The sequence below is a fragment of the Haemophilus haemolyticus genome (assembly GCF_003490935.1).
GTDB classification, from domain to species: domain Bacteria; phylum Pseudomonadota; class Gammaproteobacteria; order Enterobacterales; family Pasteurellaceae; genus Haemophilus; species Haemophilus haemolyticus_M.
Genome location: NZ_QQGD01000007.1, coordinates 1 through 57,671, shown reverse-complemented (window position 1 = coordinate 57,671; position 57,671 = coordinate 1). Strand labels below are relative to the sequence as shown.

General features: G+C 39.0%; 63 protein-coding genes and 1 tRNA gene (1 of these 64 running past the window's edge). 46 read left to right on the top strand and 18 right to left on the bottom strand.

The genetic code is table 11. The annotated features are described in order from the left end of the window. A protein-coding gene (gene selA, locus DV417_RS08320) for an L-seryl-tRNA(Sec) selenium transferase (protein ID WP_118879354.1) crosses the window boundary here: on the bottom strand, nt 1-804 show its 5' portion. The gene continues 582 nt to the left of window position 1, outside the view; the window shows 804 of its 1,386 coding nt (coding positions 1-804); the start codon lies at nt 802-804; the stop codon falls past the left edge of the window. A 70-nt stretch (nt 805-874) separates the two neighbouring features. Here selA and DV417_RS08315 point away from each other — a divergent pair. From DV417_RS08315 to DV417_RS08215, 21 genes are all read left to right on the top strand, one after another. Next, nucleotides 875-969 (top strand) — tRNA-Sec (locus DV417_RS08315). 291 nt (nt 970-1,260) lie between these two features. Then, nucleotides 1,261-2,508, top strand: a complete 1,248-nt coding sequence (locus tag DV417_RS08310; protein ID WP_118879353.1) for a tyrosine-type recombinase/integrase — start codon at nt 1,261-1,263, stop codon at nt 2,506-2,508. A gap of 513 nt (nt 2,509-3,021) precedes the next feature. Then, complete coding sequence (locus DV417_RS08305) at nt 3,022-3,885, top strand: hypothetical protein (RefSeq protein ID WP_118879352.1); 864 nt, start codon at nt 3,022-3,024, stop codon at nt 3,883-3,885. A gap of 193 nt (nt 3,886-4,078) precedes the next feature. Next, a complete protein-coding gene (locus tag DV417_RS08300) occupies nt 4,079-4,282 on the top strand; it encodes a helix-turn-helix transcriptional regulator (protein WP_005642577.1) in 204 nt (67 codons plus the stop codon). Nucleotides 4,283-4,291: 9 nt separating this feature from the next. Beyond that, complete coding sequence (locus DV417_RS08295; RefSeq protein ID WP_046939356.1) at nt 4,292-4,552, top strand: helix-turn-helix domain-containing protein; 261 nt, start codon at nt 4,292-4,294, stop codon at nt 4,550-4,552. Nucleotides 4,553-4,565: 13 nt separating this feature from the next. Further along, entirely contained in the window at nt 4,566-5,018 is a 453-nt protein-coding gene (locus DV417_RS08290; protein WP_118879351.1) for a hypothetical protein, read from the top strand. Between the two features lie 23 nt (nt 5,019-5,041). Continuing rightward, the gene (locus DV417_RS08285) at nt 5,042-5,353 is read left to right on the top strand and encodes a hypothetical protein (protein ID WP_118879350.1); all 312 of its coding nucleotides are present in this window, start codon (nt 5,042-5,044) and stop codon (nt 5,351-5,353) included. A 77-nt stretch (nt 5,354-5,430) separates the two neighbouring features. Next, entirely contained in the window at nt 5,431-5,817 is a 387-nt protein-coding gene (locus DV417_RS08280) for a terminase (RefSeq protein ID WP_118879349.1), read from the top strand. Between the two features lie 41 nt (nt 5,818-5,858). Continuing rightward, on the top strand, nt 5,859-6,161 hold the full coding sequence (locus tag DV417_RS08275) for a hypothetical protein (protein ID WP_118879348.1): 303 nt from the start codon (nt 5,859-5,861) through the stop codon (nt 6,159-6,161). Next, on the top strand, nt 6,151-6,900 hold the full coding sequence (locus DV417_RS08270; protein ID WP_239990493.1) for a Rha family transcriptional regulator: 750 nt from the start codon (nt 6,151-6,153) through the stop codon (nt 6,898-6,900). Before DV417_RS08275 ends, DV417_RS08270 begins: the two co-directional genes overlap by 11 nt. 261 nt (nt 6,901-7,161) lie before the next feature. Next, nucleotides 7,162-7,515 carry a DUF669 domain-containing protein gene (locus DV417_RS08265; protein ID WP_070047057.1) on the top strand — a complete coding sequence of 118 codons (354 nt, stop codon included), beginning with the start codon at nt 7,162-7,164 and terminating at the stop codon, nt 7,513-7,515. Nucleotides 7,516-7,554: 39 nt separating this feature from the next. Then, complete coding sequence (locus DV417_RS08260; protein ID WP_118879347.1) at nt 7,555-8,655, top strand: hypothetical protein; 1,101 nt, start codon at nt 7,555-7,557, stop codon at nt 8,653-8,655. 855 nt (nt 8,656-9,510) lie between these two features. After that, nucleotides 9,511-10,596 carry a host cell division inhibitor Icd-like protein gene (locus tag DV417_RS09450; RefSeq protein WP_239990492.1) on the top strand — a complete coding sequence of 362 codons (1,086 nt, stop codon included), beginning with the start codon at nt 9,511-9,513 and terminating at the stop codon, nt 10,594-10,596. Then, nucleotides 10,589-10,834: a hypothetical protein gene (locus DV417_RS08250; RefSeq protein WP_118879345.1), complete on the top strand. Its 246-nt coding sequence runs from the start codon at nt 10,589-10,591 to the stop codon at nt 10,832-10,834. The genes DV417_RS09450 and DV417_RS08250 overlap by 8 nt, the downstream gene beginning before the upstream one ends. Beyond that, the gene (locus DV417_RS08245; protein WP_118879344.1) at nt 10,831-11,037 is read left to right on the top strand and encodes a hypothetical protein; all 207 of its coding nucleotides are present in this window, start codon (nt 10,831-10,833) and stop codon (nt 11,035-11,037) included. The genes DV417_RS08250 and DV417_RS08245 overlap by 4 nt, the downstream gene beginning before the upstream one ends. Beyond that, a complete protein-coding gene (locus DV417_RS08240; protein WP_118879343.1) occupies nt 11,024-11,683 on the top strand; it encodes a hypothetical protein in 660 nt (219 codons plus the stop codon). Before DV417_RS08245 ends, DV417_RS08240 begins: the two co-directional genes overlap by 14 nt. After that, nucleotides 11,676-12,047 (top strand): hypothetical protein, encoded by a 372-nt coding sequence (locus DV417_RS08235; protein WP_118879342.1) that lies wholly within the window; start codon nt 11,676-11,678, stop codon nt 12,045-12,047. The genes DV417_RS08240 and DV417_RS08235 overlap by 8 nt, the downstream gene beginning before the upstream one ends. Beyond that, nucleotides 12,035-13,837, top strand: coding sequence for a DNA primase family protein (locus tag DV417_RS08230; RefSeq protein ID WP_118879341.1), 1,803 nt, complete (start codon nt 12,035-12,037; stop codon nt 13,835-13,837). The genes DV417_RS08235 and DV417_RS08230 overlap by 13 nt, the downstream gene beginning before the upstream one ends. Before the next feature lie 157 nt (nt 13,838-13,994). Next, nucleotides 13,995-14,342 carry a type II toxin-antitoxin system RelE/ParE family toxin gene (locus DV417_RS08225; RefSeq protein ID WP_118879340.1) on the top strand — a complete coding sequence of 116 codons (348 nt, stop codon included), beginning with the start codon at nt 13,995-13,997 and terminating at the stop codon, nt 14,340-14,342. Next, nucleotides 14,339-14,647: a helix-turn-helix domain-containing protein gene (locus tag DV417_RS08220; RefSeq protein WP_048953974.1), complete on the top strand. Its 309-nt coding sequence runs from the start codon at nt 14,339-14,341 to the stop codon at nt 14,645-14,647. Before DV417_RS08225 ends, DV417_RS08220 begins: the two co-directional genes overlap by 4 nt. Nucleotides 14,648-14,805: 158 nt before the next feature. Next, nucleotides 14,806-14,997 carry a hypothetical protein gene (locus DV417_RS08215; protein WP_118879339.1) on the top strand — a complete coding sequence of 64 codons (192 nt, stop codon included), beginning with the start codon at nt 14,806-14,808 and terminating at the stop codon, nt 14,995-14,997. A 664-nt stretch (nt 14,998-15,661) separates the two neighbouring features. Here the strand turns inward: DV417_RS08215 and pepD are convergent. Beyond that, a complete protein-coding gene (pepD, locus tag DV417_RS08210) occupies nt 15,662-17,116 on the bottom strand; it encodes an aminoacyl-histidine dipeptidase (protein ID WP_118879338.1) in 1,455 nt (484 codons plus the stop codon). Nucleotides 17,117-17,222: 106 nt separating this feature from the next. On the opposite strand from pepD, the gene gpt reads away from it, so the two are divergent. Beyond that, nucleotides 17,223-17,690, top strand: coding sequence for a xanthine phosphoribosyltransferase (gene gpt, locus DV417_RS08205; RefSeq protein ID WP_118879337.1), 468 nt, complete (start codon nt 17,223-17,225; stop codon nt 17,688-17,690). 82 nt (nt 17,691-17,772) lie between these two features. Here the strand turns inward: gpt and glpK are convergent, their stop codons facing one another. The 4 genes from glpK to glpT form a co-directional block, all read right to left on the bottom strand. Continuing rightward, nucleotides 17,773-19,284, bottom strand: coding sequence for a glycerol kinase GlpK (gene glpK / locus DV417_RS08200; RefSeq protein ID WP_118879336.1), 1,512 nt, complete (start codon nt 19,282-19,284; stop codon nt 17,773-17,775). 20 nt (nt 19,285-19,304) lie between these two features. Further along, the gene (locus tag DV417_RS08195) at nt 19,305-20,099 is read right to left on the bottom strand and encodes an MIP/aquaporin family protein (RefSeq protein WP_009499676.1); all 795 of its coding nucleotides are present in this window, start codon (nt 20,097-20,099) and stop codon (nt 19,305-19,307) included. Nucleotides 20,100-20,329: 230 nt separating this feature from the next. After that, on the bottom strand, nt 20,330-21,424 hold the full coding sequence (glpQ, locus tag DV417_RS08190; RefSeq protein ID WP_005626929.1) for a glycerophosphodiester phosphodiesterase: 1,095 nt from the start codon (nt 21,422-21,424) through the stop codon (nt 20,330-20,332). 93 nt (nt 21,425-21,517) lie between these two features. Continuing rightward, nucleotides 21,518-22,960, bottom strand: a complete 1,443-nt coding sequence (gene glpT / locus DV417_RS08185) for a glycerol-3-phosphate transporter (protein ID WP_009499681.1) — start codon at nt 22,958-22,960, stop codon at nt 21,518-21,520. A 293-nt stretch (nt 22,961-23,253) separates the two neighbouring features. On the opposite strand from glpT, the gene glpA reads away from it, so the two are divergent. From glpA to glpC, 3 genes are read left to right on the top strand one after another with little or no spacing between them, the layout of a single operon-like run. Beyond that, entirely contained in the window at nt 23,254-24,945 is a 1,692-nt protein-coding gene (gene glpA, locus DV417_RS08180) for an anaerobic glycerol-3-phosphate dehydrogenase subunit A (RefSeq protein ID WP_005629395.1), read from the top strand. Beyond that, nucleotides 24,935-26,233: a glycerol-3-phosphate dehydrogenase subunit GlpB gene (glpB, locus tag DV417_RS08175; RefSeq protein ID WP_046939926.1), complete on the top strand. Its 1,299-nt coding sequence runs from the start codon at nt 24,935-24,937 to the stop codon at nt 26,231-26,233. The genes glpA and glpB overlap by 11 nt, the downstream gene beginning before the upstream one ends. 11 nt (nt 26,234-26,244) lie before the next feature. Beyond that, the gene (gene glpC, locus DV417_RS08170; protein ID WP_046939928.1) at nt 26,245-27,525 is read left to right on the top strand and encodes an anaerobic glycerol-3-phosphate dehydrogenase subunit GlpC; all 1,281 of its coding nucleotides are present in this window, start codon (nt 26,245-26,247) and stop codon (nt 27,523-27,525) included. A gap of 363 nt (nt 27,526-27,888) precedes the next feature. Here the strand turns inward: glpC and asnA are convergent, their stop codons facing one another. Then, entirely contained in the window at nt 27,889-28,881 is a 993-nt protein-coding gene (gene asnA, locus DV417_RS08165; RefSeq protein WP_118796036.1) for an aspartate--ammonia ligase, read from the bottom strand. A gap of 153 nt (nt 28,882-29,034) precedes the next feature. Here asnA and asnC point away from each other — a divergent pair, with 153 nt between their 5' ends. Next, nucleotides 29,035-29,487, top strand: coding sequence for a transcriptional regulator AsnC (gene asnC / locus DV417_RS08160; protein ID WP_005635654.1), 453 nt, complete (start codon nt 29,035-29,037; stop codon nt 29,485-29,487). 25 nt (nt 29,488-29,512) lie between these two features. On the opposite strand, the gene hslR is transcribed toward asnC, so the two are convergent. Next, nucleotides 29,513-29,908, bottom strand: a complete 396-nt coding sequence (gene hslR, locus DV417_RS08155) for a ribosome-associated heat shock protein Hsp15 (protein WP_118879335.1) — start codon at nt 29,906-29,908, stop codon at nt 29,513-29,515. Between the two features lie 70 nt (nt 29,909-29,978). Between hslR and nudE the strand changes: the two genes are divergently transcribed. The 9 genes from nudE to gnd all read left to right on the top strand — a co-directional run bounded on the left by nudE (nt 29,979) and on the right by gnd (nt 39,275). Further along, nucleotides 29,979-30,548, top strand: a complete 570-nt coding sequence (gene nudE, locus DV417_RS08150; RefSeq protein ID WP_118879334.1) for an ADP compounds hydrolase NudE — start codon at nt 29,979-29,981, stop codon at nt 30,546-30,548. Nucleotides 30,549-30,780: 232 nt separating this feature from the next. After that, on the top strand, nt 30,781-32,769 hold the full coding sequence (locus tag DV417_RS08145) for an OPT family oligopeptide transporter (protein WP_118879333.1): 1,989 nt from the start codon (nt 30,781-30,783) through the stop codon (nt 32,767-32,769). 53 nt (nt 32,770-32,822) lie between these two features. After that, nucleotides 32,823-33,239 (top strand): hypothetical protein, encoded by a 417-nt coding sequence (locus DV417_RS08140; protein WP_118879332.1) that lies wholly within the window; start codon nt 32,823-32,825, stop codon nt 33,237-33,239. 4 nt (nt 33,240-33,243) lie between these two features. Further along, nucleotides 33,244-34,053: a 3'(2'),5'-bisphosphate nucleotidase CysQ gene (gene cysQ / locus DV417_RS08135; protein ID WP_118879331.1), complete on the top strand. Its 810-nt coding sequence runs from the start codon at nt 33,244-33,246 to the stop codon at nt 34,051-34,053. Between the two features lie 75 nt (nt 34,054-34,128). Beyond that, complete coding sequence (zwf, locus tag DV417_RS08130) at nt 34,129-35,613, top strand: glucose-6-phosphate dehydrogenase (RefSeq protein WP_118879330.1); 1,485 nt, start codon at nt 34,129-34,131, stop codon at nt 35,611-35,613. A gap of 87 nt (nt 35,614-35,700) precedes the next feature. After that, entirely contained in the window at nt 35,701-36,399 is a 699-nt protein-coding gene (gene pgl, locus DV417_RS08125; RefSeq protein WP_118879329.1) for a 6-phosphogluconolactonase, read from the top strand. Nucleotides 36,400-36,425: 26 nt separating this feature from the next. After that, nucleotides 36,426-36,818: a GNAT family N-acetyltransferase gene (locus tag DV417_RS08120; RefSeq protein ID WP_118879328.1), complete on the top strand. Its 393-nt coding sequence runs from the start codon at nt 36,426-36,428 to the stop codon at nt 36,816-36,818. 57 nt (nt 36,819-36,875) lie between these two features. Continuing rightward, nucleotides 36,876-37,745, top strand: a complete 870-nt coding sequence (locus tag DV417_RS08115) for an LbetaH domain-containing protein (protein WP_118879327.1) — start codon at nt 36,876-36,878, stop codon at nt 37,743-37,745. Between the two features lie 75 nt (nt 37,746-37,820). Further along, on the top strand, nt 37,821-39,275 hold the full coding sequence (gene gnd, locus DV417_RS08110) for a decarboxylating NADP(+)-dependent phosphogluconate dehydrogenase (protein ID WP_118879326.1): 1,455 nt from the start codon (nt 37,821-37,823) through the stop codon (nt 39,273-39,275). Nucleotides 39,276-39,407: 132 nt separating this feature from the next. Here gnd and DV417_RS08105 read toward each other — a convergent pair whose 3' ends face one another. Next, complete coding sequence (locus DV417_RS08105; protein WP_065246409.1) at nt 39,408-40,730, bottom strand: anaerobic C4-dicarboxylate transporter; 1,323 nt, start codon at nt 40,728-40,730, stop codon at nt 39,408-39,410. Nucleotides 40,731-40,978: 248 nt separating this feature from the next. Between DV417_RS08105 and DV417_RS08100 the strand changes: the two genes are divergently transcribed. Both DV417_RS08100 and secB read left to right on the top strand, forming a co-directional pair. Continuing rightward, on the top strand, nt 40,979-41,425 hold the full coding sequence (locus DV417_RS08100; protein ID WP_118817380.1) for a rhodanese-like domain-containing protein: 447 nt from the start codon (nt 40,979-40,981) through the stop codon (nt 41,423-41,425). Between the two features lie 13 nt (nt 41,426-41,438). Beyond that, nucleotides 41,439-41,948, top strand: a complete 510-nt coding sequence (gene secB, locus DV417_RS08095) for a protein-export chaperone SecB (RefSeq protein WP_046939952.1) — start codon at nt 41,439-41,441, stop codon at nt 41,946-41,948. A 68-nt stretch (nt 41,949-42,016) separates the two neighbouring features. Here the strand turns inward: secB and aphA are convergent, their stop codons facing one another. Then, a complete protein-coding gene (gene aphA, locus DV417_RS08090; RefSeq protein ID WP_118879325.1) occupies nt 42,017-42,724 on the bottom strand; it encodes an acid phosphatase AphA in 708 nt (235 codons plus the stop codon). A gap of 217 nt (nt 42,725-42,941) precedes the next feature. Between aphA and hslV the strand changes: the two genes are divergently transcribed. Next, the gene (hslV, locus tag DV417_RS08085) at nt 42,942-43,469 is read left to right on the top strand and encodes an ATP-dependent protease subunit HslV (RefSeq protein ID WP_005629407.1); all 528 of its coding nucleotides are present in this window, start codon (nt 42,942-42,944) and stop codon (nt 43,467-43,469) included. Nucleotides 43,470-43,478: 9 nt separating this feature from the next. Then, nucleotides 43,479-44,813 carry an HslU--HslV peptidase ATPase subunit gene (gene hslU / locus DV417_RS08080; protein WP_046939954.1) on the top strand — a complete coding sequence of 445 codons (1,335 nt, stop codon included), beginning with the start codon at nt 43,479-43,481 and terminating at the stop codon, nt 44,811-44,813. Between the two features lie 317 nt (nt 44,814-45,130). On the opposite strand, the gene DV417_RS08075 is transcribed toward hslU, so the two are convergent. The 4 genes from DV417_RS08075 to DV417_RS08060 all read right to left on the bottom strand — a co-directional run bounded on the left by DV417_RS08075 (nt 45,131) and on the right by DV417_RS08060 (nt 51,530). After that, nucleotides 45,131-45,805, bottom strand: a complete 675-nt coding sequence (locus tag DV417_RS08075; protein ID WP_118879324.1) for a phosphoglycolate phosphatase — start codon at nt 45,803-45,805, stop codon at nt 45,131-45,133. A 45-nt stretch (nt 45,806-45,850) separates the two neighbouring features. Further along, nucleotides 45,851-46,525 (bottom strand): ribulose-phosphate 3-epimerase, encoded by a 675-nt coding sequence (rpe, locus tag DV417_RS08070; protein ID WP_118879323.1) that lies wholly within the window; start codon nt 46,523-46,525, stop codon nt 45,851-45,853. A 146-nt stretch (nt 46,526-46,671) separates the two neighbouring features. Next, a complete protein-coding gene (gyrB, locus tag DV417_RS08065; protein WP_118879322.1) occupies nt 46,672-49,092 on the bottom strand; it encodes a DNA topoisomerase (ATP-hydrolyzing) subunit B in 2,421 nt (806 codons plus the stop codon). Between the two features lie 125 nt (nt 49,093-49,217). Further along, on the bottom strand, nt 49,218-51,530 hold the full coding sequence (locus DV417_RS08060) for a Tex family protein (RefSeq protein WP_118879321.1): 2,313 nt from the start codon (nt 51,528-51,530) through the stop codon (nt 49,218-49,220). 107 nt (nt 51,531-51,637) lie between these two features. Here DV417_RS08060 and greB point away from each other — a divergent pair, with 107 nt between their 5' ends. Beyond that, complete coding sequence (gene greB, locus DV417_RS08055; RefSeq protein ID WP_118879320.1) at nt 51,638-52,114, top strand: transcription elongation factor GreB; 477 nt, start codon at nt 51,638-51,640, stop codon at nt 52,112-52,114. Between the two features lie 69 nt (nt 52,115-52,183). Here greB and fabR read toward each other — a convergent pair whose 3' ends face one another. Together fabR and oxyR are read right to left on the bottom strand one after the other, a co-directional pair. Continuing rightward, complete coding sequence (gene fabR, locus DV417_RS08050) at nt 52,184-52,801, bottom strand: HTH-type transcriptional repressor FabR (RefSeq protein WP_005629669.1); 618 nt, start codon at nt 52,799-52,801, stop codon at nt 52,184-52,186. Continuing rightward, a complete protein-coding gene (gene oxyR, locus DV417_RS08045; protein WP_118879319.1) occupies nt 52,801-53,706 on the bottom strand; it encodes a DNA-binding transcriptional regulator OxyR in 906 nt (301 codons plus the stop codon). The genes fabR and oxyR overlap by 1 nt, the downstream gene beginning before the upstream one ends. Nucleotides 53,707-53,829: 123 nt before the next feature. Here oxyR and pgdx point away from each other — a divergent pair, with 123 nt between their 5' ends. Beyond that, nucleotides 53,830-54,555, top strand: coding sequence for a hybrid peroxiredoxin PGdx (pgdx, locus tag DV417_RS08040; protein WP_009499556.1), 726 nt, complete (start codon nt 53,830-53,832; stop codon nt 54,553-54,555). A 91-nt stretch (nt 54,556-54,646) separates the two neighbouring features. Here pgdx and DV417_RS08035 read toward each other — a convergent pair whose 3' ends face one another. Beyond that, entirely contained in the window at nt 54,647-54,868 is a 222-nt protein-coding gene (locus tag DV417_RS08035) for a SlyX family protein (protein WP_005630530.1), read from the bottom strand. A 97-nt stretch (nt 54,869-54,965) separates the two neighbouring features. On the opposite strand from DV417_RS08035, the gene fkpA reads away from it, so the two are divergent. From fkpA to DV417_RS08010, 5 genes are all read left to right on the top strand, one after another. Next, the gene (gene fkpA / locus DV417_RS08030; RefSeq protein WP_005636126.1) at nt 54,966-55,691 is read left to right on the top strand and encodes an FKBP-type peptidyl-prolyl cis-trans isomerase; all 726 of its coding nucleotides are present in this window, start codon (nt 54,966-54,968) and stop codon (nt 55,689-55,691) included. An 89-nt stretch (nt 55,692-55,780) separates the two neighbouring features. Continuing rightward, the gene (locus DV417_RS08025) at nt 55,781-56,446 is read left to right on the top strand and encodes a helix-turn-helix transcriptional regulator (RefSeq protein WP_118813340.1); all 666 of its coding nucleotides are present in this window, start codon (nt 55,781-55,783) and stop codon (nt 56,444-56,446) included. Next, nucleotides 56,446-56,826 (top strand): sulfurtransferase complex subunit TusD, encoded by a 381-nt coding sequence (gene tusD, locus DV417_RS08020; protein ID WP_118879318.1) that lies wholly within the window; start codon nt 56,446-56,448, stop codon nt 56,824-56,826. The genes DV417_RS08025 and tusD overlap by 1 nt, the downstream gene beginning before the upstream one ends. Further along, nucleotides 56,823-57,182: a sulfurtransferase complex subunit TusC gene (tusC, locus tag DV417_RS08015; protein WP_118879317.1), complete on the top strand. Its 360-nt coding sequence runs from the start codon at nt 56,823-56,825 to the stop codon at nt 57,180-57,182. Before tusD ends, tusC begins: the two co-directional genes overlap by 4 nt. A gap of 8 nt (nt 57,183-57,190) precedes the next feature. Continuing rightward, complete coding sequence (locus DV417_RS08010; protein ID WP_118879316.1) at nt 57,191-57,478, top strand: DsrH/TusB family sulfur relay protein; 288 nt, start codon at nt 57,191-57,193, stop codon at nt 57,476-57,478. Nucleotides 57,479-57,604: 126 nt separating this feature from the next. Here the strand turns inward: DV417_RS08010 and DV417_RS08005 are convergent. Further along, nucleotides 57,605-57,671: EF-Tu C-terminal domain-related protein (locus DV417_RS08005; protein ID WP_080265453.1), on the bottom strand; the 67-nt coding region annotated here is incomplete at its 5' end.

Here is a 57,671-nt window from a genome sequence, read left to right as displayed (position 1 = left end):
TTGGCTTAAATCAACTAATGCGCCGCTGCCTAAATCGGTTACTACGGGTACCTTCATTTCTTGACCTAGTTCCGCAAGCTCTTCTTCTGAAACTGAAGAGGTAAAACCACAAATTTGATAATTGCTACTATGCACTTTCATTAAAAAAGCCGTATTTTCAGTGATAGCATTACGATAATCTTTCAGATGGGTACGATTAGTGGTGCCCACTTCCACTAAATGGCATCCAGCTTGTTCCATAATATCTGGAATACGAAATGCGCCGCCGATTTCAATTAATTCGCCACGAGAAATAATTACTTCTTTACCTTGAGCAAAGGTTGCCAGCATTAACAATACCGCAGCGGCGTTGTTATTCACTATGCAGGCTGCTTCAGCACCGGTGAGTTTGCATAATAATTCACTGATGTAATTATCGCGATGACTACGCTTACCTTCATCTAAATCATATTCAAGCGAAACATTTTTTTGCATCGCAGAAAGCGCAGCCTGTTGTGCTGCTTCAGACCAAAGTGCCCGCCCAAGATTTGTGTGTAACACTGTGCCAGTCAGATTATGCACCGCTTTGATTTGTACTTGGTTTTGTTTTTGTAGGGAAGAATGAATTTCTACAAAAGTGCGGTCAGAATTAGAAAAATATTCAGGTAGTTGATTATTTTTTTGAATAAATTGACGAGCTTGCGTTAATAATTCTCGACATATTGCCACGACAGCAGTGTGACCAAATTCAGTAATAAGTTGTAAGCCTTGAGGTGTTTTGAGAATTTTGTCAACGGAAGGAAGTTGTTGAAAAAGTGCGGTCATTTTTGAATCCGTTTAAAATAACGTTGAATTGCCGATTAATTTACGCTAAAGTAACTGCAATTTCAACCACGGAGGGGCGTCATCTCCGGTGAGGTGGCAGGATTTCAAATCCTGTTGAGGACGCCAGCGTTCTTGGGTGGGTTCGACTCCCATTCCCCTCCGCCAATCCATATAAGCCTGCATAAATCCACGTAAATAATCTACCAGCAAAACCCAGTTAGAATAAGGCTTTATTGTAATTTGGCGTAATCGAACGTAAACTACCAGCAACGATTTTTAGTAACATTTTTTGTACTATGTTTTGGCGATAGTACTATTTTTTTTGGATTTACTCCCAAATCTGGCTTAAATCTTCAAAAAATGATAGTACAAAAACTGAAATTCGCCTAAGTAAATCAATGTTTTAGAAATCGGTAAATAACAGCTATTCACTGTTTTTTGATGGTACTAAAATTTATGGCACGCATAATTCAACCCTTAACCGATACGAAGATTCGCACTGCTAAAGCAGACGATTTCCCCCTAAGAGATGGTAACGGCTTATCATTAGAACTTACAAATGCTGGCTCTAAGATATGGCGATTTAACTATCAAAAACCTTTCACTAAAAAACGCACCAACATTAGCATTGGCAACTTAAAAGAAATGGGTCTTGCAGAGGCACACATTAAGCGTGAGGAATATCGCGCCTTATTGCTTAAAGATATTGACCCTAAGGAATATGCAGACAATCAACAACAAGAGGTTAACGATAAATTAAACCGCACTTTTGAAAAGATGGCTCACTTATGGTTTGAGGATAGAAAACTAAAAGCTAACTTTACCGAGCGTACAGCGAAAGATACGTGGGCTTTATTTGAACGCCACATTTTGAAAGCGTTAGGGGCTTATCCAATCGACAGAATCACACCTTTAATTGCTATTAACGCATTTAAGCCATTAGAGCGAGAGGGGAAGTTAGAGACGGTGAGAAAAATCATTAATAACGTGAATTTTGTAATGCGTTACTCCTTGCATCGTGGACTGATTGAAACTAACAACCTTGCAAATATTGGCAATGAATTTGATAAGCCTATCACCAAAGGAATGAGCACTATACCACCTGAAGAATTACGTAGCTTTCTCGTTAAGTTTTATGAGGCAAGGGATAATAAGCGATTTTCGCCAATATCCTTTTATGCTGTGATGCTGACACTACTCACAGGCAGCCGACCAAGCGAAATCGCTAAAGCCAAATGGGGCGATATTGATTTTGATACAGGCATTTGGAGTTATTTAGTACAGAAAGGCAATAAGAATCGACCAGAGGGGCGATTACATACGGTTACACTTTCTCGTCAAGCTATCGCAATCCTTAACAAAATGAAGATGATTAATGATGCGTTAGGGTTTAATACGCCTTTTGTTTTTCCTAGCGCACAAGCTAAGGACGGACACCTTACTATTGAGGCAATAAGGCAAGCTATCGTTAAATCATATGGCGTAGGCAATCTAACCACGCACGGAGTAAGGCATTTACTTAGCACTGCATTAAATGAGCGAGACTATAACGCAGACTGGATAGAAAAGGCTTTATCGCATAGCGGTAAAAATGTAATTAGGCAGACTTACAATAAGGCGAAGTATTTACAGCAAAGGGCGCAGATGTTGCAAGATTGGGCAGATTTTGTAGAGAGCCAAGCACCTGCAAAAATAGTAGATTAAGCCACCACCGATAGCCGATAACAAGTAACGTTATCGGTTATTTTTTTGTCTATTTTTTTATATACCCCTTGTGATTTTTTTTATAAATCTTAATCACTTATTCACTTATTCACTTCTATTATTTATATCTTTTTGATTTTAAAGAAGAAAATAGAGTAAAAAGAGAAGTGATACACAAGTGATAAAGTGATTACCGAAATAGGAAAGGTTATTTTTTAACCAAAAAACAGGGAAATAAGGCTAATTGGAGAGTGAAGAATAGAGATGAAATTTCAAATGCTGGTGGCAGGTAAGGAAAGCGAAGATTTTTTATACTTGAACTGTACAAAATAGCAGGTAAAATAGTAAACACACAGCAACCGATAGAAACAGGCGTAAACCTAATAAGCGGTTGAGTATATAAAATTAAGTGCGACTAGGTGAGGACTAATTACCCACACCGAAAGAATAAAACCCTATTTTTATTTTGCCGCACTTCCTTTCATAAATAGGGGCAACGCATAGGGGCGTTTTATGATTGATATTCAAGGCGATCTATTACAGATAAAACAGCAACGAGAACAAACATATATTTCAATCGTTGAGTTATTGGATTTTCTAAAAAAACAAAGCCCAAATTCTTCATTTAAAGATATAGCAAAATGGTTACTTGTAAAACTAGAATTTAATGATAGTAGAAATGTTGATCTATTTAGTTGTAATGACCATGAGAATTGGGAGTATGAGTATGAAATCCCTAACTTTTGCGTACCGTTGGAAATAGAAGATAAACCCGTAGAATTACCCTCATCTTCTTTCTTTGATGCCTTAAGAGAAATTGGTGATGTTCCTTTGTTTGGGCGAGGAATCTCCTCTTATGATTATCTACCTATAGATAAGTCCGATATTTTCCTTGAGCGATCCAGAATAGAGAAGTTTTTAGGATTTAGCACTATTAATAATGCGTCTAACGAAATATTTATTGAGAAGAATTGCGCAATAGAAAAAGCCCAAAACACACAGCTACAAGCTGAAAATGAACGCTTAAAGGCAGAATTAAAAGCACAACAAGATAGAATGGCAGAGCTTGAACAAAAGCTACAACAAAGTGCGGTAGATTCTGAATCAGTTTTAGAAAATGGCAAGGCAACACGAATTAGTAAAATTCAGAGAGATATTTTTACCTTGCTTATATTGAAAAACTATCAAGGAATGGAAAGTAGAAATGCGCTTTTTGATGTAATCAATGCAGATCTAAAAGAGCAAGGAATCAACAATAAGGGCGCAAGCTATCAAACCTTTGATAATCTAATTGATGAAAATATCCGTTTAACTAAAATAGGTTTAGATGGAAAGCAAATATCACACAGCCCGTTTCCTAGCAAAATTACAAAGTAACTTTTAAATTAAGCCCTTTAATGTTTTAAATTAAGGGCTTTTTTATTGCTATTCTTTTAAATTAAGCCTTAATTTAAAACCACTTTCTTAATAACAAACCAACAAATAGAACCCGCCTAAATAATTCCACACAATACCCCCGAACCGCATAGAACAAGCGGATTATTTCAGTTTATAAACACAAGGGGGATAAATGGAAAACCTATCACAAGCAGATCAAAACCGTCTCATTGCGATGTCAGAAATTCGCACGCTATCGGGCGGACTTTCTCATACCTACATTTACAAGCAAGTTAAAGCAGGTGCATTACCACCACCGGTAAAAATCGGTCGTTCTTCACGTTGGCGTTATGCAGATGTGATGACGTGGCTTAGTAGTTTTAAACCTGCAGCATAAGGCGGAACTATGGCAATCAATACGACTAGCGTTTATGAGCAACAGAAATACATTTTACAGCGCTTATATGTGCGCCCGCATAGTACCAACGAACTACGAGAGCTAGGAATTTACTTTCCACCCGCACGCATTAAGGAACTCAGAGATAAAGGGTTTCATATTGATACCTTTTACCGCAAAGAAACCGATTCAAGCGGATTAGCGCACCGTGTGGGTGTGTATGTACTGCACCAAAATGAAGTAAGCCAAAATCATCAATATAACGACTAAGGAAAAATTAAAAATGACCGATTGCAAAGACTGCACAACAGAACAAGGGCGTAAAGATTTAATTAATACCCCGATTTCAATTACTTATTCAAAGGCGCAATTTCCGCATTTAACGGCTACTTCTGAAGATTGGGGGGTAAATACCGTTTTATGGCTTGATGTGGGCGATTTTCTACCCTTAGGCATTGATGCTGACACGATGCAAGAGGCGTTGATCATGATTGCTTTTCTTCAACAAAGCACAAAAGCCACGTTACTGATTGATGAGGAAATGCAACAAGAACTTACCGCACTTTCTGAAAATGGCATGGCATTTAACCCGATGAAAAAAGCAAATGGCGCACTTATTCCACTTGCTGAAATCCTCTCCACTGATACCAAACAAGAAACCATGCGACACCTTGAACAACAATTTTGCCAAGATGAAAAACTGACATTTACCGAAATGGGCGGAATGTTGAATTAAACGAGCAAAGAGCGACTGAAAAAATGACTGATACAAATCAACAGACCAACACCGAAAAACGCGAGTATGCAACGCTATGGAGTATTTACCGAGCTATTGAGGAAACTTACGAAATAGCAGATGCAACATTAGATGGCAAAATTACCAAAACAGCCACCGCCGAAGATGGGGAGAAAGTACAAATCCCATTCACTCACAAAGACGGCTTAGAGTTTGTTTTAGATAGATTAAGTGTAGTGCTATCGGATATTGACGACTTAAAACGGCAAATCGAAGTACTGGCTATTCATCAAGAACACAAAGCCGATGCGAATTATTTACCGCGGGTGGATTAACAAGAGTTTTCGGAGCAGTACGCGCGCGCGAGGGTGCGCCCAAATTTAGGCATACCCAAAGATAAGAGGTTAAAAAAATGAGTTACGGAAAAGAGATACAAAGCGAGTTTGCCAAAGCCTATGCCCGAATGGGTAACGCTAAGCACGCTTTATTGGCGGTTTTAGGTGATGAGCGAGCTAATCGAATGAAACCGCACACACTACGAGCAAGAGCCAGTGACCTACTGAATCATTGCCGAGTATGGGAACAAATCGAGCAGGAAAAAGCAGAGATGCAACAACGTGGGGAGACTTTACCGCATTACAGAGGGAGAACATGGCGGGCGGATTTAATTAGTGATGAAGTCTATGAGCCGATAAAGATACCGCCCCGCCCTTTTGTTATTCCTCGTGGAATGAAAGGGTTGTTTAAAGAGATGGGGCGGTTAAAAAGATCCACTATGAAAACCCTGACATTTTTTTAATTGGGAACAAAAAGATCCGCTAATAAAAGGGTAAGTATTTAATGAAATGCACCATAGCAAAAAACAATCTTTTTCTACTTAAAGAAGCCATTCAACACTATAGAAAATCGCATCAAATCTTCACGTTTATGAGCCTATACAGCGATAACGAGCCATACCCGATAGATGAGGTCATTCAAGTGTTAGAACAGCGCCTTGTAGCGATTCAGTGCGAAATAGACAACTTCACGAAGATGACAGCAGGGCTACGGAAGAATGAGCAATTAGAAACGAGTTTTTACACCACGAAAAAACACTTAGAGATGATGAGAAAAAGAAAACAGGAGTTAGGCAATGAAATGTAATGCAACTGCAGAGCCATTAATGCAAGAAATATCAATAGAGCAAATTTTTAACTTAGATTTACCCATTACGAATGAAAAAGACGGTGCAGTGTTTGCGCATAAGTTTAAAGGGGATTTAGTGGCAATGACAACCTCTCTTATTGTGGCGAAGTACTTTGACAAACGACACGACAACGTTATTCAAGCAATCAAAAATTTAGACTGTTCAGACGAATTTAACGCCCTTAATTTTCAGGCGGTTAAATATGTTGATGAAAAGGGCGAAAAGCGACCGATGTACCGAATGACCCGAGACGGCTTTATGTTTTTGGTGATGGGATTTACTGGCAAAAAGGCGGCGAAGTTTAAAGAGCGGTTTATCTCGTTATTCAACAAGATGCATAGTTGGATTAATCAACGTGTGAAATTATCCAGTAACCAGCACTTACTCAATGATGCGATTCAATTTGTAGAACTGCAACGAGGTGAAAAGGATGAGCATAGCCACGCCCGAGAAAACACGCTGATTTATATGATTGCTTTAGGCTCAAGCAAAAAGAAATGGCTAAGGGTAAATGGTTATGCGCCTGATGATGATATTCGCGCCCACCTCTCAGAATCACAGCTTGAACTATTGGATTTATTGATGAGTGAAAACGCAGTGATGTTCAAATTAGGCTTGAGTTATCTAGAGCGTGAAAGCCGATTAAAAGATACCGCACTTTTCTTTTGGGCCAAACAACAGCGCAAAGCGGCATAAGGAAAAACACAATGAATGACTTTACCGAAATTCTTCAATTTCTAATCTTTATCGCCTTATTGCTGGTGGCTTTTAGCCTTGCATCAACCCTATAAAACAAAACGCCATAGGGAAATAACTAACCCTAAGGCGTAACTAAGGAATTATTTTATGCAACCAATTAAACTAGGAATTAATATGAAGTTAATTCACAAGCATTATAGCAAAACATTGTGATTTATAAAATCATTACTATATCAGTATCAGAACACAGGAGAAATTATGATCGTAAAAGACAATTCAAAAAGACTTGTTAAAAGCGGACAATATTCTGCTCTGTTGGTTGAGATAAAGCCTATAAAGTCAGGCTATGGCGAACGGTTGGGCTTTCTATTTGAAATCAATGAAGGATTTTACAAGGGGCGAAAATTAATGCGAACTTGTACGCCTATTTTTAAATCAGGCTCAAACCTTGCAGAAATAGTCGAGAGTTTAAACCGCGCTACATTAACTGCTAAACAGGTTGAACAAGGTATTGACCTTGAGCAGTTTAAAAATAAACCCTACCAAATCACGGTAACAAAACGAATCGGAAAAAATGGCTTTCCATATAGCCACATTGAAAAAATTAACTGATTCTATCCAGTTCATTACCAAAAAGCGGAGCTAAAAGGGATGACAAAAAAACACTCAAAAGCGGGGCAATATTTCCAAGCTGATTTTGATTTAATTCAACAGGCTAGCCAATTAGGCAGTTTTAGGTTACTTGCCTCTCTTCTCGTATTAATGCGCTATACAAACGGCAAGCCCAACACCCCACAAGAAAAACCATTCACTCAAACTTATGCGGGCGCAGACGCTATTCGAAAAACCTTACAATGCCGATGGCAAGACGGCAGGTCGCTACTCGTTACACTAAGCCAAAATAACTTTATTTCTCGGCACATACATCAAGGCAAAACAGCTTATACCGTTCATAACCACCAGCTAAATATAGATTTACCTATAGCGATAGTTGATGGGGCTAATAATGCCGATTCTGCACTAATGCGAATAAATGGCGATAAAACGCTCACAGAGCAAGAAAAGCTAGATACCCTAATAATCTTACTAACTATCTACAAAAATCTCTCTATGGCTCGTTTTGGTGGGTTTAATGACATATTTCAGGAGTGGGATATAACCAGCTATGAAAATTTAGATGATTTACCACTTTGCGGAATCAGTGCACGGAATTATAAAAATGGCGATACCGCTCAAATTACCCCTTTTTCTACTTACTGCAAATTTATCAATGAATCGTTAGGCTTGCCAATAAACGAAGAGATGACACTTGAAACAAGCAGGCGGTTTTGGAATGGGGTTGGAAAATTAAAAGCACTGAGGCTAATTTATGGCGTGATTGTGCTGATGAAAACCAACACCGCAAACAAGCAAGAATTTATGTTCACAATTAGAGTAAACGACTATCACGCAGACAAAGGGGCTGATCTCTCTTTTATTGAGCTTGTCTCTGATGGGGAGGTTGCTTTTTACGGCACTAGTGCGCCCATAGAGGAAGAGATTGAATATGCTGATTTCAATGATACGGAAAAGGAAGATAAAGTGATTCGCTTAACCTTGCCTAAATTACCCAATAAGGAAGAGTATCAAATATTTTCTTTTTGCCGTCCAAGATTTAGAACGTCTAATACTGATACTGGCGAATGGATGACGAAAGAAAGAGAAAATTTAGAGGCAACCATAAAAGAAATTGAAAAGGCTCTGTGGGGATAAACGAAGAAATGAACTAATTAAAATCTCTCTCTGCAGAAACACGCCGAAGGCGTAGCGATGTGAATGTTCAGATGAATCAAAATAGACAAGTAAAATGCTTGTCTTTTTTTGTGTTTTTTCATTTTGCATTTTTGCTCTGTTTTTTTTCGTTTTTTTGACGTACGTTCTACTTATATGTATTATTCGTTCTACTTATACATATTACGTTCTAGATATATATTTACGTTCTACATATATGTCTATCCGATAAAAATTGAACAAAAAACAAACAGCAAAAATGGGGAAAAAACAAGGGCAAATTTGTCTATTTTTAGGTGTGAAATGGCAATCCCGAAAAAGTAGGGAGTTCCCGAAATAATAGGGAGTGATGCTTATTATCAAATGATGAAACTCTAAAAGAAAAAGAAGCCATAAACTCACATAGTGCTTGGTTCACAACTGGCACCTGCTTAACGTCCGTAACGTGCTATGCCCTATCGTTTATGGCTTGCGGATATTCTAATTATTCTTCCTGTTCTGTCAAACCTCTTTACAACCTCATCACAAGATGGCATTATTTCCCTGCAGTCGAAAAAAACGATTGCCGAGCCTGGAAACTCGACTTATTTACAATTGGCGCAGAGCACGCCCAAAGCGTGTTTTTTTATGCGTAACATTCGCACACCTCAAAATAAATTGCGGATTTTGTTTCAACATTTATCAACAATTTATTCTTCAATGGTAGCGTGTAGCGGTAAAGGTTCGCCCTTTGCTGTGTTCCAATTGTCGCAGTTTTCCAGACCGTTACACGTTACCGCCAAAGCCTGGAAACTTTCCGCGGTAACTCTCAAGTGTTTACAATTGGAGTTACGCAAAATGTATCAATTCATTTTCGCGCTTATTCGCGCACCTCAAATCAAAATCAGACTTCTTGCCGATAATGAACAACAAGCACGCTCACGTTTTACCGATGGTGACACCTTGTTATTTGTTGGCCGAATTAATCAAAACCCACTCAAAAATAACCGCACTTTTTCAACTAATGGAAAAAATCACAGCTTGCCAGTAGTGCATAAAGTCGCTATGATTTCCCCGCAATCAGAAAAAGTGATTGCCAGCCGTGAGAAGCTGAACTATTTACCAGAGGCGAACGATAGCACGCCATTAAACCGTGCTTTTTTTGTTCGTAACATTCGCACACCTAAAGAATATGCGGATTTTGTTTTCAATCTAAATCCGATCATTCTCTCAATGGTAGAGCGTAATGGGCCGTCTTTGACGGGCTGTCTTCCTTTGGTGGCAGTTTCTCACCCTGTTATGCTCTACCGCCCGACCGTGAGAAGTCTAGCGGTAGTTCTTATAAATCAACCAAAGGACACCGCAGAAATGATCTACAAATTTCTTTGCGTCAATCGCACACAATCGCATTTTAACTTATGCGTCATATCCCTTAATTCTACCACCGAAGAACAGGCACGTTTGAGCCTATCTGCTGATTATCGTTTTATTGCGGTGGTGGCGAGAATCAATCCTCAAAATGACCGCACTTTGGCCGCGTGCTCTCCTATTTCTGTAAATAATCACAGCTTGCCGAAATGTGAAGATGTAGGTAGTATTGAAAGCACTACTACTATCGAGGGCAACCGCAACCCTTATCAATGCGGTATTTTTTTACCTAAAATTCATTCCTTGCACGTTCCTAAAAAATTAGGTGCGTTGTCTTATATCGAATTTGCGGTACAGATGATAAGCCGAAATAAGGCGGAGTTTATCCGCACGAATAAGGCTAGCCGTTCGATAGCGGTAGTTGAGTCTGTATCGCACCCAATTCAGGGCAATACTCTTACATTAACTAAATCTATCGGAAATCCAACAATGAAAATCTACCCCAAAAATAACCGCACTTTAGCGGCACTTCCTACCCTTTCTGTATCTGCTGAAATGGAGGTGGCACATGGCTAATCAAATTCCTACACATTGCGCTATTCCAGTGGCAGAGACGGGCAAAATTCAGAGTTCAATCCGTAAAGCAAAAGCGATTTTGGAATTAATTCGGAACGATGGCGGCGATATGGATTTAGACGGCTTTTTTACAAGCGAAGAAATTATCCAAACCGCCTTGTCTGCGATTAATGATTATTTAGAGCAAGCAGAACAATCCTCAACAGTAGATTTTTATTTCACGAAAGGGGGCAAATGATGATTAAACAAGTGAACCTACCCTATCAATTAATCTTTGTCTATGACGATGGCGACCAATTTATAGCGGGCAAATATGGCACGCTTAGAGAGGCGTTACAGGCAAAAATCAGATGTAAGCACGAAATAGGACAAACCGATATTTGCGGCCGAGTGTTAGAAGTGATCACGGTTTTGAAAGGGGGAGACAATGAAACTAACTAATGCAATGGCACAGCTTGAGCAATGGAAAGCTAACCACCAGCAAGGAAAAATAAATCAGTTCGTGAACGAAATGAACCAAACCCATTTAGAGGCGGTTAAAAACTGCGAAAGTGCGAAACAATTTACGAAAAACTTAATTTCTCCACAAACCCTTGTAAATACTGGCGTTGTGAATGAAAACTGCGAAAGCAAACTGCGAAACTCTGAAGCAATTTGCGAAAAGAGCAAAGCGGTTAAAAATACGCAAGGAAACGCACGTAGCGAGGTTAAAAGCAAATATCAAGGGAAACTATATGCTAACCCTTTAGCCTTTCAATTTGCCCAGCTGACGCGCCAATTTAAGCTAATTTTAGACAGTAACCGTAAGTGCTTAGAGGTTTACCCCGATGATTTTCATCATAAGCTAAAAATGCGTGATGAAATGATGGACTTAATCGACCGATTAAAAGCTGGTGGCAAGCTCTTTAATGCGCTGGCTAAATCTCAAGGGATAACATTTTGCCGAGACAATCAAGCCGCCCTAAAAGACTTTAATCAAGCTAACGGCTATTTGATTCATAAGTTTGAAGAAGTGATCACACAAATAAACCGCCTTAATATTGAACGAGTTAAGAGTGAGAAATTACAGGGGGTGAGCAATGAGTAAAACCGCCTTTATTTTAACTGCTGGCTATCACGTTTTTGAGGATGCTTTTATGCCGATTGTTGTCGCAATGCGAGAAACCAAAGGGGATATTTTAAGTCTTCATCACATCTATGCTAAACAAGGGAAACTCACAAATATCAGAGCCATTAATTTAAACCATTACACACCACGCGCGCCTATTATTCACGCAGAAGGGAAAAGAAGTCGTGCAGATGCTGAGGAGGCGATTGCACCTTTCAAAACACTCTACCCTACTGCACAAATTAGAGTGATTCAGTTCAAGGACGCATTTTTATTTAAGCAATGTGCAGGAATTGGATTAGAGATTGATGCAGAGCAAGGGGGCAAGAAATGGCTAAATTAATCAATGCCCCTTACGCTAAACAGCAAGACCCCACAGGGCAAAGCATTGTTACTATCTGCATAGGCACGCAAGCACAAGCCATTGCAAAGCATTTTAATGAAATGGGTAAAAGTGCGGTAGAGATTGAGCTAGAAAACACATTAGGCGAGCAAGGGAAATCATTCCCTTGCGTGGTGATTGATAGTGAGATTTTAGAGCATATAGAACGCTATCGCATTGTGCCCAAAAATACCCAGTCTATCCGCTTAATACAGGCTAATAATGGCGTAGTACTCTCAAATGAAACGCTTGAGCGCATTTATTTAAATATCGTGCAGACCACCAGCGCAGAGAATGTGATTTATTGCAATGAGGCGGGCGAAATACTGGAAGATGTAAGCCGATATATTCAACGGTTACGCAATGGGGAAACCTATCACGGCAACATTAAAGAAGTTGATGAGTGTTACGCCAAAATGTTCGACCATTTAAGCGATAATCTCAAAGTGAGGGATTTTTTAGCGTGGACAGGCGAAACTTTAAAGGTTGATAGTGTTAATACACTGGCTTATTTATGGACTGGCAAAAAGTGGCAATTCCTCACGGATAAAAAATTAGGGCGAGAAGTAAAAAGATTCTTTGAGGAGAAAGAGATTGGTTACAGCAAGCGCAAAATAGAAAATATGGTAGGGCTTATGCTGGATTATTATCTTGAGCCAATGGGCGAGCGCAGAAAGAATTTGTTGGCATTTTCTAACGGTGTACTTGATACGAAAACAGGGGAATTTTTACCGCACTCACCTGATTATTATCTTACTTCCTATATCGATATTGATTACAGCGAAACGCCAATCTTTACGCCTAATTTTGACAAATGGCTTGATTGGGTAAGTGGTAACGATGAACGCAAGGCTAAGCGCATTTTAGCGGCACTCTACATGGTGCTAACCAATCGCTACGACTGGCAATTATTTTTAGAGATTACAGGCGTGGGAGGTAGCGGTAAAAGTATTTTTAATGAGCTGGCTAAGATGTTGGTTGGTGCGGATAATACTGCCTCAATTACCCTCAAAGAATTAGAAAATATTAACCATAGAGCGAAACTCATTGATAAAACATTAATCTATTCAAGCGATCAAGAAAACTATATAGGCGATGGCGCAGAATTAAGGGCGATAACAGGGGGCGATACTATTAGCGTAAGATTGCTTTATCGAGACCCTTTCGATACGACTATCAATGCGGTGTATATGATGACAAACAACAAGAGCGCAACATTCAAGGAGCATAATGGGGGTATTGCTCGTAGACGCGTAATCTATCATTTCAACAAGGCAGTACCTGAATCAATGATTGATACAAAGCTGGTGGATAAACTGCTTTCAGAATCGGCTGGCATTGTGCGCTTGTTATTAGATACATTCAAAGACCCGAAAGAGGCAAGGGCATTACTACTTGAGCAGAGGGAATCAATGGAAGCCTTAGAAGTGAAACAGAAAGCCGACCATATTCTAGATTTCTGCCGACACTTTACCGCACGAGAAGAAATGAACGGCTTGTATATGGGCAATGCAAGGGCGCAAATTAAAAACGCTGAACGGCAATATCTTTACGCATCATATCTTTTCTATTGTGATTGCATGGGCATCAATAAACCACTAGGGCGCAGTCGTTTTCTTGATTCGTTTAGACAGGCAACTAAAGAAAGCAAATACCCCCACGAGTTCAAAAAGCGATTAAAGGACGGTAAGAACGTTACCAATATTTACTACATAAACATAGGTCAAACTATGGCAGAGTGGCAAGAGTAACCGCAGATGGATAATTAAAAGGCTTAGTGCAGTGCATTGAGCCTTTTTTATTGAGTTTCGGGATCAGTACGCGCGCGCGAGGAAATGAGCAATAAAACATTTACTTCATACCCTTAAAGCGTATAATTAGCAACAAATAACATTTACCCTATTTATCGTGAAACTATCGTTTATTGAATTACCACCCTTTGAGCGTTACAGAAAAGTGCATTTATCTGATGATGAATATCGGACTTTTCAGAATGAGCTATTAGAAAATCCCGAAAAAGGCGATGTGATACAAAATACAGGCGGATTGAGAAAAATTAGGATTGCAGATAATGAGAGAAATAAAGGTAAACGTGGTGGCGCAAGGGTGATTTATTACTACTTTTTAGACGGTGCGCAAATATGGCTTTTTAGTGCTTACGGAAAAGGAGAAAAAGCAGACTTAAACGAAAGCGAGAAACGCGCATTTAAAGTGGTATTAGAGAATTTAAAGGCAATGGCAAGGGGGAAAGAATGAGCCGTTTATTTGACGATTTAATGGAAGGCGCGCAAGCTCTTGAGCAACATTTACAAGGTAAAATCACACTACGCACAGAAACGCGTGAACGAATTGAGCCAGCAAGCATTACGGCAGAGGAAGTGAAAGCAATTAGAGAGAAATTAAACCTTTCTCAAGCTGTCTTTGCGCAGAAGTTACGAACCAGTGTAAGAACCTATCAAGGCTGGGAGCAAGGTAAAACCAAACCTAGCGCACACGCCTCTTTATTGCTGCGCATGGTGGATAAAGCCCCGCAAACCTTTGAGCTTATCGCTGGGATATAATAAACAATCATCAACGCTATTAATGATAGAACGCCTACTTTAGGCGTTTTTTTATTGAGTTTTTTGACCAGTACGCGCGCACGCGCGCGAGAACTATAGACAACCTTGAAAAAAATGCGTTAACTAACGCAATATTTAAAAATTGCGTTCCTTGAGTTATGAAAGTATCTAAACCCAAACCACTTGTAGAGTTATTAAAAACAGAGCTTACACAGGCTGGTAAAATCAATCACTATTCTTTTACTTATGATTTAGAGAGAATAACGCAACGCGTAAATGATGATTTTGACACAATACCAAATTTAGCTAGTGCGGAGGATATAGAACAATGGCTAAATCAGCAGGGATAGGATAAATTTTTATACATTAAGCGTATAATTATACATAGAGAGTATAAAATAATATAAAGAGGCTAAAATAACGCCACTTTATTCCTTCCCTTTGTGAATTAGAAAATTTGTCAAATAGATCGCATTTTTCTTTTTTGCTGGTGGCTAGAAGTGATTAAATGGCAAAAAAAGTGATAAATCACTTTCATTAATCACTTTATCACTTGTGTATCACTTGTTAATCACTTGTCTTTTTGTCTTTTATAATCAAATGCTTACAGTGAAAAATGACCGTTAGAAGTGAATAAGTGATTAAACTTCACAAAAAAAATCTCCCGCGAAAATTTTTATTTTTTACTATAAAAGATAGTGAGCTATCATTACGTGGTTAAGATGTTTAAAGTTTGATTTTTGGCACGGGTAAATCATCATTTAGGGTTGCTTTCAAATTTGATTAAAAAGTAATCAAAAATCAACGAAAAAAATTTTTTAGTACCATATTTTGTACTATATTTTTGATGCTAAAAAATAATATCCTTGTCTTTCATTATGTTAGAGATGAAATTCAACTCCCATTCCCTCCGCCAATTCTATATATTTCATTTTTATCATTTCTATTGTCTATAAAAATAAAAGCGGTCAAAACCGTTTTTAATTTTGACCGCCCTTTTCGATTAATACTAGATTACTTTGCTGGAATGTCCGCTAATACTCTCGTCAATAAATCCCAATAGGTTTGCACCGTTGCAATTTCCACTTTCTCATCTGGTGAGTGAGCATTTCGAATTGTTGGCCCGATAGAAATCATTTCTATGTGTGGATAATGTTCCTTTAAAAGACCACATTCTAATCCTGCGTGAATGACTTTCACTACAGGTTGCTCGCCTAGCACTTCAGCATAATGTTTGCGAGTAACGTCCAAGATAGTTGAATCATTTACAGGTTGCCAGCCCGGATAAGGCGCAGAAAACTCAACTTTTGCATTTGTTAAGATTGCAAGTGAGCTAAGCATTTCTGTTACGTAATATTTACCGCTTTCAATTAATGAACGAACTAAAATGGTGCTTTTTACAACATAACCTTCTGTTTTCAATACGCCAACGCTTAATGAACTTTCTACAACATTTTTAACTACATCACTATTGCGGATTACGCCGTTTGGTAATACGTTGAGTGCGTTAATTACCGTTTGAGTACTTTGTGCGGTGAATACGGTAGGGGCTTTTTCTGCTGATTCTACAAAAAGTGTGAAATTAGGTTCTGCAATTGCTAATTCTTCTTTAAGAACAACCGCTAGATTTTCTACCGCACTTTCCATAGCTTTTATATCACCATTAAAGGCTAATACGGCTACAGCTTCTCGAGGAATTGCATTACGAATTGAGCCACCACGAATTTCAGAGAGAGTAAAGTGCGGTTCATTTTGAGAGAGTTTTGCTAATACTCGTGCTAATACTTTGATTGCATTTGCACGCCCTGTATGGATATCGCCACCAGAGTGGCCGCCACGTAAACCTTTAAGGGTGATTTGTGCGCTGTGCTCAAACGGATTGGTTTCATATTGAACTGGAATTTCAAAGTTTGCGTTAATCCCGCCCGCACAACCAATGTAAATTTCGCCAATTTCTTCGGTATCTGTATTAATTAAAATTTCAGATTGTAACCAGTTATGACGTAAACCTTTTGCTCCATCCATGCCGGTTTCTTCAGTCATTGTTAAAAGCACTTCAAGAGGTGGATGAGCTAAATCATTGCTTTCTAGTACCGCTAACGTAGAGGCTAAACCGATACCATTGTCAGATCCTAATGTTGTACCTCGCGCTTTCACCCATTCCCCGTCAATATAAGGTTGAATAGGATCTTTGGTAAAATCATGTGGGTTGCCTTCATTAGCCTGAGGCACCATATCTAGATGGGCTTGTAGAACAACTGGCGTGTGATTTTCCATTCCTTTCGTAGCGGGTTTACGAATGAGGACATTCCCCACTTCATCACGTTCAACAAAAAAATTCTTTTCTTTCGCGCAATTTACAATAAAGTTAGCTAACGCATCTTCATGATGAGAAGGGTGAGGGATTGCACAGATTTGATCGAACCATTTCCACAGTAATGCTGGTTTAAGTGTTGTAATTTCAGACATAGTCACTCCTTTTTACTGAAAAATTTCGTGAAATAATAGCATAAAACGCCATTTCGGGTTATCCTTACGCAATTTTTATTTATCGATAAATTTCTAAGGTGCAATTATGAGCGAAAAATATGTGGTGACTTGGGATATGTTCCAAATGCATGCCCGCAAATTATCTGAACGTTTACTTCCGGCTTCTCAATGGAAAGGTATTATTGCGGTGAGTCGCGGTGGTTTATTTCCAGCAGCTGTTTTGGCTCGTGAGTTAGGTCTTCGCCATATTGAGACTGTTTGTATCGCAAGTTATCACGATCATAACAATCAAGGTGAATTACAAGTTCTTCATGCTGCTAAAGTACCAAATGGCGGTGAAGGGTTTATCGTGGTAGACGATTTAGTTGATACGGGTAATACAGCGCGTGCGATTCGTCAAATGTACCCTAATGCAAAATTTGTGACTGTATTTGCAAAACCTGCAGGTGCAGAATTAGTGGATGATTACGTGATTGATATTCCACAAAATACTTGGATTGAGCAACCTTGGGATTTAGGTTTGACCTTTGTTCCACCTCTCTCTAGAAAATAATTTTTATACAGATACAAAATAAAAGAGCGGTCAAAATAAAAGAAGTTTTGACCGCTTTTTTGTATGAGAATTAATTTATAAATTATTCTTCATCTTCTTTTGCCCATTCTAATGAGCGTTTAACTGCTTTTTTCCAGCCTTTGTAGCGACGTTCGCGTTTTTCATTGTCGCTGTCCGGACTAAAGGTGCGTTCTACACGGGCTTTATCGCGAAGCTCGTCTAAATCTTTCCAGAAGCCTGTTGCTAAACCAGCAAGGTAAGCGGCACCTAGAGCGGTTACTTCTTTCACGACAGGGCGTTCAACATTTACATCTAAAATGTCAGCTTGGAATTGCATTAAGAAGTTATTGTTGGTTGCGCCACCATCTACACGAAGATATTGTAAGCGTTCACCAGAATCTGATTGCATAGCCTCTAAGACATCACGGGTTTGGTAAGCAATAGATTCTAAGGTTGCACGAACAATATGATTACGGTTTGCACCGCGAGAAAGGCCAAAAATTGCACCGCGCGCATATGGATCCCAATATGGTGCACCTAAACCTGTGAAAGCTGGAACAACATATACGCCATTACTATCAGTCACTTTTTGAGCGAAGTATTCAGAGTCAAAACTATCGTGAACAATTTTGAGTTCATCACGGAGCCATTGGATTGATGCACCCGCGATAAATACAGAACCTTCTAAGGCATATTCTGGTTCGCCTTTTGCATTACAAGCGATGGTTGTGAGTAGTCCATTTTTGGATGTAATAGCTTTGTTACCTGTGTGGAGTAACATAAAGCAACCTGTGCCATAAGTGTTTTTGGCTTGACCTGAATGTACGCAAAGATGTCCGTAAAGTGCAGCCTGTTGGTCACCAGCAATCCCAGCAACAGGAATACGAACACCGCCTTTACCACCGATATTGGTTTGGCCGTAAATTTCAGAAGAATTACGCACTTCAGGTAACATTGAACGTGGAATATTCAAGATTTCAAGCATCTTGTCATCCCATTGTTTGGTGTGAATGTTGAATAACATGGTACGAGATGCATTGGTATAATCGGTTACGTGCACTCGGCCTTGAGTCAGTTTCCATACAAGCCAAGTATCAACGGTACCAAATAATAATTCGCCTCGTTCTGCTTTTTCTCTAGCACCTTCAACGTTATCCAAAATCCATTTTACTTTTGTACCAGAGAAGTAAGGGTCAACCACCAAGCCTGTGGTATTACGAATGTATTCTTCATGGCCATCGGCTTTTAATTTATCGGTAATGTCTGCTGTACGGCGACATTGCCAAACGATAGCGTTATAAACAGGTGTACCGGTTGCTTTTTCCCATACAATGGTGGTTTCACGTTGGTTGGTGATACCGATAGCAGCGATTTCATCAGATGTAATGCCTGCTTTGGCAACGACTTCGTTTAAGGTTGAGCTTTGAGTTGCCCAAATTTCCATTGGATTATGTTCTACCCAACCAGCTCGAGGGTAGATTTGGGTAAATTCACGTTGTGCAATTTCAACCACATTCGCATTATGATCTAATAATACTGCGCGAGAGCTTGTTGTGCCTTGGTCTAATGCAATGATGTATTTTTTGTCTGTCATAGTATTACTCCTTCAAATAATTATTCGCAGCCGCAATTACAAGGTAAATTGCCGCCAATTGCTTTTTTGTATAACCATGCACCAGCTAATGCGCCTAAAACAGGTGCAACCATTGGAACGATAAAATAAGGGATTTCACGTCCGCCAGTTAAAGCGAGTTCGCCCCAGCCAGCGAGATAAGCAAAGAATTTTGGTCCGAAGTCACGTGCTGGATTCATGGCAAAACCTGTCAATGGGCCCATGGCACCGCCGAGAACTGCGATTAATACACCAATTAATAATGGCGCAAGTGGACCACGAGGTACACCGTTTCCATCGTCAGTTAATGCCATAATTAATGCCATAAGAATTGCAGTAATCACAAATTCCACAGCAAAGGCTCCACCAATGCTTAAACTTGGATGAGGATAAGTGGAGAATGTACCCGCAAGGCTTAAACTTTCTTGTGTACCACGAACAATGTTGTGGGCTGTTTCATAATCAATAAAAACATTGCGGTATAAGGCATAAACTAATGCTGCAGCAAAGAATGCGCCGAGCATTTGTGAAATGATGTAAGGAATTACTTTTTTGCCGTCAAAGCAAGCAAATTTCCAAAGGGCAATGGTTACTGCTGGGTTTAGATGTGCACCAGATAAACCAGCTGTTGCATATACTGCAAGTGCAACGCCCATCCCCCACATAATGCTGATTTCCCACAAGCCAAAACTAGCGCCTGCTACTTTTAGTGCTGCAACGCAGCCCACACCAAAGAAAATCAATAAGGCTGTACCTAAAAACTCGCCGATACAGTTCGCTTTTAATGATTTATCCATAGATCACTCCTTAGAAGTGCGGTTGAAATGAAGGGTGTTTTCCCTAAATAAAAGGGAAGAAGAATCTATTAAAAAAGAATACGGAGTGTTTTGAAATAGCCTCCTTATTTGAATTCTAGGTTAGAACACCTAGATTGACTATGATGTCACTCTGTTAGAGTAACTTTTGGCTTCTACGATATGGAAACCTAGTTAACCGTGGGTATGTTTACCCACGGTTGTGAGGGATATTATTTTTTCCCTTTTAAGAATTCCACTCCAGTATCTGGGAAATCAGTAAATACGCCTGTTGCACCTGATTTATTCAATAATGCATCGTACATTTGATTTACATCTGTGAAGAATTCTGGCAACGCGTCTTTACGCACTGTATATGGATGAAGTTCAACTTTGTATTGAGCAAGCTCTTTTACTAATGGTGTGTATACAATGTTGCCTGGTTTAGATTGTTCTTTATCTACTAACATATACCAACCCGGACCAACACCATCAGCATATTTTACCACTTCTGCCATTGCACCTGGTTTAAACATCCAATCGTAATCGTAGTTTACCCATTTACCTTTCGCATCTTTTTCTTGCGTTTCTTTCCAATCCGTATAAGCCACTAATTGAACTAATTTCAAATCCATGCCCATTTTTGGAAGTAATTCTGTTTTGATACGTTTTAACTCATTAAAGTCGAAAGTTTGTAAGTAAACCATATCGGTTTTCTTATCATAGCCATATTTTTTCAATACTTTGAGCGTTTCAGCGGCAATATCTTTGCCATTTTGATGGTGGAACCAAGGTGCTTTGATTTCTGGATAAATCCCTACTTTTTTGCCAGTCGATTTTTCTAAGCCTTGGATAAATTCAATTTCATCTTCAAAGGTGTGAATTCTGAAGTGTGATTTCCAAAGTGGGAAACGACCAGGATAAACTTGTGCTTGTTTGCCATCTTTAGTTTCAAAGTTTTCTGTCATTTCTAAACTTTGAATTTCTTTTAAGGTAAAGTCGATTACATAGTAACGACCATCTTTGCGGTGACGATGTGGGAATTTTTTCGCTACATCAGTCAAACCATCTAAAAAGTGATCGTGAATAACCACTAAACGACCATCTTTAGTCATTGCTAAATCTTGCTCTAAATAATCAGCATGTTGTGCAAACGCAAGTGCTTTAGATTCTAAAGTATGCTCTGGTAAATAACCGCTGGCACCACGGTGAGCAATAATGATTTTGTCTGATTTCATTTGGGTGTTTGCCATGCTTGATGAATGGCTGCTGCAACCGGCAAGTACACCAGCTGCTAATAGAGAAAGTGCTAAAGTTTTAAGTTTCATAAGTATTTTCTCCTTAAGAGTGCGGTAAATTTTTTAGATTTTAGTTACAAAAAAGGCGACTAAGCAATTTGCCCGTCGCCTTTTTTAAGCTAATTATTTAGTACCGTAGGTATCGCCTAATTTCGCTTTGTGTTTTCCTTCTTCAACCATTACGATTAAGAGTAATAACACCGCTAATACACCACCGCCGATCATTACGTAGAAACCACCGTCCCATCCGTAATGTTGAGCAGCCCAACCGATAACTGCAGATGCAGAAACTGTACCACCTAAGTAACCGAATAAACCGGTGAAACCTGCTGCAGTACCTGCTGCTTTTTTCGGTGCTAACTCAAGAGCATGTAAACCGATTAACATTACAGGACCATAGATTAAGAACCCGATTAAAGTCATTAAAATGAAGTCAGTTAATTGGTATGGGTTTTGATACCATGCGCTGTAGTTTGCTAATTCAGCTTCTGGTGTAGCTGGGTTCATCCAGTACGCAACAACTGCTGCAGTGGTTAAGATCATGAAGATGAAGCCGGTTAAACCACGTTTACCTTTGAATACTTTATCTGATACCCAACCACATAATAATGTACCTGGAACCGCTGCTAATTCATAGATGGTGTATGCCCATGCGGTACCTTTGATGTTGAAGTGTTTTACTTCGCTCAAGTAAACTGGAGACCATTTTAATACGCCGTAGCGGATTAAATAGACGAATACGTTAGCAATCGCGATGTACCATAACAATTTGTTTTTTAATACATAAGTTACGAAGATTTCTTTTGCAGTTAAATCGTTTTCGTAAGTTTTTTCGTTATAGTCATCTGGGTAGTCATTACGCCATTTTTCAATTGATGGTAAACCACAAGATTGTGGAGTATCACGCATGACGAAGTACACAGGAATTGCACAGATCATTGCTGCAATACCAGGGTAGTATAAAGATTGTTGCCAGATGTCTTTTGCTTGTGCTTCAATACCGTGAGTGCTGAAGAAAATTGCACTAGCTAATAACACCATTGCACCAGGCATCATACCACCGATATTGTGCGCAGTATTCCAAATTGACACGATAGTACCGCGTTCAGATTTAGACCACCAGTGCACCATAGTACGGCCACATGGAGGCCATCCCATACCTTGGAACCAGCCATTTAAGAAGATCATCGCCCACATGATAGCGATGCCAGAGGTTGCCCATGGGAATAGACCCATTAAGGTCATACATAAACCAGATAGTAATAAACCAAATGGTAGGAATACACGAGGGTTAGAACGGTCAGACATACCAGCCATTACGAATTTTGATAAACCGTAAGCAAGACCAGCTGCAGAACCGATTACACCAAGCTCAGCTTTTGTATAAAGACCAGCTTGAATTAAACCAGGTTGTGCTAAGTCAAAGTTTGCACGCACGAAATAGTATGCGGCATAACCAAAGAAGATACCTGCGAATACTTGCCAACGTAAGCGTTTATACGTGGAATCAATTTTTTCCGCTGGAAGTTCCGCAATATGCGGAGCGGGTTTGAATGGTCCAAACATAATTTTTTTCTCCAACTTTTAATTATGTGTAAGTTTTATTCACCCTTTATTAGACAGTAAGGGATAGGCGCATAATAAAAGAAAATAAAAAATAAGGAAGTAAAAAAAGTAAAAAATGTGAAGTGTTTCACAAAATTTTTACACCATTTGAGCGAATGCGAAAATTATTGTGATCGGTATCACAAAATTGTTTTCTTTTGCGCTCAAAATGTTGTTAATTTGGCCGCACTTCTCTACAATGCCTGTGATTTTTATATTACTTTTTTGTTAAATTTTGGGAATTGGGGGTAAACATGGGATTATCGCCTAGCATGTACAAAGATGTTGGAGATTTTTCGCCACTTAGTACCGATGTCATTATTATCGGTGGTGGCGCAACGGGGGCTGGTATTGCGCGTGACTGTGCACTTCGTGGCATTGATTGTATTTTATTGGAACGCCGAGACATCGCAACGGGTGCGACAGGACGTAATCACGGATTATTACATAGTGGTGCGCGTTATGCCGTGAACGACCAAGAATCTGCTGAAGAATGTATTAAAGAAAACCGCATTTTGCGCAAAATTGCGCGTCATTGCGTAGATGAAACGGAAGGCTTATTTATCACGTTGCCTGAAGATTCTCTCGACTATCAAAAAACCTTCCTTGAGAGCTGTGCAAAATCTGGAATTGATGCGCAAGCCATTGATCCTGATTTAGCTAAAATTATGGAGCCCTCTGTAAACCCAGATTTAGTGGGAGCTGTTGTTGTGCCAGATGGTTCGATTGATCCATTCCGTTTAACTGCCTCTAATATGATGGATGCGACAGAAAACGGCGCAAAAATGTTCACTTATTGCGAAGTAAAAAATTTGATTCGTGAAGGTGGGAAAGTGATTGGTGTGAATGTGTACGATCACAAAAATCGTAGAGAACGTCAATTTTTTGCACCGCTTGTTGTGAATGCTGGTGGTATTTGGGGACAAGGGATTGCAGAATATGCCGATCTCAAAATCAAAATGTTCCCTGCGAAAGGTGCATTGCTCGTAATGGGCCATCGCATTAATAAACTTGTAATTAACCGCTGCCGTAAACCAGCTGATGCGGATATTCTAGTTCCAGGCGATACAATCTGTGTTATTGGTACAACGTCAAGTCGTGTTCCTTATGATCAAATCGATAACATGCAAGTGACGCCAGAAGAAGTGGATATTCTTTTCCGTGAAGGTGAAAAACTCGCACCGAGCTTGCGTCATACTCGCGTATTACGTGCTTATGCTGGGGTGCGTCCATTAGTTGCAAGTGATGATGATCCATCAGGTCGTAATGTGAGCCGTGGTATTGTGTTACTTGACCACGCAGAACGCGATGGCTTAGATGGCTTTATTACTATCACTGGCGGTAAGTTAATGACTTATCGTTTAATGGCTGAATGGGCGACCGACCTTGTTTGTAAAAAACTTAATAAAACGGCTCGTTGTGTGACTGCGGAGCAACCTTTGCCAGGCTCTACTGAAAGCCGTCAAGAAACCAACCAAAAAGTCATTTCATTACCAAGTACAATTCGTTATTCTGCTGTGTATCGTCATGGTTCGCGTGCTACTCGTTTGCTTGAAAAAGAACGTTTAGATCGTTCAATGGTTTGTGAATGTGAAGCGGTGACGGCGGGCGAAGTGCGCTACGCGATTGATGAATTGGGTGTAAATAACATTGTGGATTTACGCCGCCGTACTCGTGTTGGTATGGGTACTTGCCAAGCTGAACTGTGTGCATGTCGTGCTGCAGGCTTAATGAACCGTTTTGAGGTGGCAACACCAACTCAATCAACCACTCAACTTTCTGCTTTTATGGAAGAACGCTGGCGTGGTATTGAGCCGATTGCTTGGGGTGAAGCGATTCGCGAAGCCGAATTTACATCTTGGATGTATGGTAGCGTATTAGGTTTAAATGATGTGAAACCGCTTGATGAACAAGCACAACAAGGGACGGATAGCAATGAATTTTGATGTAGCCATTATTGGCGGTGGTTTAGCGGGTTTAACCTGTGGCATCGCCCTTCAACAACGCGGCAAACGTTGCGTGATAATCAACAACGGTCAAGCAGCCATTGATTTTGCATCCGGCTCTTTAGATTTATTAAGCCGTATGCCATCAACGCCAAATGGAGAAGGTCGCGCGGTAGAAAATTTAAAAGAAAATATCACCGCACTTCGCAATGAATTACCTGCTCACCCTTATAGCTTATTGGGCACAGAGAAAGTGCTTGCTAAAGCGCAAGATTTTGAACGTTTAGCTAATGAATTAAATCTTGATTTAATTGGTTCTACGGAAAAGAACCATTGGCGTGTAACAGGCTTAGGTAGTTTACGTGGTGCGTGGCTTTCACCAAATAGTGTGCCAACTGTACAAGGTAATGAACGTTTTCCGCATAAACGTATTGCGGTGCTTGGTATCGAAGGTTATCACGATTTTCAACCTCAACTTTTAGCGGCGAATTTAGTGTTAAACCCACAATTTGAGCATTGTGAGGTGACTAGTGGTTTCTTAAATATTCCACAATTAGACGAGCTTCGTAAAAATGCTCGTGAGTTCCGCAGTGTAAACATCTCTCAACTTCTAGAGCACAAACTTGCGTTTAATGATCTTGTTAAAGAAATTATTGAATCAGCGCAAGGTGCAGATGCCGTATTTTTACCGGCTTGTTTTGGTTTAGAAAACCAAGAATTTATGACCGCACTTCGTGAGGCAACTAAGCTCGCATTATTTGAATTGCCAACGTTGCCACCATCATTACTCGGTATGCGCCAGCGTATTCAATTACGCCGTAAATTTGAATCCCTTGGTGGTTTAATGATTAACGGTGATAGTGCATTGAGTGCAACATTTGAAGGAAACCAAGTGCGTTGTGTCAACACTCGCTTGCTCGAAGATGAAGAAATTACTGCAGATAACTTCGTACTAGCTTCAGGCAGTTTCTTCAGTAAAGGACTCATTTCTGAATTCGATAAAATTTATGAGCCGGTTTTTGAATCCGATATTATCGGTGTTGAAGGGTTTAACGATAAAGATCGTTTTACTTGGACTGCTCATCGTTTTGCTCATCCACAACCTTATCAATCTGCTGGTGTGGCAATTAATGCTCAATGCCAAGTGCAAAAGAGCGGTCAATATTTAACGAATTTATATGCCGTCGGTAATGTGATTGGTGGGTTTAATGCCCTTGAGCTTGGTTGTGGTTCGGGTGTCGCAGTTGTAACTGCCTTGGCGGTTGCTGATGAAATCTTGGCAAAATAAGGGGGAATAATATGGATAATAATATTCAACGACTCATTGATAGTGCAAAACAATCCCTTAATTCACCTGAAAGCCATAAATATATCGACGAAAGTTTTGAAAGCTGTATTAAATGTACGGCTTGTACCGCTGTTTGTCCGGTTTCACGCAACAATCCGCTTTATCCTGGTCCAAAACAATCTGGCCCAGATGGTGAGCGTTTACGCTTAAAATCTGCTGAACTTTACGATGAAGCACTTAAATATTGTACCAACTGTAAACGTTGTGAAGTGGCTTGTCCGTCTGATGTGAAAATCGGTGATTTAATTGTGCGTGCACGTAATAACCACTTAGCACAATCTAAAAAACCGTTAATGAATAAATTGCGTGATGCGATTTTAAGTAACACTGATGTCATGGGGAAAATCAATACGCCATTAGCGCCGATTGTAAACACTATCACAAGCCTAAAAGCTACCAAATTTATGTTGGAAAAAACGCTTAAAATTAGTAAAGAACGTACTTTACCTAAATATGCGTTTGGCACGTTCCGTAGCTGGTATATGAAAAATGCGTTACAAGACCAACAAAAATTTGAGCGTAAAGTCGCGTATTATCATGGTTGCTATGTGAACTATAATAATCCGCAGCTTGGTAAAGAATTCCTTAAAGTGTTCAATGCGATGAACATTGGGGTGATGCTATTAGAAAAAGAAAAATGCTGTGGTTTACCATTAATGGTGAACGGTTTCCCAGAACGTGCACGTAACATCGCACAGTTCAATACCGATTACATTGGAAAAATGGTAGATGAAAATGGACTAGATGTGATCAGTGAAGCATCAAGCTGTTCACTTAATCTGCGTGATGAATACCATCATATTTTAGGCATCGACAATGCTAAAGTACGTCCGTATATTCATATGGTGACACCGTTCTTATACCAGCTTTTCAAAGAAGGTAAAACATTACCGCTGAAACCACTTAAACTTCGAGTGGCTTATCACACTGCTTGTCACGTAGATAAAGCAGGTTGGGCACCTTATACTTTGGAAGTGTTGAAAAAAATTCCTGGTTTAGAAATCATTATGTTACCTAGCCAATGCTGTGGTATTGCGGGGACTTACGGTTTTAAATCAGAAAACTATGAGGTTTCACAATCTATTGGTAAAAATCTATTCGACAATATTAACGAAGGCGGGTTTGATTACGTCATATCGGAATGCCAAACCTGTAAATGGCAAATTGATATGTCATCTAACGTGACCTGTATTCACCCATTAACCTTACTCTGTATGTCGATGGATGCTTAAAAATAAGAAAAATGCACTTTGTAATGAAAGTGCATTTTTTATAAGTAGAAAAAAGTGCGGTAAATTTTATTTGTATCCAAAAAGCTAGACTAAACAAACCAACCATTGAGGTGGAGATTTTATTATGGGTAAACATTACACAATCAAATTTAAAATAGGTTCTCCAACCAATTCTGAATAGGAAAGTGAGGTATCAGCAGATACTGCTAGTTTTTATAATAAATAAGATCAATGGTTCAAACCAAGGCTGGCGTATTAAATGGCGACTTATCGATGAATTCAATTGAAATTAAAAGGACTGAATTCGACACAATATCGTCATCAGTCCTTAATTAAAGAGTCTAGGTTTTGGGGTAAATCAATTTACAGAATATTTGAAAATTCCTCTAACATTTCTTTTGGCCATACGCTTGATTGTACTTCACCGATATGTTTTTTACGAAGTAAAAGCATCGCTAAGCGAGATTGACCGATACCGCCTCCGATAGTTAATGGTAATTTTCCGTTTAATAAATCTTGGTGCCAATCCATCTTTAAGCGGTCTTCATCACCTGTTAAGCTTACTTGTAAACGTAATGCACTTTCATCTACGCGGATACCCATTGAGGAAAGTTCAAAGGCTTTACCTAATTGGTCGTTCCATACCAAAATGTCACCGTTTAAGCCTTTATAGCCGTTTTCAGATTCAGTTGTCCAGTCATCATAGTCAGGTGCTCGACCATCATGAGGTTTGCCATCTGAAAGTTTACCGCCAATCCCAATTAAGAATACTGCACCGTATTCTTTACAAATTGCGTTTTCACGTTCTTTACTGCTTAAATCAGGATAGCGTTTTACTAAATCTTCGCTATGCACAAAGGTAATGTGTTTTGGAAGAATCGAAGGGATATCAAAACGTGCTTCTACGGCTAATTCTGTTAAACGAATAGCACGATAAATAGAATTTACCGTTTCTTTTAAGTATGCAAAATTACGACGACCTTCAGGAATCACTTTTTCCCAGTCCCATTGATCCACATAAACAGAGTGCGTTGGATCAAGAGAATCTTCATCTGGACGTAATGCTTTCATATGAACAAACAAGCCTTCGCCTTCTTTAAAGTGGAAGCGAGCAAGGGTATGGCGTTTCCATTTTGCAAGAGAATGTACTACTTCAAATACCGCATTTGGAATACATTTCACGTTAACTTGAACGGCTTTTTCAATGCCAGATAAGTTATCTTGCATTCCGTTACCCACTTGGCTCAAGATAGGACCTTGTACTTCAATAATGCCAAGTTGTTCAATAAGATTTTGGGTGAAGGTATTCTTCACAAAACTGATTTCTTGTTGTTGTAAAATAAATGTCTTTTTCATTTTGATAACCTTTTTTTAAGAAAAATAATATTTTTGAGTATTATTCAGTAAATGATGATTTTATTTCAAGTATTTTGTTTACTTTCTTTTCTTGGTTGAATATTATCTAATTCGTTAGGAAAAAATTAAATAAAATCTAAAGGAGAAGATTTTATGCACAACATCGATAGTTTAGATCAGCAAATCTTACGTGTACTAACCAAAGATGCGAGAACTCCCTATGCCGAAATGGCTAAAAACTTTGGTGTCAGCCCAGGAACGATTCATGTGCGGGTAGAAAAAATGCGCCAATCGGGCATTATTGAAGGCACGAAGGTGATCATTGATGAGCGTAAATTAGGTTATGACGTATGCTGTTTTATCGGCATTATTCTAAAAAGCGCAAAAGATTATGAGAAAGTGATCAAAAAGCTAGAAAGTTTCGATGAAGTGGTGGAAGCCTATTATACAACGGGCAATTACTCGATTTTCTTAAAGGTGATGACACACACAATCGCAGAATTACATTCTGTTTTGGCGACCAAGATTCAGTTAATTGATGAAATTCAGTCTACTGAAACCTTGATTTCAATGCAAAATCCAATTTTGCGAGATATTAAACCTTAAGAATATAGAAAGTGCGGTGAAATTTTTATTCAAATTTATCCTGATGTTTAAATTTCAATAAATCTCTCCGCTCTTTTTTGTTTGGGCGACGATCTGGATGGGGCATTGAAAGGGAGTTATTTTTTCTTGCCCATGCTATTTCTTCTCTTTTTTTCACGCTATTTTCGGTTTCTTGATAAAGTAATTGTGCTTCTGGTGCACCTCGACGCTGATCGCTTAATGCAAGGATTTGAATTTCTTTTTCTTCATTTCCTTGACGAAGTTTTAACATTGCGCCTACTTCCACAATTTTACTTACTTTCGCGCGTTGGTTGTTGTAATGCACTTTGCCACTTTCAATCATCGCTTTAGCAATGCTACGTGTTTTGTAGAATCGCGCAGCCCACAACCATTTATCTAATCTGACTTCTTTTTCTTCCATTTATGAATTTCTCTTTTGCTTTTTTGTGGTACAGTTTGTTCCAATCCTATCACAAAATAAAGGAAAACTTATGTTATCCGATTCATCCAAAAAATTACCTAAAATTCTTACCGCACAAGTCGTTGCTAAATCTCGTTTATTTGAAATTCAGTCTGTTGATTTGGCGTTTTCTAATGGGGAATTACGTACTTATGAGCGTTTCAAACCAGGCAATCAACAGGCTGTTATGATGGTTCCCATTGATGGGGATGATCTTTTATTGATTCGTGAATATTCAGTTGGCACAGAACGTTATGAATTAGGGTTTCCTAAAGGCGGAGTAGATAAAGATGAAGAACCGAAAGATGCAGCAAATCGTGAATTAAAGGAAGAGTTGGGGCTGGGGGCCAATAAAATTGATTTCTTGCGTACGGTGATTACCAATCCAAGTTATATGCGCAGCATTATGCATATTTTTGTTGCTCAGGATTTTTATCCTTGCCAGTTAGAAGGTGATGAGCCAGAGCCGTTAGAAATTGTTCGCTTTCCATTGTCGAAAATCGATGAATTACTTGCAGATCCAAGTTTCAATGAGGCTAGAAATTTAACCGCACTTTATTCTTTGAAAGATTATTTAAGCCAAAATAATGGGCTTAATTGAATATCGTTCTCTTATTTTCTCTTTTTTAAAAAGAGGAAAATCATGGCTAGCCAGATGAACATCACCCTGAGTTAGCCTTTTTCTCTTATCTATAAATAAAATATCATTCAAATATTCCCCTTTTTATTAAATATTTTCTAATAAGCTCAAATTTCCCTTTAAAAAACTTGAAAAAATACTCGATTTTTGACAATGTTTAGGTGTTTTCTTTTTTTACTCAAGGAACATTTTTATGCATAACGAAAACTTAAAAGAATTGACCGTTCGAGGGATCATACTCGGCGCATTGATTACAGTGATTTTCACTGCATCCAATGTATATCTCGGTCTAAAAGTGGGGATGACATTCGCGTCATCTATTCCTGCGGCCGTCATTTCTATGGCTGTGCTTAAATTTTTCAAAGATTCCAGTATCCTTGAAAATAACATGGTGCAAACACAGGCATCTTCAGCGGGGACTCTTTCTTCTGTGATCTTCGTCTTACCAGGCTTATTAATGATGGGTTACTGGCAAGACTTCCCATTCTGGCAAACTATGTTGATTTGTGCAGCTGGTGGTACTTTGGGCGTGTTATTCACCATTCCATTACGCCGTGCGATGGTGGTAAATAGTGATTTACCTTATCCTGAAGGTGTAGCGGCTGCTGAAATCTTAAAAGCGGGTAATCATGCAGATGGCGATAGCGGTGTGAAAGATATTGCTTACGGTGGTGTTTTAGCGGGATTAGTTGCATTTGTAACGAACGGTTTACGCGTGATGGCTGATGGTGCAAGCGCTTGGATTCAAACTGGTAAAGCGGCTTTCCAATTACCAATGGGCTTCTCCCTTGCCTTGCTTGGTGCAGGTTATTTAATTGGTATTGTCGGCGGTATTGCGATGTTAATCGGTGTTATTTTGACTTGGGGTGTGGCTGTGCCATATTTCACGATGTCAGGTGATATCGCGGCAGACGCAAGCTTAATTGATGCTGCAATGGTGGTTTGGAAAACGAAAGTACGCTTTATTGGTGTGGGTACGATTGGTATTGCGGCGATTTGGACATTACTTATTTTAATGAAACCAATGATTGAAGGGATGGTACATTCTTTCCGTATGTTGAAAGGTGGACAGGCTGAATCTGAGCATCGTGTTGATATCGACCTTTCTCCAAAAACAATGATTTATATCTTAATCGCGACAGTTGTGTTAATTGTTATTTCATTACACCACTTTATCGCGGCTGCACCTATTTCACCTGAGCTTTCCATTTTATTAGTTGTAGTTTGTACTTTCTTAGCGGTATTTATCGGCTTCTTTGTGGCTGCAGCTTCTGGTTATATGGCAGGTTTAGTAGGTTCATCTTCAAGCCCAATTTCTGGTATCGGGATTATTTCTGTTATCGTGATTTCATTGGTATTGGTGTCAATCGGTAATGCATCTGGCTTATTTGAAACCGTAGATGGTCAGAAATTTTTGACCGCACTTACACTCTTTACAGCGTCAATTGTATTAACCACCGCAACAATTTCTAACGATAACTTGCAAGATTTAAAAACGGGTTTATTAGTGGATGCGACACCTTGGCGTCAACAAGTAGCATTAATTATCGGCTGCTTTGTCGGTGCGCTTGTTATCGCGCCAGTATTAGAAATCTTATATCATGCGTATGGTTTCAGCGGTGCATTGCCACGTCCAGATATGGATCCTTCACAAGCCTTATCTGCGCCACAAGCAACATTAATGACTACCATTTCTCAAGGTATTTTCACAAATAAATTGGAATGGACTTATATCTTAACTGGTGTAGGTTTAGGCGCTGTGTTAATTACGATTGATGCATTCTTGAAAAAAGTCAGCAACAAGGTCTTTGGCTTGCCAGTTATTGCTGTGGGGATTGGTATTTACTTACCACCATCAATTAATATGCCTGTGATTGTGGGTGCATTCTTAGCGTGGATCATGACTCGCCATATTGCAAAACTTGGTAACAAAGAAGTATCAGCTAAAGCAGAACGTTTCGGTACGCTTTTCTCTGCAGGTTTAATCGTAGGTGAAAGCTTAATGGGTGTGATTTTAGCATTCATTATTGCGGCCTCTGTTACCACCGGTGGTTCTGAAGCGCCATTATCCTTAAATCTTGAAAACTGGGATACTATTGGCGAGTGGTTAGGTTTAATCGTATTTATCGTGGGCATTGTGATTTTTGCATCTCGCGTATTACGTGCGAAAAAATCTGATTAATCCTTAAATTTATTTTAGAATAGGCTACCTTTTGGATAGCCTATTTTTTTATTATGAAATCTTACTTAAAAACACTTATTTTTTTCCCTCTAATTTTACAAGTAATCGTCACCGCACTTTTGATTTGGTTTGATGATGATTCAAGTGGCGTTATTGTTCCTTTTTCTAGCTATGCTCTCACAGCATTTCTTCTTGCCACCATTCCCGCATTTTTAACCGCACTTTTAGCTGCAAAATTCCGTTACACACGTTATAACATAGCTTCGATTGTATTAGTTTCATCGTTCATTTCATTTGTTTACTGCAATATGGCATCTTATTTTTATTTGTTATTGCTTGGCGAACAAGAAACGTCCTTTTGGGGTTGGTTAACCGAAGGGGGATTATCCCTCGGGTTAATAAGCACATGCGGAATGGTATTTTATGCTCTATTTGTGATGCCGTGGTTGCTGCCAAAAACAAGAGAATAATTTTATGCTGACGCTAAACGAACACTTACTTAACCAAGTATTGCTGATTGCTTATCAAGCGGGTAAGCATTTGCAACAGTTTTATCAAAAACAGGTTCATGTTGAATTGAAAGAAGACAATACGCCTGTGACAGAAGCGGATCTTTTTGTGAGCCAATTTTTAACAGAAAAATTGACCGCACTTTTCCCTAATGTTCCTGTTCTTTCGGAAGAAAATTGCCATATTTCCTTTGAAGAACGTAAAAATTGGAAAGAATATTGGTTGATTGATCCTCTTGATGGCACACAACAATTTATTAATCGTACCGATCAATTTTCTGTTTTGATAACCTTAGTTCGTAAAAATAAACCAGTGTTAAGCGTTATTCATGCGCCAGTTTTATCGACAACTTATTATGCAATGGATAATTTCGGAGCGTTTAAAAAACAACTGGATCAGGTAAAAAAACTCACTAAAAACACGACAAATTTTGACCGCCCTTTACGAATTGCTGTAGGTGCAACCACTTCACAAGAAAAAGTGCGGTCGATTTTACCGAAGGATTTTCCTTGTGAATTTGTTGTGGTTGGTTCAAGTAGCTTAAAAAGCGGTTTGGTGGCTGAAGGTGCAGTAGATTGTTATGTTCGTTTAGGACAAACAGGCGAATGGGATACCGCTGGCACAGAAGTGTTACTGGGTGAAACTCACGGTGCCATTTTTGACTCTCATTTTGAGCCTTTAACCTATAACCAACGAGAAACCTTGATTAATCCGCATTTTGTCATGGTGGGCGATCAATCGCTCGATTGGCGTTCTATCTTTCAATTTAATTGATTGGTTCGATTGGTTTTTTTCTCTAGAATACGGCATTATTTTCCAATATTACTCGGAATCTTATAAGGAATAATTATGCAAACTGATAATAACTGTATCGTCATTTTTGGCGCGTCTGGTGACTTAACTCACCGTAAACTCATTCCTGCTCTTTATAATCTCTACAAAATCGGGCGTTTGAGTGAAAACTTTTCCGTTCTAGGTGTTGCTCGCTCTGAGTTAAATGATGAAACTTTCCGCGAAAAAATGCGTGAGGCTTTAATTAACAATGAAGAAACAACACCTGACACTTTAGATGCTTTCTGTTCTCATCTTTATTACCAAGCAGTGAATACATCTGATGCTCAAGATTATGGAAAACTTGTTCCACGCTTAGATAATCTTCATGATAAATATAAAACTTGTGGTAACACCCTTTATTATATGTCCACTCCTCCAAGTCTTTATGGCGTGATTCCTGAGTGTTTGGCTGCACATGGTTTAAATACGGAAGAATACGGCTGGAAACGTATTATTGTTGAAAAACCGTTTGGTTATGATGAAAAAACAGCGCAAGCATTAGACGTACAAATCCACCGTTTCTTTGAAGAACACCAAATTTATCGTATCGACCATTATTTAGGTAAAGAAACCGTTCAAAACTTGCTCGTATTACGTTTCTCAAATGGTTGGTTTGAACCGCTTTGGAACCGTAATTTCATTGATTATGTAGAAATTACTGGTGCAGAATCTATAGGCGTGGAAGAGCGCGGTGGCTATTATGATGGTTCTGGCGCAATGCGCGATATGTTCCAAAACCATTTGTTGCAAGTACTCGCGATGGTGGCAATGGAGCCGCCAGCGATTATTAATGCGAACTCCATGCGTGATGAAGTAGCAAAAGTGATGCATAGTTTGCGTCCATTAACTGCCGAAGATATGGAGCATAATCTCGTTTTAGGTCAATACACTGCGGCTGAAATTAACGGCAAAATGGAAAATGGCTATTTAGAAGAAAAAGGCGTACCGTCAGATTCTCGCACTGAAACCTACATCGCATTGCGTTGTGAAATTGAAAACTGGCGTTGGGCTGGTGTGCCGTTCTATGTCCGTACGGGTAAACGCTTACCGGCTCGTGTGACTGAAATTGTGATCCATTTTAAAACTACGCCACATCCTGTATTCAGCCAAAATGCACCAGAGAATAAATTGATTATTCGTATTCAACCTGATGAAGCGATTTCAATGCGTTTTGGTTTGAAAAAACCGGGTGCCGGTTTTGAAGCGAAAGAAGTATCAATGGATTTCCGTTATGCAGATTTAGCAGGCGCACAAGTATTAACTGCTTATGAACGCTTATTGTTAGATGCGATGAAAGGCGATGCAACTTTGTTTGCTCGTACTGATGCTGTGCATGCTGCATGGAAATTTGTGCAACCGATTTTAGACTACAAAGCTAATGGTGGTCGTATTCACGAATATGAAGCCGGTACTTGGGGCCCTGTGGCAGCAGATAAGTTAATTGCAAAACAAGGCAAGGTTTGGCGTAAACCGACAGGTTTAATGAAGAAAAAAGTTTAATTTATCTAATATAGGGTGGGCTTTAGCCCGCCTCTCTTAATATCGAACATAATAATGGTGGACTAAAGCCCACCCTACGGAAAATCAATGAACACTATCATCTTCCCAACGGCTCAACACGCAGTCGATAAAATTGCCCAAGAATTTGTGATTTATAGCCAATTAAATCACCCTGTGCATATTTCCCTTTCTGGTGGTTCAACGCCTAAGTTGTTATTTAAAACCCTAGCAAAATCACCTTATGCTGAACAAATTAACTGGAAAAATCTGCATTTTTGGTGGGGAGATGATCGTATGGTTCCGCCATCTGATCCTGAAAGTAACTATGGCGAAGTGCAAAAACTTTTATTCGATCATATTCAAATTCCAGCAGAAAATATTCACCGAATTCGTGGTGAAAATGAACCGCACTTTGAGTTAAAACGCTTCGAAGAAGAATTGAGTGCGGTCATTCCAAACGGTATTTTTGATTGGATCATTTTAGGTATGGGGACAGACGGTCATACCGCTTCTCTCTTCCCACATCAAACCAATTTTGATGATGAAAACCTAGCTGTCATTGCTAAGCACCCTGAAAGTGGTCAAATTCGCATTTCTAAAACAGCTAAACTCATTGAACAAGCCAAACGCATTACCTATTTGGTAACGGGTGAAAGCAAAGCAGATATTTTAAAAGAAATCCAAACGACTCTAGCGGAGAACTTACTGTATCCGGCAGCCAAAATTCACGCGAAGAATGGCGTGACGGAATGGTATTTGGATAAAGCGGCGGCAAAATTGCTATAACAAATTGAGTATCGCAGGCTTGCAAAATGATAGACTACAAAGTGAATGAACCAATTGCAGTTAAACAATTTATTGAATTGTTAAATAAAACAACGCTCGGGGCACGCCGTCCGTTAGAGGATGAAAAACGCGTCGCAGCAATGTTGCACCATGCGGATTTATTAGTGACCGCTTGGGATGGTGAACAATTAGTGGGTGTGGCACGTTCCGTGACGGATTTTGCCTATTGCTGTTATTTATCTGATTTAGCAGTTGATGAACAATATCAAAAACAAGGTATCGGTTTACAGTTAATTGAACATACTAAACAAGCCTTACATCCTCAAGCAAAAATTGTGCTTTTATCAGCTCCACAAGCCGTAGATTATTATCCGCATATTGGATTTACTCAACATATGAGTGCATGGACGAAGAGTTAAGATGACCGAACGTGGAGTTATTGGATAGTATTTCCCATGCTATTTTAAAATTAAATAATGAAAAAATATCGTTTAACAAATAATACTATTGTTTATGAAGGAAGAACACTTTATCAAATAGAAGCGCTAATAACAATTTACCCTTATGATGACGAAGAAGATAACTATTGGGATCCCCCGATTGTTGAAGAGGGCTCTCTCGGAGGATATATTGAAAGTGAAAATAATTTATCACATATAGGCAAAGCTTGGATAAAAGATAATGCAAAGGTTCTTGGAAATAGTAAGGTTCTAGATAATGCTATGGTTTCCGAAAATGCTATAGTTCGTGATAATGCAATGCTCATCCATAATGCAACAGCCTCTGGGAATGCTATAGTTTGTGAAGATTCATCTGTTGAAAATAACTCTTCGGTATACGGAGATGCTATGATTTTAGGTGCATCTACAATTCGTGGAGACTCAGACATCTTAGATAAAAGTAAAATTTGTGATTCTTCAATTAAAAATTCAATTATCTTTGATGATGCAATTATAGAAAACTCAGGTATTGTTAATGGACATATAGGTAAACATGCTCACATTCGATCATATAAAGATGTAATTTCTATATCCTACTCTGGTTTTTTAAAACTAAATCTAACCGCATATAAAACTGAAGATAATGTTTATATTGCAACAGAAAGTTATCCTAACCACGTTCGTGTTTTAGAAAGCAAAAACTTCTTTAACTTCTTATATGACTATGAAAAAAGAATATTAGATAAGAAATCCGAAGTTAAAAACAAAAATATTGCATATATACTTGATAATATTAACTCAACACTTAAAACAAGCTCTAATATTGAAGATAAAATAATCTTTAATTTTTTAATGGCTGTCTTTTTATCTTTTCAAGAGCTTTTAGAGGATAAAATATATCAATAAATATAGCATGAAATTTAGCTATACCAACATATTCAATCGGTACAAAGACTTGTACCTCACAAACAGGAGAAAACAATGTCAGTAAAAGGCGACATCGGTGTTATCGGCTTGGCCGTAATGGGGCAGAACCTCATTTTAAATATGAATGATCATGGCTTTAAAGTCGTGGCATATAACCGTACCACATCTAAAGTGGATGAATTTTTACAAGGTGCGGCAAAAGGCACGAATATTATCGGTGCATACTCTTTAGAAGATTTAGCTTCTAAATTAGAAAAACCACGTAAAGTGATGTTAATGGTGCGCGCGGGTGATGTAGTAGATCAATTCATTGAGGCATTATTACCGCACTTAGAAGAAGGCGACATCATTATTGATGGTGGTAACTCAAACTACCCAGATACCAACCGTCGTGTAAAAGCGTTGGCGGAAAAAGGCATCCGTTTTATCGGTTCGGGTGTTTCAGGTGGTGAAGAAGGTGCGCGTCATGGGCCATCTATCATGCCAGGTGGTAACCAAGAAGCGTGGCCATATATTAAACCAATCTTCCAAGCAATCTCAGCTAAAACCGAACAAGGCGAGCCTTGCTGTGACTGGGTTGGTGGTGAAGGTGCTGGCCACTTTGTGAAAATGGTTCACAATGGTATTGAATACGGCGATATGCAATTAATCTGTGAGGCTTACCAATTCTTAAAAGAAGGTTTAGGCTTAAGCTATGAAGAAATGCAAGCTATCTTCGCAGAATGGAAAAAAACTGAACTTGATAGCTATTTAATCGATATCACTACCGACATTCTTGGTTATAAAGATGCAGATGGTGAACCATTAGTTGAAAAAATCTTAGATACAGCTGGCCAAAAAGGGACAGGTAAATGGACGGGTATCAATGCATTAGATTTCGGTATTCCATTAACCTTAATCACTGAATCCGTCTTTGCTCGTTGCGTATCTTCATTTAAAGATCAACGTGTTGCAGCAAATCAATTATTCAATAAAACAGTTGTTCCAGTTGAGGGTGATAAGAAAGTTTGGATTGAAGCAGTGCGCAAAGCTTTATTGGCGTCAAAAATCATTTCTTACGCACAAGGCTTTATGCTGATTCGTGAAGCCTCTGAACAATTTGGTTGGGATATTAACTACGGTGCAACGGCGTTATTATGGCGTGAAGGTTGTATTATTCGTAGCCGATTCTTAGGCAATATTCGTGATGCATATGAAGCAAATCCAGATTTAATCTTCTTAGGTTCAGATAGTTACTTCAAAGGCATTTTAGAAAATGCATTAAGTGACTGGCGTAAAGTGGTGGCGAAATCTATCGAAGTGGGTATTCCAATGCCTTGTATGGCATCGGCTATCACCTTCTTAGACGGTTACACTTCAGCACGTTTACCAGCAAACTTATTGCAAGCTCAACGTGACTACTTCGGCGCACATACTTATGAGCGTACTGATAAACCACGCGGTGAATTCTTCCATACCAACTGGACAGGTCGTGGTGGGAATACCGCTTCTACCACCTATGATGTGTAGTTAAAAATGTCTCTAAAAATTACCGCACTTTGAGATATTAAAGTGCGGTATTTTTTTATCTTTTTTCTGTTTATATTTGGGAAATAAAAAACGGTGCTATTTCAGCACCGTTCTTTGTTATCGAATCACATTTTAAAGAATAACGTGAGAAAGACCTAAACCGATTAATAAGCAGAAAAGCATGCTCAATAAACCAGGAAGCATAAAGCTGTGGTTTAAAATGTATTTACCGATTTTGGTTGTGCCCGTAGTATCGAAGTCAATGGATGCAATGATTGGACCGTAATTAGGAATAAAGAAGTAACCATTTACTGCCACAAATACACCGATTAATACTGGTGCAGGGATACCTAATGCGATACCAAGTGGGAACAATGTTGCAACTGTTGCACCTTGGCTGTTTACTAATACTGAAAGTACAAATAGCGCGAAAGCAAATGCCCATGGTGCAGTTTCAACTAAGCCTTTCACCATTTCTTTTACTTCGGTCATGTGAGCTTGCATCAATGTATCGCCTAACCATGCAATACCGAAGATTGCAATTACTGCACGCATACCTGCGTGGAATACAGAACCTTTAGTGATTTCAGTGCCATCTGGTTTACAAGTTAAGATAATTAACGCACCAATCGCTAACATAATGATTTCGATAGTGTGTGCCATACCCATTGGTTTACCATCAAATACTGGACGTAAAGATGGAACCGCACCCATGATTACAACAAGTAATGAACCAAATAAGAATAAAGAAACAGAAATTTTAGCTGTTTTGCTCACTTCTACTTCTTTGACTGAAGTGGTAGAAGCAAAAGTATCTGCATATTTTGGATCATTTAAACGACGTTGATATTCCGGATCATCTTTTAATTCTTTACCCATTTTGTTTACAAATAAACAAGCAATAAAAATACCTAAGATGGTTGAAGGAATAGTTACCATTAATACGTCGCCAAGATGGATGCCTTGAGGTTCAAGGTAAGCCACGACCGCTACAACAGCTGCCGCAATAGGGCTTGCTACGATAGCAAATTGTGATGCGATTACCGCCATTGACATTGGACGTTCTGGACGGATACCGTTTTGACGGCTCACTTCAGCGATAACTGGTAATACAGAATATGCTACATGGCCAGTACCTGCTAAGAAAGTGAATAACCAAGTTACTGCTGGAGCGATAAACGTAATGTGTTTAGGATTACGACGTAAGATTTTGGTTGCGATTTTGATCATGTAGTCTAAACCGCCAGCTGCTTGCATTGCTGCCGCGGCAGCCACTACAGCCATAATCATAAACATAACATCAATAGGTAAACCTGCTGGTTTTAGACCAAAGCCAAAAGAAAGAATAGCAAGGCCTAAACCACCAAATACACCTAACCCGATACCACCTACACGTGCACCCACAAAGATACACAATAATACGATGGCAAATTGTAGTAAGAACATTGCAGACATACTGCCCCCTAAGTTAATTAAAAAACATCTTTGTTTTATTTGTTAAAACAGTGCTTAATATAGCAACAAATAGGTATCGATTCCATAACATGGATCAATAAATTGTAGTCAAAAGTACAGTTATTTCTAGTTTAGTTATAGAGGTATAATTCAAGGTGTTTAATGTTCATAAGAATTTTTTTGAAAGATAACCCAAGTGCGGTTATACTTGAGCCCTATTTTGACGTACTTGATTAGTAGAGAAAACAATGCAAGAATTTATCCCAATGGCAACAGAGTTTGCTCAAAAACATTCTCTTTTAGCGGTTTCTTGGTTTGCGATTTTCGTGATGGTAATTTATACCTTCTATAAAGGTGCAACGAGTAAATTTAAAGTAATCACTCACAATGAGGTAATTCGTTTAATAAATGCGGATGAAGCTATTGTGGTGGATTTACGTAGTATTGAAGAATTTCAACGTGGTCATATCATTGATAGCATTAATTTACTTCCAAGCGAAATTAAAAATCAAAACATCGGTAAAATTGAACAACACAAAGAGAAAGCAATTGTGTTGGTAGATATTAACGGTGTTTCCGCACCAGCTTCAGCTACGCTTTTAGCGAAACAAGGTTTTAACCGCGTGTTTGTGTTAAAAGAAGGCATTTCTGCATGGGCGGCGGCAAATTTACCTTTAGTTAAAAAACATAAATAATAAGGAATAGAAAATGTCAGAACAAAAACAAGACGTTGCAGCAACAGAAGAACAGCAACCCGTTCTTCAAATTCAACGTATTTATGTGAAAGATGTGTCTTTTGAAGCACCAAATCTGCCACATATTTTCCAGCAAGAATGGAAACCAAAACTTGGTTTTGATTTAAGCACCGAAACAACCCAAGTTGGTGATGACTTATATGAAGTAGTATTAAACATTTCTGTTGAAACTACACTTGAAGATAGTGGTGATCTTGCATTTATTTGTGAAGTAAAACAAGCGGGTGTATTCACTATTAGCGGTTTAGAAGATGTTCAAATGGCGCATTGTTTAACTTCTCAATGCCCGAATATGCTTTTCCCCTATGCGCGTGAATTAGTGTCTAACTTAGTAAATCGCGGTACGTTCCCTGCGTTGAATTTATCTCCAGTAAACTTTGATGCATTGTTTGTTGAATATATGAATCGTCAACAAGCAGAAAATGCAGAAGAAAAATCTGAAGAAGGTCAAACTAAACACTAATTAAGTAGTAAAACAAAAGGCAAGCTAGGAATCCTAACTTGCCTTTTTTGTTGTTAAAGTGCGGTCAATTAATAGCTTGAATTGATTAACACTTCTTCACCGTAGCCACCTAAAGTCGGCATTGGTTGATAAGTTGAGTTTGCTGCACGCATTAAACGAATACCACGAATACCCGCTTCTTTAGCTGCTAACACATCATCATCGCTGTCGCCATAGTGAATGCTAACTTTATGCGCAATAATGCCCGGGGTTTTGTTGTATTTAGTTGTGCGCTCACGTCCGCCCATAAATTCAACAGGGTGTATATTTTTAATATCAAACGCTTTTTGTAATACAGGTGTTACGCCATCCACGTTCCCTGCTGTACGACCTGTAATAAAATAAATTTGGTCTCCGCGTTCTTGGTGCATTTTGATCAAATCAGCAGCGATTTGTTTTGGAATGGAATATTTATCACAACCTGCGTTAACTTCATTCCAGAAATCTTGGTTTTTCAAATAGTCTTGTTTACCTGGAGAATATTTTTGTTGACCATAATAGAAACAAGAGCTGGTGAAAAGTACGGTGTCATCAATATCAAAGCTGACATTAATTGGACCTTTGCCTTCTAATTCTTTTTTGATTTGATCTACTGAGATCCAGTGAATTGGTTGTTCTTGCAACATTTCACGTGCATTTGTACCTGATTGAGTATAAGGCTCAGTTTTTCCTGCCATAGCTGGAATTGCTGCTGCGGTTAATAAAGCTACAACAGATAGCTTAATCATATTTTTCATAAAAACTCCTAGTTGGATGGTCATTGAATGCCATGTATCATACACATTTTATGTTTTATATCAATTTAAAGCAAACGTTTGCTATCTTGAAGTATGATCAGGCTCACATTTTTTGATTATTTTTGGCGAATAAATCATCAAAAGACTATTTTCCCTTGAATTTTGTTAATTTACCGCCATATAACGAACAACTTTTCACTTTATAAAGGACAGAACAATGACAACGATTGTAAGCGTACGTCGCAATGGGCAAGTCGTCGTAGGTGGTGATGGACAAGTTTCTTTGGGTAATACCGTAATGAAAGGCAATGCACGAAAAGTGCGCCGTTTATATAATGGCAAAGTGATTGCTGGTTTTGCGGGTGGTACTGCAGATGCATTTACACTTTTCGAATTATTTGAACGTAAACTTGAAATGCACCAAGGGCACTTACTAAAAAGTGCGGTGGAATTAGCAAAAGATTGGCGTACAGATCGTGCACTCCGTAAGTTAGAAGCGATGCTAATTGTGGCGGATGAAAAAGAAAGTTTAATCATCACGGGTATTGGCGACGTGGTTCAACCAGAAGAAGATCAAATTTTAGCAATCGGATCTGGTGGTAACTATGCGTTGTCTGCAGCACGTGCGTTGGTGGAAAACACCGAACTTTCTGCTCGTGAAATTGTTGAAAAATCTTTGAAAATTGCTGGTGATATTTGCGTGTTCACAAATACCAATTTCACTATTGAAGAATTACCGAATTAAGGAAAAAATATGTCTGAAATGACTCCTCGCGAAATAGTTTCTGAATTAGATCAACATATTATTGGTCAAGCCGATGCAAAACGTGCTGTGGCGATTGCATTGCGTAACCGTTGGCGTCGTATGCAGCTTCAAGAACCTCTGCGTCATGAAGTAACCCCAAAAAATATTTTAATGATTGGTCCAACTGGTGTGGGTAAAACTGAAATTGCGCGCCGTTTGGCAAAATTAGCTAACGCGCCATTTATCAAAGTAGAAGCAACGAAATTTACCGAAGTGGGTTATGTGGGGAAAGAGGTAGATTCCATTATTCGTGATTTAACGGATAGTGCGATGAAGCTTGTTCGCCAGCAGGAAATTGCGAAGAACAGAGCAAGGGCTGAAGATGCAGCCGAAGAGCGTATCTTGGATGCTTTACTTCCCCCAGCTAAAAATCAATGGGGCGAAGTTGAAAGCCATGATAATCACAGCAGTACTCGCCAAGCGTTCCGTAAAAAATTACGCGAAGGTCAATTAGATGATAAAGAAATCGAAATTGATGTGTCTGCAGGCGTGTCTATGGGCGTTGAAATTATGGCTCCTCCAGGCATGGAAGAAATGACAAATCAACTGCAATCATTGTTCCAAAATTTAGGTTCAGATAAAACGAAAAAACGCAAAATGAAAATTAAAGATGCGTTGAAAGCGTTGATTGATGATGAAGCAGCGAAATTAATTAACCCTGAAGAACTTAAACAAAAAGCGATTGATGCGGTAGAACAAAATGGTATCGTTTTCATCGATGAAATTGACAAAATTTGTAAGAAAGGTGAATACAGTGGTGCAGATGTATCGCGTGAAGGTGTGCAACGTGATTTACTTCCGTTAGTGGAAGGCTCGACCGTTAGTACCAAACACGGAATGGTTAAAACTGATCATATCTTATTTATTGCATCGGGTGCATTCCAAGTTGCTCGTCCTTCAGATTTAATTCCAGAGTTGCAGGGGCGTTTGCCGATTCGTGTTGAACTTACCGCATTAAGTGCGGCTGATTTTGAGCGTATTTTAACGGAGCCACATGCCTCTTTAACCGAGCAATATAAAGCCTTGATGGCAACAGAAGGGGTGAATATTGAATTTACAACCGACGCAGTGAAGAAAATTGCTGAGGCCGCATTCCGTGTTAATGAAAAAACGGAGAATATCGGTGCACGCCGTTTGCATACGGTAATGGAACGTTTAATGGATAAAATTTCTTTCAGTGCAAGTGACATGAATGGTCAAACGGTCAATATTGATGCGGCTTATGTAGCGGATGCACTTGGCGAAGTGGTTGAAAATGAAGATTTGAGTCGTTTTATTCTTTAATGATAAAGATCTTACATATAAAAGTGTGGTGAATTTTGGATCTATATCCCAAAATTGAACAGTTAATCAAATACTGAGTTCCGTATTGTACGGGACTCAGCTTTTTTATAAGTCTATTAATGGGACAAAATAGAGTTTATTCTGCCCAACTCGAAATTCTATTACATCGGCGCGAACTGTTTTTGATTCAATTCGGTTACACTAAAATCCTAATTAAAACGAAATTAGTAAGAATCGGACATCATCTGCACCTTAAATAGGCATCCTGTTTTTGGGGAAGCTCAAGGTTCACCGCACTTTTTTGTTAGATAAGAAACTTAAAGAATCGTTAAGAGCTGGGCAAAATCATCAAACACCCAATCTGGATTGGATTCACTGATAGGGATATTGTAATTGTAACCGTAAGTTAAACCAACAACTGCACAGCCAGCAGCGTGGCCTGCGATAATATCATTTTTAGAATCACCCACGAAAAGCACTTGGCGTGGTTCAAAACCAAATTTTCCGCATAAATAATAAAGCGGACCTGGATGTGGTTTAATGGCAGGTAAAGATTGCCCCCCCAACATTTCACTAAATAAATGATCAATGCCAAATGCAGCCAATACCGGTTGAACGTGCTTCGTCGGTTTATTGGTAACAACTGCTAAGACATAACCTTTTTTTTTCAAAGTTTCTAATGTTTCTTTTACATTCGGATACAGGCGACTGACATTACATAAATTCTCGCCATAATAAAAATTAAAACGTTCTGTTACTTGCTTAACCTCTGTTTCAGTTAACTCTTTTCCTGTTTGTTTTTGCGCCCAATCTAACGCACGGGCAATTAATACAGGCGCACCATTACCGATCCAAGTTAACACTAATTCTTCTGGCGCTTTCGGTAAATCAAATTCAGCCAAGGCAGAATTTACGGATAACGCTAAATCAGGCAAGCTATTTACCAACGTACCATCTAAATCAAAGCCAATAAGTTTAAATTGTGTATTCATTGTTTTTCTCTGTTCTATTGCAATCGCATTTCATTAAAATGACAGTTATGCGCCTACATTCGCTAACTGTGTACGCATTTGGTCAATTACTTGTTTATAATCTGGCTTACCAAAAATTGCGGAACCTGCTACGAACATATCAGCACCCGCTGCAGCAATTTCTGCGATGTTATCAACCTTCACGCCGCCATCTACTTCAAGACGAATGTCATAACCACTTTCATCAATAATCTTACGAGCCTGTTGTAATTTCTTCAATGCTGCTGGAATAAAAGATTGTCCGCCAAATCCAGGATTCACTGACATTAATAAAACCACATCCACTTTATCCAAAACGTAATCTAAATAGCTCAACGGTGTCGCAGGATTAAACACTAATCCAGATTTACAACCACAATCGCGAATAAGCTGCAAAGAGCGGTCAATATGTTCGCTAGATTCTGGGTGGAAAGTGATGTAGTTCGCACCTGCTTTAGCAAAATCGGGAATAATACGATCTACGGGTTTTACCATTAAATGCACATCTATCGGTGCGGTAATGCCATAATCACGTAAAGCTTGACATACCGCAGGCCCAAAAGTGAGATTAGGTACATAATGATTATCCATTACATCAAAATGAATAACATCCGCACCCGCATTAAGTACGTTTTGTACATCATCACCAAGACGAGCGAGATCAGCAGAAAGAATTGAGGGGGCGATAAGATAAGGTTTCATAAAGGTTCTCCGTTGAGAAAATGAGTGCATTTAGTTTACTCACTTAAGTTCAAAAAACCAATAGTAATCCTTGTATGAAATAATAAGATAAACAAAGAAAGGGCACTTGAGTGCCCTTTCAGTTATTAATATAAATAGACGGAAATTTACACGTCCAAATTTGCTCTTAACGCATTCAGCTCAATGAACTCACGGCGTGGCTCAACTTCATCTCCCATTAAGGTTGTGAAGAGTTGATCCGCTGCAACAGCATCCTTAATAGAAACCTTCAACATACGACGTGAATTTGGATCCATTGTGGTTTCCCAAAGTTGGTCTGCGTTCATTTCACCAAGTCCTTTATAACGTTGTACTTCAAGGCCTTTACGAGATTCTTTCACTAGCCATTCAACGGCTTGTTCAAAGCTACGCACTGGTTGTACTTTTTCACCGCGTGTGACATAAGCGCCTTCTTCTAATAAACCATTGAGTTGTTTATTAAGAGAAACAATTTTCGCGTATTCATTGCCATGAACAAAATCAAAATTCAAGAAATAATCGGTATCAATACCGTGTTTACGAACAGTAATCACCGCTTCATACACTTGGCGTTCCGCGTTAAATTGTGTACGCACTGAATATTGATGCGCTTCTGTTTCTTTTGCTGTCAGTTGTTCAATAAAAGATTTACCCCAATTTTCAACCGCACTTTCGTTTTTCATCATTTCAACAGAAATTGGCGATTGATAAATTAATCCTTGCAACACAGGAGTTGGATAATGGCGACTTAAACGGCCGATAAGTTTTTGTACGCTGTTATATTCTGCCACCAATTTTTCAAATACAAGGGCATTCATTGCTGGTGCATTTGCGCTAATATGTAATTCCGCGCCATCTAAAGCAAGCGTTAATTCATATTGCTCCATTTCATCCGCATCTTTAATGTAGCGTTCTTGTTTTCCTTTTTTCACTTTGTAAAGTGGCGGCTGAGCAATGTAAACATAACCACGCTCAATAAGCTCAGGCATTTGACGATAGAAAAACGTTAAAAGCAATGTGCGGATGTGAGAACCATCCACGTCAGCATCAGTCATGATAATGATATGATGATAACGTAATTTATCTGGATTATATTCATCACGACCAATACCGCAACCTAAAGCTGTAATTAATGTGCCCACTTCTTGGGAAGACAACATTTTGTCGAAACGTGCTTTTTCTACGTTTAAGATTTTACCTTTCAATGGCAAAATTGCTTGAGTTTTACGATCACGACCAACTTTTGCAGAACCACCCGCGGAGTCTCCCTCCACCAAGTAAAGTTCAGAAAGTGCAGGATCTTTTTCTTGGCAGTCTGCAAGTTTACCCGGCAACCCTGCAATATCTAATGCCCCTTTACGGCGCGTCATTTCACGAGCTTTACGTGCGGCTTCACGCGCACGAGCAGCCATAATAATTTGGTTTACGATGATTTTTGCATCTGCAGGATTTTCCAATAAATATTCCTGCATTTTTTCATTCATCGCAGATTCCACCGCACTTTTAACTTCTGAAGACACGAGTTTGTCTTTAGTTTGCGATGAGAATTTTGGATCAGGCACTTTAACTGAAATAATCGCCACCAAACCTTCACGCGCATCATCGCCTGAAGTCGCCACTTTTTCTTTTTTCAGCATACCCTCGTTTTCCATGTAGCTGTTTAAGCTACGGGTTAAAGCCCCACGAAAACCTGCTAAGTGAGTACCACCGTCACGTTGAGGAATATTGTTAGTAAAGCAATACACGTTTTCATTTACACCATCATTCCACTGCAAGGCAACTTCTACACCGATGCCATCTTTCTCAGCCGTAAAATAAAATGGTTTAGGATGAATTGGGTTTTTATTTTTGTTCAAATATTCTACGAATGCTTGAATACCGCCTTCGTAATGGAAATGATCTTCAGAGCCATCACGTTTATCAATTAAACGAATAGATACGCCAGAGTTCAAGAAAGAAAGCTCGCGTAAGCGTTTTGCTAAGATTTTGTAATCAAAGGTTGTGATAGCAAAAATATCCGAGCTTGGCCAAAAACGAACAGTTGTCCCCGTTGCCTCTGTGTCACCAATCACTGTTAATGGCGCTTGTGGCTCACCTAAATGATAGAATTGCTCATGAACGTGACCTTGACGACGAATGGTTAACTGTAATTTATCAGAAAGCGCATTCACCACTGATACGCCCACACCGTGTAAACCGCCTGATACTTTATAAGAGTTATCGTCAAATTTACCACCAGCGTGAAGCACGGTCATGATAACTTCTGCTGCAGAAACGCCTTCTTCAGGGTGAATATCCACAGGAATACCACGCCCATCATCTTGCACCGATACTGAATTATCATCGTGAATTGTCACGATAATATCGGAACAATGGCCAGCGAGGGCTTCATCAATGGCATTATCCACCACTTCAAATACCATATGGTGCAAACCAGTACCGTCATCGGTATCACCGATATACATACCAGGACGTTTACGCACCGCATCAAGGCCTTTTAATACTTTAATGCTCGATGCACCATAGTTATCATTGGTCGTTTCTGACATAATTTATCTCATTCTTTTGTAAATAAAAATTGGGCGGAATTATAGCAAAAAATCGCCGTTTTGGCGATGCTTTTCGGGAAAGGAAAGATATAAAAAAAGGGCGAATAATCTCGCCCTATAACTTGTTATTTTTTCCAATTTTTTAGCGCATCAGCAAAGGCATTGCCCATCACATTATTACCTCTTGAATTACGCTCCTCTCGCTGCGTATTTCCACGAGGTCTTGCGGATAAAGTGCGGTCAGATTTGCCGTCATTTTTGACCGCACTTTCATCTAATCGCATCGTCAACGCGATACGTTTACGCGGCACATCTACTTCCAACACTTTCACTTTCACGATATCTCCTGTTTTCACCACTTGATGTGGGTCTTCTACGAATTTATCGCTTAATGATGAAATATGTACTAAACCGTCTTGGTGAACACCGATATCCACAAATGCGCCGAAATTAGTCACATTAGTGACGGTACCTTCTAAAATCATACCTGGTTTTAAATCTGTGATTTCTTCCACGCCTTCTGCGAATACCGCAGTTTTAAACTCACCACGCGGATCGCGACCTGGTTTTTCCAATTCTTTGAAAATATCTTGAATGGTCGGTAAACCAAATTGCTCATCAATAAATTGTTTTGCATCAAGCTGACGTACCACACCGGCATTGCCCATTAAATCTTGAATAGATTGCGCAGTGGCTTGCAAGATTTTTTCGACCACAGGGTAAGCTTCAGGGTGAACACCTGAAGCATCAAGTGGATTTTTCCCGTCTGCAATACGCATAAAGCCTGCACATTGCTCAAAAGCTTTTGGTCCTAAACGCGGCACTTTTTTCAATTCACTGCGACTTTCAAAACGGCCATTTTCATCACGGTATTCCACAATGTTTTGCGCTAAAGTTTTCGTCATTCCAGCCACGCGAGCAAGCAATGGTGCAGATGCTGTGTTCAAATCCACACCCACCGCGTTTACACAGTCTTCCACCACCGCATCGAGTTTACGCGCAAGTTGGGTTTGGTTTACATCGTGCTGATATTGCCCTACACCAATGGCTTTCGGTTCGATTTTCACTAATTCTGCCAATGGATCTTGTAAACGACGCGCGATAGAGACCGCACCACGTAAAGACACATCTAAATTTGGAAATTCATTTGCGGCAAATTCAGAAGCAGAATAAACGGACGCGCCTGCTTCGCTCACTACAACGGTTTGAGGTTTATTTTCTTTGATTTCTTTAATCACTTCTTTCGCAAAACGTTCGGTTTCACGAGAAGCGGTACCATTACCAATGGCAATTAATTCCACGTTATGTTTGCGAATTAAGCTGAAAATCGCCACTTGTGCTTCCGCTTCACGCCCTGTGTGTGGATAAATGGTGGTGGTATCTAATAATTTACCTGTGTTATCCACCACCGCGACTTTAACACCTGTGCGTAAGCCCGGATCCAAGCCCATAGTGCTTTTCGCGCCAGCTGGTGCGGCCATTAAAAGTGCGGTCAGATTTCTAGCAAAAACATCAATGGCTTCTTCTTCCGCTTTTTCACGTAAACTTGCCATTAATTCTGTTTCTAAATGCAACGAAACTTTGATTTTCCACGTCCATGCAATCACTTGTTCACGCCATTTATCCGCTGGCTGACCCGTGAAACGGGCATCTAAATAATCACGAATAATCTCTTCACAATAGCTTTGGCGACTACCCTCTTCTGCATCAGGATCAGCATTTAAGCTTAATTGTAAAATGCCCTCATTACGTCCACGGAACATGGCTAATGCACGGTGAGAAGGTACATTTTTCAATAATTCTTGGTGGTCGAAATAATCTTGGAATTTTGCGCCTTCCGTTTCTTTGCCTTCGATCACTTTAGATACAATAACCGCATTTTTCGCTAAATAATCACGGACCTTAGCTAATAAACCCGCATCTTCAGCAAAACGTTCCATTAAAATATAGCGTGCACCGTCTAACGCAGCTTTGCTATCAGCTACGCCTTTTTCAGCATCAACAAAGGAAAGTGCGGTTGATTCTGGATCATTTTTTGGCTCGTTCCAAAGTAAATCAGCCAATGGCTCAAGACCCACTTCAATCGCAATTTGCCCTTTAGTACGACGTTTCGGTTTGTATGGCAAATACAAATCTTCTAATTCGGTTTTGCTTTGTGTCGCATGGATTTTGTCACGCAATTCATCGGTCAATTTCCCTTGCTCTTCAATAGATTTCAAAATGGTTTGACGACGATCTTCTAATTCACGTAAATAAATTAAACGAGTTTCAAAATGACGAAGTTGGGTGTCATCCAAGCCACCAGTGGCTTCTTTACGATAACGGGCAATAAATGGAATGGTGTTGCCATCATCTAATAATTGAATGGCGGCGAGGATTTGTTGGGGTTGAACGGTTAATTCTGCCGCAATAATTTGGCTAATTTGTTGATTTAACATTGTCATACTTCTTTGTTATGAAAGGATTCGAGAAAAAACAGGGATAGAATACTGGTTTTAGGCTATTGGCTCAAATATAATTCGAAAAACTTTCTTTTATTTTTATTATGGCAAAATCAAATTATATTACCCGTCAAGGCTGGAATGAGCTTGATCAAGAACTCAAGTTTTTGTGGAAAGAAGAACGCCCCAAAGTAACCCAAGCTGTTTCAGATGCTGCCGCTCTTGGTGACCGCAGTGAAAATGCAGAATATATTTACGGAAAACGTCGCTTACGTGAAATTGATCGTCGTGTACGTTTTTTAACTAAAAGATTGGAAGCACTACAAATTGTCGATTACAACCCAAAGCAAGAGGGAAAAATTTTCTTTGGCGCATGGGTAGAATTGGAAAATGAAGATGGTGAAATCAAGCAATATCGTATCGTCGGTTGCGATGAATTTGCCCCTGCGAAAAATTGGATATCCATTGATTCCCCAGTTGCTCGAGCTTTAATCGGAAAAACATTAGACGACGAAGTGCGGGTAGAAACGCCCTCAGGTTTTATCACACTTTATGTGAATAAAATTTGGTATGAGAAATAACTCGGAAAAATAAAAGATAGTGAATATCTAAGCACAAAGAGAAAACTAATAGGCTAGATATAAACTATCTTACTTGCCTCTTTCCTTATTCGCTGCAAAATCAGCGCCTTTTGCAAGCATTCTCAACTGCAAAATTACTCTAGCTTTAAGTTGCTCACGTTCAGCTTTACTCATATCTAAAGCATTAGCCCCAGCAGTGAATACGATTGTTACGATACCTTCCGCTTGAACATAAGCAACATATTGTGAATATTGATGTTTGTAGGAAATATATTCTGCTAACTCATCAACAAAATGCTTAATTTCACGTGCTGCCGCAGTACGAAAAGCTTGAGAAGTGCCTGAACTTTCACGTAATAGCAAGCGAAAAACGTTCGTACTGTTAGTGATAAATTCAAAAAATGTATCCACAGAAACAGAAATAACGCTACCGCCAGCATCAATACGTTTACGCGCTTGACGCATTAATTGGCGCAACATCAAACCAGCTTCATCCACCATTTCTAAGCCGAGTTCATCCATATCGCTAAAATGACGATAGAAAGATGTAGGCGCAATTCCAGCCTCGCGGGCAACTTCTCGCAAACTCAAATTAGAAAAACTTTTTTCTGCGCTAAGTTGATTAAATGCCGCATCCACTAAAGCTCGACGAGTCTTTTCTTTTTGAACAGCACGAACACCAGCCATTATTTCAACCCACCTAGAATAGATTTAACTTTATCGCTGACCGCACTTGCTACACGCTCGTAACGATTACGCAATGGTGAACCAGGACGATAAACCAACGCAATGGTGCGTGATGGCTCAGGCGAATAACAAGGAATATATTTCACACCTTTTCGCGTGCCTTCATTTAGTACTGCCAATTCAGGCATAAAAGTGATACCAGCATTTGCTGCCACCATATTACGCAAAGTTTCAAGGCTAGTCGCTTGGAAATGGGAATTTTCTTTTGCACCAGCAGTGAAGCAATAATCTAACGCTTGATTACGCAAACAATGGCCATCATCAAGCATTAACATTTCTTGACCATTTAACTGGTTCATTGAAAGTTTACTTTCTTGAGCCCAAGGATGATGCTCAGATACGGCAAGTAACATTTTCTCGTTGAAAATAGGTACTTCAATAAAAGCCTCAGTTTCAGGAACAGTGGCAACGATGGCACAATCTAAGCGTCCCGTTTCCAATTGTTCTAATAGTTGATGCGTTTGAGCTTCATAAAGAAAAACTTCTAAATCAGGGAATGCCGCTTTTAACGTTGGTACAATATAAGGGAGCAAGTAAGGACCAACTGTTGGAATTAAACCGATGTGTAATGGCCCGGTCATTTCTTTACCTTGATTACTCGCCATTTCTTTCAATAATTTTACTTCTCGAAGAACTGTACGAGCCTGATCAACTAACAACATCCCAGATTGAGTAAACAACACCTTACGACTGGTGCGCTCTAACAAGATAATACCGAGCTCATCTTCTAATTTACGAATTTGACCACTTAATGTCGGTTGACTCACATTACAAGAATCGGCAGCACGACGGAAATGTTTATATTCAGATAAGGCAACAAGATATTCTAGATCACGGATATTCATGAGATTTTCCCTATAGAAAAATTCAATTAAAAGAATAGAATTAATTGATTATGACTATATCATAATTTTCCCTATAATACAGCGCGTAAAATTTAAATTAACAACCAATAGGAGAAAAAAACAATGTCTAATATGGAAGGAAAAAAAGTCCCTCAAGTGACATTCCGCACTCGTCAGGGTGATAAATGGGTTGATGTAACTACCTCTGAATTATTTGATAACAAAACAGTGATCGTGTTCTCATTACCAGGCGCATTCACTCCAACTTGCTCATCATCACACTTACCACGTTACAACGAATTAGCACCAGTATTCAAAAAATACGGTGTAGACGATATTCTCGTTGTATCTGTAAATGATACTTTCGTAATGAACGCATGGAAAGAAGATGAAAAATCTGAAAACATCACTTTCATTCCAGATGGTAATGGTGAATTTACCGAAGGTATGGGTATGTTAGTTGGTAAAGAAGATTTAGGTTTTGGTAAACGTTCATGGCGTTATTCTATGCTTGTGAAAAACGGCGTAGTTGAAAAAATGTTTATCGAACCAAACGAACCAGGCGATCCGTTCAAAGTATCCGATGCTGACACTATGTTGAAATACCTTGCGCCACAACACCAAGTGCAAGAGTCTATTTCAATCTTCACAAAACCTGGCTGTCCTTTCTGTGCAAAAGCAAAACAACTTTTACACGATAAAGGCTTAAGCTTCGAAGAAATCGTATTAGGTCACGATGCAACAATCGTGAGCGTACGTGCAGTTTCAGGTCGTACTACTGTTCCACAAGTGTTTATCGGTGGTAAACACATTGGCGGTAGCGACGATTTGGAAAAATACTTTGCATAAGCAGGCAAGTATTTAGCTGATTATTATTTGGGAATGTAATTTAAAGGGCGCATTAAGCGCCCTTTTCATTTGAACGAATTTATTGCAGAAATTAATAATGGGGCGGTGGCGTTTCTTCAGATTGGCTTGCAATGTTAGAGGGTTGAAAATCTTTTAATTTATTTGCCATATAACGCAATTGGACTTGCATTTTATCTATATCAAATTGCTGTTGAACTAAAGCGTGATTTAATTCATCTAATAACTGTTCCTGAAATGCAATTTTCGTTTCAAGTTCTTCGATGCGATTTTCTAACATTTGTTGAATTTGCATAAATTTTCTCTAAATTCTAAAAAAAAGTTGAGAATAGATAGAAAGCCATTTAATCTATTCCTCGTATTATTCCATTCATTATAAAGGATTAACTCATATGTTAAAAATTCAAAAATTATCTATCGCAGCATTAATGGTAAGTGCGGTGATTTCTGGCCAAGTTTTTGCAGAAGATAGCGCATTCGATGAGAAAGCGGCATCTTATGCCGTAGGTACACTCATGGGCGGTCAAATGAAAGATCTTGTAGATTCACACAAAGAAGTCATCAAATATGATAATGCGCGTATTTTAGATGGTTTAAAAGATGCCTTAGAAGGTAAAGTGGATGTTCGTAAAGATGAAAAAATCCAAAAAACCTTAGAATCTATTGAAGCAAAATTAATGGCTGCGTCAAAAGCAAAAGCAGAATCTATTGCTAAACAAGCAAAAGAAGAAGGTGATAAATTCCGTGCTGAATTTGCTAAAGGTAAAGATGTAAAAACTACTCAATCTGGTTTAATGTACAAAATTGAAAACGCAGGTAAAGGCGATGCAATCAAAGCAACAGATACCGTTAAAGTACATTACACGGGTAAATTACCAAATGGAAAAGTATTTGATAGCTCCGTAGAGCGCGGTCAACCTGTAGAATTCCAACTTGATCAAGTAATTAAAGGCTGGACTGAAGGTCTTCAATTAGTGAAAAAAGGCGGAAAAATTCAATTAGTCATTGCCCCTGAATTAGGCTATGGCGAACAAGGTGCTGGCGCATCTATTCCACCAAATTCAACATTAATTTTTGATGTGGAAGTATTAGACGTCAATCCAAAAGCTGCAAAATAATTAATGAATTTAATAGCGCGCGTTCTTTAACGCGTGCTTTTTATTATAAAAAACAAGCGGAATTTTTACCGCACTTTTAACCTAACACTATGACTTTAAACGACAAATATCCTTTCACCGACGAAGATCGCACTATCATAAACTCCTACAAAGCGGTCGTTGATGGTGTAAGCGCACTGATTGGCGAACATTGTGAAATCGTGCTTCATTCTCTAGAAGATATTGAACATTCTGCTATTTGTATTGCTAACGGACATAACACTAATCGACAAGTTGGTTCACCAATCACCGATCTTGCCTTACGTTCGCTACGAAATATGCAAAGTGAAAGTGTTTCAAAGCCTTATTTTACACGAGCAAAAGGCAGCGTACTGATGAAATCAGTCACTATTGCCATTCGTAATAAAACTCAGCGTATTATTGGTTTGCTTTGTATCAATATTAATTTAGATGTACCCGTATCTCAATTTTTACAATGCTTTATGCCAATGGAGCATACGAATGAAACATCTTCAGTGAACTTTGCGAGTTCTGTGGAAGACTTGGTTGCGCAGACTATTGAAAAAACAATAGAAGAAGTCAATGCGGATCGCTCTGTTGCCAATAATACTAAAAACCGACAAATCGTCCTTTCTCTTTACGAAAAAGGTATTTTTGATATTAAAGATGCGATTAATTTAGTCGCAGAACGTTTAGATATTTCCCGACATACGGTTTACCTGTACATCCGCCAAATCAAACAAGAGCAAGAATAATGCGCTATGTTATCGCCGTCAAAAGCCCTGTTTACGGAAAACAAGGGGCGTTTTTAGCTTATCAATTTGCAGACGCCTTAATCAAAAAAGGACACGAAATCTCACAGATTTTTTTCTTTCAAGATGGAGTGAATAACGGAAATGCATTAGTGTATCCAGCTAATGATGAAGTTAATTTACAAAAACATTGGCAAATGTTTTCCATCACCCACAATGTTCCTTTGCATTTATGTGTTGCAGCATCTCAACGACGAGGTGTTGTTGATAACTTAACAACATCAACCACAGATCACTACAATCTTGCAGAGGGATTTACGATTGCAGGCCTTGGTGAATTTATGGCAGCAAGTTTAAAAGCAGATCGAGTAATAACCCTATGAAGATAGCCTTTTTATTTCGCACATCTCCACATGGCACATCCATTTCACGAGAAGGCTTAGATGCAATTCTTGCCGCAACAGCTTTTTGTGACCCAGATGACATTGGCGTATTTTTTATAGATGATGGTGTACTAAATCTTATTAATCATCAACAACCTGAACTCATTCAACAGAAAGACTTCATTCGAACCTTTAAATTATTAGATTTATATGATGTAGAACAACGCTTTATCTGCATAACGTCTTTACAGAAATTTAAGCTAGATAATGAGCAGCTCATCCTATCTTGTGAAAAAATTGACCGCTCTTTATTAATAGAAAAGCTTAATCAAGCAGAAAAATTGTTTACTTTCTAAGGAATATTATGCTTTATACATTTTCCCAGTCAGATTACCCCAAAACTGAACTAGATGATTACTTTTCATACGTTACAGAAAAAGATGCGATAGTATTATGGCAAGATGGTGTGTTATTGGCAGTAAAATACCCTGATTATTTTGCCAAATGTAAAGGGAATTGCATGATATTGAAACGAGATATTTTAGCAAGAAATCTCACCGCACTTTTACCTCAAAACAGCAAGATAAAATTAATTTCAATAGAAGAACTTGTTGGAATCACTGAAAATTATTTACCGCAGCTATCACTATAAAATCAAATAATCTAGTAAATACTTAAGCGAAATATCAGACACAGAATAAACAAAAAGTGCGGAACGTTTTCCCCGCACTTTTCTTTTGTCTTCTTTCTGTCTCTAAGACATTTAAGAATCCATCAATTATTTGATGATTTTCGCTACAACACCAGCACCTACTGTACGGCCACCTTCACGGATTGCGAAACGT

Coding starts and splice junctions, on each gene's coding strand:
- DV417_RS08275 (WP_118879348.1), top strand. CDS start 5,859: ATGAAATGCACCATAGCAAAAAACAATCTTTTTCTACTTAAAGAAGCC.
- fabR (WP_005629669.1), bottom strand. CDS start 52,801: ATGGCTGGTGTTCGTGCTGTTCAAAAAGAAAAGACTCGTCGAGCTTTA.
- DV417_RS09450 (WP_239990492.1), top strand. CDS start 9,511: ATGTATCAATTCATTTTCGCGCTTATTCGCGCACCTCAAATCAAAATC.
- cysQ (WP_118879331.1), top strand. CDS start 33,244: ATGCTGACGCTAAACGAACACTTACTTAACCAAGTATTGCTGATTGCT.
- pepD (WP_118879338.1), bottom strand. CDS start 17,116: ATGTCTGAAATTACAACACTTAAACCAGCATTACTGTGGAAATGGTTC.
- fkpA (WP_005636126.1), top strand. CDS start 54,966: ATGTTAAAAATTCAAAAATTATCTATCGCAGCATTAATGGTAAGTGCG.
- secB (WP_046939952.1), top strand. CDS start 41,439: ATGTCAGAACAAAAACAAGACGTTGCAGCAACAGAAGAACAGCAACCC.
- DV417_RS08230 (WP_118879341.1), top strand. CDS start 12,035: ATGGCTAAATTAATCAATGCCCCTTACGCTAAACAGCAAGACCCCACA.
- hslR (WP_118879335.1), bottom strand. CDS start 29,908: ATGGAAGAAAAAGAAGTCAGATTAGATAAATGGTTGTGGGCTGCGCGA.
- DV417_RS08075 (WP_118879324.1), bottom strand. CDS start 45,805: ATGAATACACAATTTAAACTTATTGGCTTTGATTTAGATGGTACGTTG.
- DV417_RS08290 (WP_118879351.1), top strand. CDS start 4,566: ATGACCGATTGCAAAGACTGCACAACAGAACAAGGGCGTAAAGATTTA.
- zwf (WP_118879330.1), top strand. CDS start 34,129: ATGCAAACTGATAATAACTGTATCGTCATTTTTGGCGCGTCTGGTGAC.
- DV417_RS08285 (WP_118879350.1), top strand. CDS start 5,042: ATGACTGATACAAATCAACAGACCAACACCGAAAAACGCGAGTATGCA.
- DV417_RS08260 (WP_118879347.1), top strand. CDS start 7,555: ATGACAAAAAAACACTCAAAAGCGGGGCAATATTTCCAAGCTGATTTT.
- asnA (WP_118796036.1), bottom strand. CDS start 28,881: ATGAAAAAGACATTTATTTTACAACAACAAGAAATCAGTTTTGTGAAG.
- DV417_RS08310 (WP_118879353.1), top strand. CDS start 1,261: ATGGCACGCATAATTCAACCCTTAACCGATACGAAGATTCGCACTGCT.
- DV417_RS08220 (WP_048953974.1), top strand. CDS start 14,339: ATGAGCCGTTTATTTGACGATTTAATGGAAGGCGCGCAAGCTCTTGAG.
- gnd (WP_118879326.1), top strand. CDS start 37,821: ATGTCAGTAAAAGGCGACATCGGTGTTATCGGCTTGGCCGTAATGGGG.
- DV417_RS08305 (WP_118879352.1), top strand. CDS start 3,022: ATGATTGATATTCAAGGCGATCTATTACAGATAAAACAGCAACGAGAA.
- DV417_RS08140 (WP_118879332.1), top strand. CDS start 32,823: ATGAAATCTTACTTAAAAACACTTATTTTTTTCCCTCTAATTTTACAA.
- pgdx (WP_009499556.1), top strand. CDS start 53,830: ATGTCTAATATGGAAGGAAAAAAAGTCCCTCAAGTGACATTCCGCACT.
- gpt (WP_118879337.1), top strand. CDS start 17,223: ATGAGCGAAAAATATGTGGTGACTTGGGATATGTTCCAAATGCATGCC.
- glpT (WP_009499681.1), bottom strand. CDS start 22,960: ATGTTTGGACCATTCAAACCCGCTCCGCATATTGCGGAACTTCCAGCG.
- gyrB (WP_118879322.1), bottom strand. CDS start 49,092: ATGTCAGAAACGACCAATGATAACTATGGTGCATCGAGCATTAAAGTA.
- DV417_RS08100 (WP_118817380.1), top strand. CDS start 40,979: ATGCAAGAATTTATCCCAATGGCAACAGAGTTTGCTCAAAAACATTCT.
- DV417_RS08235 (WP_118879342.1), top strand. CDS start 11,676: ATGAGTAAAACCGCCTTTATTTTAACTGCTGGCTATCACGTTTTTGAG.
- glpA (WP_005629395.1), top strand. CDS start 23,254: ATGGGATTATCGCCTAGCATGTACAAAGATGTTGGAGATTTTTCGCCA.
- DV417_RS08245 (WP_118879344.1), top strand. CDS start 10,831: ATGATGATTAAACAAGTGAACCTACCCTATCAATTAATCTTTGTCTAT.
- DV417_RS08025 (WP_118813340.1), top strand. CDS start 55,781: ATGACTTTAAACGACAAATATCCTTTCACCGACGAAGATCGCACTATC.
- tusC (WP_118879317.1), top strand. CDS start 56,823: ATGAAGATAGCCTTTTTATTTCGCACATCTCCACATGGCACATCCATT.
- glpB (WP_046939926.1), top strand. CDS start 24,935: ATGAATTTTGATGTAGCCATTATTGGCGGTGGTTTAGCGGGTTTAACC.
- glpK (WP_118879336.1), bottom strand. CDS start 19,284: ATGACAGACAAAAAATACATCATTGCATTAGACCAAGGCACAACAAGC.
- DV417_RS08120 (WP_118879328.1), top strand. CDS start 36,426: ATGATAGACTACAAAGTGAATGAACCAATTGCAGTTAAACAATTTATT.
- DV417_RS08195 (WP_009499676.1), bottom strand. CDS start 20,099: ATGGATAAATCATTAAAAGCGAACTGTATCGGCGAGTTTTTAGGTACA.
- rpe (WP_118879323.1), bottom strand. CDS start 46,525: ATGAAACCTTATCTTATCGCCCCCTCAATTCTTTCTGCTGATCTCGCT.
- DV417_RS08250 (WP_118879345.1), top strand. CDS start 10,589: ATGGCTAATCAAATTCCTACACATTGCGCTATTCCAGTGGCAGAGACG.
- asnC (WP_005635654.1), top strand. CDS start 29,035: ATGCACAACATCGATAGTTTAGATCAGCAAATCTTACGTGTACTAACC.
- hslU (WP_046939954.1), top strand. CDS start 43,479: ATGTCTGAAATGACTCCTCGCGAAATAGTTTCTGAATTAGATCAACAT.
- DV417_RS08265 (WP_070047057.1), top strand. CDS start 7,162: ATGATCGTAAAAGACAATTCAAAAAGACTTGTTAAAAGCGGACAATAT.
- DV417_RS08060 (WP_118879321.1), bottom strand. CDS start 51,530: ATGTTAAATCAACAAATTAGCCAAATTATTGCGGCAGAATTAACCGTT.
- DV417_RS08145 (WP_118879333.1), top strand. CDS start 30,781: ATGCATAACGAAAACTTAAAAGAATTGACCGTTCGAGGGATCATACTC.
- DV417_RS08215 (WP_118879339.1), top strand. CDS start 14,806: ATGAAAGTATCTAAACCCAAACCACTTGTAGAGTTATTAAAAACAGAG.
- DV417_RS08115 (WP_118879327.1), top strand. CDS start 36,876: ATGAAAAAATATCGTTTAACAAATAATACTATTGTTTATGAAGGAAGA.
- oxyR (WP_118879319.1), bottom strand. CDS start 53,706: ATGAATATCCGTGATCTAGAATATCTTGTTGCCTTATCTGAATATAAA.
- tusD (WP_118879318.1), top strand. CDS start 56,446: ATGCGCTATGTTATCGCCGTCAAAAGCCCTGTTTACGGAAAACAAGGG.
- pgl (WP_118879329.1), top strand. CDS start 35,701: ATGAACACTATCATCTTCCCAACGGCTCAACACGCAGTCGATAAAATT.
- DV417_RS08240 (WP_118879343.1), top strand. CDS start 11,024: ATGAAACTAACTAATGCAATGGCACAGCTTGAGCAATGGAAAGCTAAC.
- glpC (WP_046939928.1), top strand. CDS start 26,245: ATGGATAATAATATTCAACGACTCATTGATAGTGCAAAACAATCCCTT.
- DV417_RS08295 (WP_046939356.1), top strand. CDS start 4,292: ATGGCAATCAATACGACTAGCGTTTATGAGCAACAGAAATACATTTTA.
- aphA (WP_118879325.1), bottom strand. CDS start 42,724: ATGAAAAATATGATTAAGCTATCTGTTGTAGCTTTATTAACCGCAGCA.
- DV417_RS08280 (WP_118879349.1), top strand. CDS start 5,431: ATGAGTTACGGAAAAGAGATACAAAGCGAGTTTGCCAAAGCCTATGCC.
- DV417_RS08035 (WP_005630530.1), bottom strand. CDS start 54,868: ATGCAAATTCAACAAATGTTAGAAAATCGCATCGAAGAACTTGAAACG.
- DV417_RS08010 (WP_118879316.1), top strand. CDS start 57,191: ATGCTTTATACATTTTCCCAGTCAGATTACCCCAAAACTGAACTAGAT.
- DV417_RS08105 (WP_065246409.1), bottom strand. CDS start 40,730: ATGTCTGCAATGTTCTTACTACAATTTGCCATCGTATTATTGTGTATC.
- glpQ (WP_005626929.1), bottom strand. CDS start 21,424: ATGAAACTTAAAACTTTAGCACTTTCTCTATTAGCAGCTGGTGTACTT.
- DV417_RS08270 (WP_239990493.1), top strand. CDS start 6,151: ATGAAATGTAATGCAACTGCAGAGCCATTAATGCAAGAAATATCAATA.
- DV417_RS08300 (WP_005642577.1), top strand. CDS start 4,079: ATGGAAAACCTATCACAAGCAGATCAAAACCGTCTCATTGCGATGTCA.
- nudE (WP_118879334.1), top strand. CDS start 29,979: ATGTTATCCGATTCATCCAAAAAATTACCTAAAATTCTTACCGCACAA.
- hslV (WP_005629407.1), top strand. CDS start 42,942: ATGACAACGATTGTAAGCGTACGTCGCAATGGGCAAGTCGTCGTAGGT.
- greB (WP_118879320.1), top strand. CDS start 51,638: ATGGCAAAATCAAATTATATTACCCGTCAAGGCTGGAATGAGCTTGAT.